At 68.1% G+C, this 56,294-nt stretch carries 53 protein-coding genes and 1 pseudogene (1 of these 54 only partly in view); 18 read left to right on the top strand and 36 right to left on the bottom strand.

Annotation, left to right across the window (positions count from 1 at the left end; all coding sequences use genetic code 11):
• Window positions 1-80, top strand: partial view of an orotate phosphoribosyltransferase gene (locus tag EV647_RS40415; protein ID WP_134012784.1) — the final stretch only. 445 nt of this gene lie to the left of the window's left edge; the window shows 80 of its 525 coding nt (coding positions 446-525); the start codon falls outside the window, past its left edge; the stop codon is at window positions 78-80.
• 118 nt (window positions 81-198) lie between these two features.
• Here the strand turns inward: EV647_RS40415 and EV647_RS40410 are convergent, their stop codons facing one another.
• Both EV647_RS40410 and EV647_RS40405 read right to left on the bottom strand, forming a co-directional pair.
• On the bottom strand, window positions 199-1,428 hold the full coding sequence (locus tag EV647_RS40410) for an exonuclease domain-containing protein (protein ID WP_134012781.1): 1,230 nt from the start codon (window positions 1,426-1,428) through the stop codon (window positions 199-201).
• Window positions 1,429-1,497: 69 nt separating this feature from the next.
• On the bottom strand, window positions 1,498-2,133 hold the full coding sequence (locus EV647_RS40405) for a hypothetical protein (protein ID WP_134012779.1): 636 nt from the start codon (window positions 2,131-2,133) through the stop codon (window positions 1,498-1,500).
• Window positions 2,134-2,151: 18 nt separating this feature from the next.
• Between EV647_RS40405 and EV647_RS42390 the strand changes: the two genes are divergently transcribed.
• Window positions 2,152-2,307: a hypothetical protein gene (locus tag EV647_RS42390; protein WP_165546543.1), complete on the top strand. Its 156-nt coding sequence runs from the start codon at window positions 2,152-2,154 to the stop codon at window positions 2,305-2,307.
• A gap of 162 nt (window positions 2,308-2,469) precedes the next feature.
• Here EV647_RS42390 and EV647_RS40400 read toward each other — a convergent pair whose 3' ends face one another.
• The gene (locus EV647_RS40400) at window positions 2,470-3,135 is read right to left on the bottom strand and encodes a response regulator transcription factor (protein ID WP_238177637.1); all 666 of its coding nucleotides are present in this window, start codon (window positions 3,133-3,135) and stop codon (window positions 2,470-2,472) included.
• Window positions 3,136-3,140: 5 nt separating this feature from the next.
• Complete coding sequence (locus EV647_RS40395; RefSeq protein ID WP_134012775.1) at window positions 3,141-4,358, bottom strand: sensor histidine kinase; 1,218 nt, start codon at window positions 4,356-4,358, stop codon at window positions 3,141-3,143.
• A 130-nt stretch (window positions 4,359-4,488) separates the two neighbouring features.
• On the opposite strand from EV647_RS40395, the gene EV647_RS40390 reads away from it, so the two are divergent.
• Entirely contained in the window at window positions 4,489-5,355 is an 867-nt protein-coding gene (locus EV647_RS40390) for a CPBP family intramembrane glutamic endopeptidase (RefSeq protein ID WP_166680552.1), read from the top strand.
• On the opposite strand, the gene EV647_RS40385 is transcribed toward EV647_RS40390, so the two are convergent.
• Both EV647_RS40385 and EV647_RS40380 read right to left on the bottom strand, forming a co-directional pair.
• Complete coding sequence (locus tag EV647_RS40385; protein ID WP_134012771.1) at window positions 5,352-5,843, bottom strand: metallophosphoesterase; 492 nt, start codon at window positions 5,841-5,843, stop codon at window positions 5,352-5,354. The two genes, EV647_RS40390 and EV647_RS40385, sit on opposite strands and share 4 nt — an antisense overlap.
• Window positions 5,844-5,854: 11 nt before the next feature.
• On the bottom strand, window positions 5,855-6,844 hold the full coding sequence (locus EV647_RS40380) for an NAD-dependent epimerase/dehydratase family protein (RefSeq protein ID WP_134012769.1): 990 nt from the start codon (window positions 6,842-6,844) through the stop codon (window positions 5,855-5,857).
• A gap of 183 nt (window positions 6,845-7,027) precedes the next feature.
• Between EV647_RS40380 and EV647_RS40375 the strand changes: the two genes are divergently transcribed.
• Window positions 7,028-7,333 (top strand): hypothetical protein, encoded by a 306-nt coding sequence (locus EV647_RS40375; protein WP_134012767.1) that lies wholly within the window; start codon window positions 7,028-7,030, stop codon window positions 7,331-7,333.
• A gap of 98 nt (window positions 7,334-7,431) precedes the next feature.
• Here the strand turns inward: EV647_RS40375 and EV647_RS40370 are convergent, their stop codons facing one another.
• From EV647_RS40370 to EV647_RS40330, 9 genes are all read right to left on the bottom strand, one after another.
• Complete coding sequence (locus tag EV647_RS40370; protein WP_238175784.1) at window positions 7,432-7,827, bottom strand: hypothetical protein; 396 nt, start codon at window positions 7,825-7,827, stop codon at window positions 7,432-7,434.
• On the bottom strand, window positions 7,824-8,069 hold the full coding sequence (locus EV647_RS40365; protein ID WP_134012765.1) for a hypothetical protein: 246 nt from the start codon (window positions 8,067-8,069) through the stop codon (window positions 7,824-7,826). The genes EV647_RS40370 and EV647_RS40365 overlap by 4 nt, the downstream gene beginning before the upstream one ends.
• Before the next feature lie 188 nt (window positions 8,070-8,257).
• A complete protein-coding gene (locus EV647_RS40360; RefSeq protein WP_134012763.1) occupies window positions 8,258-8,719 on the bottom strand; it encodes a hypothetical protein in 462 nt (153 codons plus the stop codon).
• Window positions 8,719-10,050: a hypothetical protein gene (locus EV647_RS43465; protein ID WP_134012761.1), complete on the bottom strand. Its 1,332-nt coding sequence runs from the start codon at window positions 10,048-10,050 to the stop codon at window positions 8,719-8,721. The genes EV647_RS40360 and EV647_RS43465 overlap by 1 nt, the downstream gene beginning before the upstream one ends.
• A gap of 16 nt (window positions 10,051-10,066) precedes the next feature.
• The gene (locus EV647_RS40350; RefSeq protein ID WP_130388988.1) at window positions 10,067-10,327 is read right to left on the bottom strand and encodes a hypothetical protein; all 261 of its coding nucleotides are present in this window, start codon (window positions 10,325-10,327) and stop codon (window positions 10,067-10,069) included.
• An 18-nt stretch (window positions 10,328-10,345) separates the two neighbouring features.
• On the bottom strand, window positions 10,346-11,023 hold the full coding sequence (locus EV647_RS40345; protein WP_134012759.1) for a hypothetical protein: 678 nt from the start codon (window positions 11,021-11,023) through the stop codon (window positions 10,346-10,348).
• On the bottom strand, window positions 11,020-13,752 hold the full coding sequence (locus EV647_RS40340) for an FtsK/SpoIIIE domain-containing protein (RefSeq protein ID WP_238177636.1): 2,733 nt from the start codon (window positions 13,750-13,752) through the stop codon (window positions 11,020-11,022). Before EV647_RS40340 ends, EV647_RS40345 begins: the two co-directional genes overlap by 4 nt.
• Before the next feature lie 106 nt (window positions 13,753-13,858).
• Entirely contained in the window at window positions 13,859-14,254 is a 396-nt protein-coding gene (locus EV647_RS40335; protein ID WP_134012755.1) for a VOC family protein, read from the bottom strand.
• Window positions 14,255-14,261: 7 nt separating this feature from the next.
• A complete protein-coding gene (locus EV647_RS40330; RefSeq protein ID WP_134012753.1) occupies window positions 14,262-14,471 on the bottom strand; it encodes a hypothetical protein in 210 nt (69 codons plus the stop codon).
• A gap of 122 nt (window positions 14,472-14,593) precedes the next feature.
• Between EV647_RS40330 and EV647_RS40325 the strand changes: the two genes are divergently transcribed.
• A complete protein-coding gene (locus EV647_RS40325) occupies window positions 14,594-17,665 on the top strand; it encodes a PD-(D/E)XK nuclease family protein (RefSeq protein WP_134012751.1) in 3,072 nt (1,023 codons plus the stop codon).
• Entirely contained in the window at window positions 17,658-21,107 is a 3,450-nt protein-coding gene (locus tag EV647_RS40320; RefSeq protein WP_134012749.1) for an exodeoxyribonuclease V subunit beta, read from the top strand. The genes EV647_RS40325 and EV647_RS40320 overlap by 8 nt, the downstream gene beginning before the upstream one ends.
• Here the strand turns inward: EV647_RS40320 and EV647_RS40315 are convergent.
• Window positions 21,104-21,673, bottom strand: coding sequence for a LysE family transporter (locus EV647_RS40315; RefSeq protein WP_134012747.1), 570 nt, complete (start codon window positions 21,671-21,673; stop codon window positions 21,104-21,106). The two genes, EV647_RS40320 and EV647_RS40315, sit on opposite strands and share 4 nt — an antisense overlap.
• Window positions 21,674-21,967: 294 nt before the next feature.
• Window positions 21,968-22,549, bottom strand: coding sequence for a TetR/AcrR family transcriptional regulator (locus EV647_RS40310; RefSeq protein WP_134012745.1), 582 nt, complete (start codon window positions 22,547-22,549; stop codon window positions 21,968-21,970).
• A gap of 42 nt (window positions 22,550-22,591) precedes the next feature.
• On the opposite strand from EV647_RS40310, the gene EV647_RS40305 reads away from it, so the two are divergent.
• Both EV647_RS40305 and EV647_RS40300 read left to right on the top strand, forming a co-directional pair.
• A complete protein-coding gene (locus tag EV647_RS40305; protein WP_238177635.1) occupies window positions 22,592-23,419 on the top strand; it encodes an SDR family NAD(P)-dependent oxidoreductase in 828 nt (275 codons plus the stop codon).
• A 36-nt stretch (window positions 23,420-23,455) separates the two neighbouring features.
• The gene (locus EV647_RS40300) at window positions 23,456-24,079 is read left to right on the top strand and encodes an NADPH-dependent F420 reductase (RefSeq protein ID WP_134012743.1); all 624 of its coding nucleotides are present in this window, start codon (window positions 23,456-23,458) and stop codon (window positions 24,077-24,079) included.
• Between the two features lie 176 nt (window positions 24,080-24,255).
• Here EV647_RS40300 and EV647_RS40295 read toward each other — a convergent pair whose 3' ends face one another.
• From EV647_RS40295 to EV647_RS40280, 4 genes are all read right to left on the bottom strand, one after another.
• A complete protein-coding gene (locus EV647_RS40295) occupies window positions 24,256-24,747 on the bottom strand; it encodes a hypothetical protein (protein ID WP_134012741.1) in 492 nt (163 codons plus the stop codon).
• A gap of 192 nt (window positions 24,748-24,939) precedes the next feature.
• Entirely contained in the window at window positions 24,940-25,257 is a 318-nt protein-coding gene (locus EV647_RS40290) for a hypothetical protein (RefSeq protein WP_134012739.1), read from the bottom strand.
• Window positions 25,258-25,772: 515 nt separating this feature from the next.
• A complete protein-coding gene (locus tag EV647_RS40285; RefSeq protein WP_134012737.1) occupies window positions 25,773-26,168 on the bottom strand; it encodes a hypothetical protein in 396 nt (131 codons plus the stop codon).
• Window positions 26,165-29,248, bottom strand: a complete 3,084-nt coding sequence (locus tag EV647_RS40280; RefSeq protein ID WP_134012735.1) for an RHS repeat-associated core domain-containing protein — start codon at window positions 29,246-29,248, stop codon at window positions 26,165-26,167. Before EV647_RS40280 ends, EV647_RS40285 begins: the two co-directional genes overlap by 4 nt.
• 386 nt (window positions 29,249-29,634) lie before the next feature.
• Here EV647_RS40280 and EV647_RS40275 point away from each other — a divergent pair, with 386 nt between their 5' ends.
• Window positions 29,635-30,261 (top strand): DUF6308 family protein, encoded by a 627-nt coding sequence (locus EV647_RS40275; RefSeq protein WP_134012733.1) that lies wholly within the window; start codon window positions 29,635-29,637, stop codon window positions 30,259-30,261.
• A gap of 3 nt (window positions 30,262-30,264) precedes the next feature.
• Here the strand turns inward: EV647_RS40275 and EV647_RS40270 are convergent, their stop codons facing one another.
• Entirely contained in the window at window positions 30,265-31,767 is a 1,503-nt protein-coding gene (locus EV647_RS40270) for an LLM class flavin-dependent oxidoreductase (protein ID WP_134012731.1), read from the bottom strand.
• Window positions 31,768-31,838: 71 nt separating this feature from the next.
• Entirely contained in the window at window positions 31,839-34,865 is a 3,027-nt protein-coding gene (locus tag EV647_RS40265) for a BTAD domain-containing putative transcriptional regulator (RefSeq protein WP_134012729.1), read from the bottom strand.
• Window positions 34,866-34,957: 92 nt separating this feature from the next.
• Here EV647_RS40265 and EV647_RS40260 point away from each other — a divergent pair, with 92 nt between their 5' ends.
• From EV647_RS40260 to EV647_RS40245, 4 genes are all read left to right on the top strand, one after another.
• Complete coding sequence (locus tag EV647_RS40260; RefSeq protein WP_134012727.1) at window positions 34,958-35,521, top strand: NADPH-dependent FMN reductase; 564 nt, start codon at window positions 34,958-34,960, stop codon at window positions 35,519-35,521.
• Between the two features lie 13 nt (window positions 35,522-35,534).
• The gene (locus EV647_RS40255; protein WP_134012725.1) at window positions 35,535-36,074 is read left to right on the top strand and encodes a dihydrofolate reductase family protein; all 540 of its coding nucleotides are present in this window, start codon (window positions 35,535-35,537) and stop codon (window positions 36,072-36,074) included.
• 149 nt (window positions 36,075-36,223) lie between these two features.
• On the top strand, window positions 36,224-36,775 hold the full coding sequence (locus tag EV647_RS40250; protein WP_134012723.1) for a hypothetical protein: 552 nt from the start codon (window positions 36,224-36,226) through the stop codon (window positions 36,773-36,775).
• Window positions 36,772-37,242 carry a hypothetical protein gene (locus EV647_RS40245; protein ID WP_202876485.1) on the top strand — a complete coding sequence of 157 codons (471 nt, stop codon included), beginning with the start codon at window positions 36,772-36,774 and terminating at the stop codon, window positions 37,240-37,242. Before EV647_RS40250 ends, EV647_RS40245 begins: the two co-directional genes overlap by 4 nt.
• Window positions 37,243-37,251: 9 nt before the next feature.
• Here the strand turns inward: EV647_RS40245 and EV647_RS40240 are convergent, their stop codons facing one another.
• The 9 genes from EV647_RS40240 to EV647_RS40200 form a co-directional block, all read right to left on the bottom strand.
• Entirely contained in the window at window positions 37,252-38,610 is a 1,359-nt protein-coding gene (locus EV647_RS40240) for an FAD-binding oxidoreductase (RefSeq protein ID WP_134012721.1), read from the bottom strand.
• 190 nt (window positions 38,611-38,800) lie between these two features.
• On the bottom strand, window positions 38,801-39,466 hold the full coding sequence (locus tag EV647_RS40235) for a GntR family transcriptional regulator (RefSeq protein WP_134012719.1): 666 nt from the start codon (window positions 39,464-39,466) through the stop codon (window positions 38,801-38,803).
• A gap of 41 nt (window positions 39,467-39,507) precedes the next feature.
• Window positions 39,508-40,422 carry a D-2-hydroxyacid dehydrogenase gene (locus EV647_RS40230; RefSeq protein ID WP_134012717.1) on the bottom strand — a complete coding sequence of 305 codons (915 nt, stop codon included), beginning with the start codon at window positions 40,420-40,422 and terminating at the stop codon, window positions 39,508-39,510.
• A complete protein-coding gene (locus tag EV647_RS40225; protein WP_134012715.1) occupies window positions 40,422-41,243 on the bottom strand; it encodes a carbohydrate ABC transporter permease in 822 nt (273 codons plus the stop codon). The genes EV647_RS40230 and EV647_RS40225 overlap by 1 nt, the downstream gene beginning before the upstream one ends.
• Window positions 41,243-42,142, bottom strand: coding sequence for a carbohydrate ABC transporter permease (locus tag EV647_RS40220; RefSeq protein WP_134012713.1), 900 nt, complete (start codon window positions 42,140-42,142; stop codon window positions 41,243-41,245). The genes EV647_RS40225 and EV647_RS40220 overlap by 1 nt, the downstream gene beginning before the upstream one ends.
• Window positions 42,139-43,437 carry an ABC transporter substrate-binding protein gene (locus EV647_RS40215; protein WP_134012711.1) on the bottom strand — a complete coding sequence of 433 codons (1,299 nt, stop codon included), beginning with the start codon at window positions 43,435-43,437 and terminating at the stop codon, window positions 42,139-42,141. Before EV647_RS40215 ends, EV647_RS40220 begins: the two co-directional genes overlap by 4 nt.
• Before the next feature lie 10 nt (window positions 43,438-43,447).
• Window positions 43,448-45,262: an alpha-amylase family protein gene (locus EV647_RS40210; protein ID WP_134012709.1), complete on the bottom strand. Its 1,815-nt coding sequence runs from the start codon at window positions 45,260-45,262 to the stop codon at window positions 43,448-43,450.
• Window positions 45,259-46,107, bottom strand: a complete 849-nt coding sequence (locus EV647_RS40205) for a 2-hydroxy-3-oxopropionate reductase (RefSeq protein ID WP_134012707.1) — start codon at window positions 46,105-46,107, stop codon at window positions 45,259-45,261. Before EV647_RS40205 ends, EV647_RS40210 begins: the two co-directional genes overlap by 4 nt.
• Window positions 46,104-48,182, bottom strand: a complete 2,079-nt coding sequence (locus EV647_RS40200; protein WP_134012705.1) for an alpha-amylase family protein — start codon at window positions 48,180-48,182, stop codon at window positions 46,104-46,106. The genes EV647_RS40205 and EV647_RS40200 overlap by 4 nt, the downstream gene beginning before the upstream one ends.
• Window positions 48,183-48,263: 81 nt before the next feature.
• Between EV647_RS40200 and EV647_RS40195 the strand changes: the two genes are divergently transcribed.
• Complete coding sequence (locus EV647_RS40195; protein ID WP_134012703.1) at window positions 48,264-49,061, top strand: hydroxypyruvate isomerase family protein; 798 nt, start codon at window positions 48,264-48,266, stop codon at window positions 49,059-49,061.
• A 67-nt stretch (window positions 49,062-49,128) separates the two neighbouring features.
• Window positions 49,129-49,680: a dihydrofolate reductase family protein gene (locus EV647_RS40190; protein WP_134012701.1), complete on the top strand. Its 552-nt coding sequence runs from the start codon at window positions 49,129-49,131 to the stop codon at window positions 49,678-49,680.
• Here EV647_RS40190 and EV647_RS40185 read toward each other — a convergent pair.
• Complete coding sequence (locus tag EV647_RS40185) at window positions 49,665-50,576, bottom strand: LysR family transcriptional regulator (RefSeq protein WP_134012699.1); 912 nt, start codon at window positions 50,574-50,576, stop codon at window positions 49,665-49,667. The two genes, EV647_RS40190 and EV647_RS40185, sit on opposite strands and share 16 nt — an antisense overlap.
• A gap of 78 nt (window positions 50,577-50,654) precedes the next feature.
• Here EV647_RS40185 and EV647_RS40180 point away from each other — a divergent pair, with 78 nt between their 5' ends.
• Together EV647_RS40180 and EV647_RS40175 are read left to right on the top strand one after the other, a co-directional pair.
• A complete protein-coding gene (locus EV647_RS40180) occupies window positions 50,655-51,563 on the top strand; it encodes a DMT family transporter (RefSeq protein ID WP_134012697.1) in 909 nt (302 codons plus the stop codon).
• A complete protein-coding gene (locus EV647_RS40175; protein ID WP_238177633.1) occupies window positions 51,560-52,594 on the top strand; it encodes a S9 family peptidase in 1,035 nt (344 codons plus the stop codon). The genes EV647_RS40180 and EV647_RS40175 overlap by 4 nt, the downstream gene beginning before the upstream one ends.
• 8 nt (window positions 52,595-52,602) lie before the next feature.
• Here EV647_RS40175 and EV647_RS42385 read toward each other — a convergent pair whose 3' ends face one another.
• The 3 genes from EV647_RS42385 to EV647_RS40160 all read right to left on the bottom strand — a co-directional run bounded on the left by EV647_RS42385 (window position 52,603) and on the right by EV647_RS40160 (window position 54,502).
• Window positions 52,603-53,319 (bottom strand): hypothetical protein, encoded by a 717-nt coding sequence (locus EV647_RS42385; RefSeq protein WP_166680551.1) that lies wholly within the window; start codon window positions 53,317-53,319, stop codon window positions 52,603-52,605.
• A gap of 155 nt (window positions 53,320-53,474) precedes the next feature.
• Window positions 53,475-54,161: an MFS transporter gene (locus EV647_RS40165; protein ID WP_134012695.1), complete on the bottom strand. Its 687-nt coding sequence runs from the start codon at window positions 54,159-54,161 to the stop codon at window positions 53,475-53,477.
• Window positions 54,158-54,502: a hypothetical protein gene (locus EV647_RS40160; RefSeq protein ID WP_134012693.1), complete on the bottom strand. Its 345-nt coding sequence runs from the start codon at window positions 54,500-54,502 to the stop codon at window positions 54,158-54,160. Before EV647_RS40160 ends, EV647_RS40165 begins: the two co-directional genes overlap by 4 nt.
• A gap of 154 nt (window positions 54,503-54,656) precedes the next feature.
• Between EV647_RS40160 and EV647_RS40155 the strand changes: the two are divergent.
• A pseudogene (locus EV647_RS40155) lies at window positions 54,657-56,294 on the top strand (hypothetical protein); the annotation flags it as partial.

Genomic DNA, 56,294 nt, shown 5'->3' with positions numbered 1-56,294 from the left:
CCACACCAAACCAACTCACCGAAGCCGGCCTGACCCTCCACGCCCTACTGACCCCGGAACACCTCACACCAACCCCCTGACCCCGCCGCCAGGGGCACGATCGCCCGCACACCTGACCCCGCCGACAACAGGGCAGACCGCCCGCGCACCTGACCCCGGCGACGCCAGGGGCACGCCGCCCGCACGCCTTTGCCGGACTCAGCCGGCCTTGCGTTGGTCTTCCGGCAGGAACCGGCGGAAGTCGTCGGCGGAGATGATCGGGATGTTGAACTCGCGGGCCGCGCGGGCCTTGACCGACAGGCTGTCCACGTCGGCGGCAACCAGGAACGTGGTGTCGGGGCGGACCGCCTCCTGAGGCACGAACCCGGCCGCCACCGCCCGGTCCCACCACACCTCGCGAGGCTCGACCATGTCCCCGGTGAACACCAGCGTGCTCCCCGGCGGATACCCGCGCGCACCAGGACGATCAGGTACGACGTACCGCCCGGCGCTCACGCGGAGCAGCGCCTCGTCGACGTCGGACACCCGCTGCCCGAGCATCACCGCGACCCGGTCGAGATCGCTGCGCTGGTCGGGTGAGATCTCGCCGGTCCCCCACGACGCGGTCGCCAGCGCGGAGACGTACCACCGATGGAGGTGATCGACCTGCGGGCGAGTCATCCCCAGCTCGGTCGCCACCTGCACCAGTTGATCCGCGTCCGCCGGCGTGATCTCACGCTTGCCGAGGATCGTGTCGAGCAGGACGAGATACGAGTCGGCCTGCGGCGGCTCCGGGACACGCGGCAACTGGTCGACAAGTCGGCTCATCCAGCCGTGCCTTCCCCCGGCATGCACCGGTCGGACGGTCGGCGCGACGTCCGTGCCCGGCAGGTCCGGCCAGGGCAACCGACGTACCTCTTCGTAGGCCCACTGCCAGGGTGGCGGTGCCGCGAAAGCCCCGAGATACTGCGCGAACAGCTCCGCCGTCGCACGGGTGTCCGCGAGTGCCGAATGCCAGCCCTCGATCGAGATCCCGGCCGCCGCGCAACAGGCGCCGAGCGTCCGTTTGGCGCCTGGATGCAGATACCCGGCCAGCGCCATCGTGCACATCGACCGCTCGGTGATCAGCGGAACGGTGACCCCGAGGCGCGCGAACTCGGCGCGCAGAAATCCGAGATCGAACTCGACGTTGTGCCCGACAACCATCCGTCCGGCCAGCAACTCCCCCAACTGCCGCGCGATGTCGCGGAACTCCGGCGCCGCCAGCACGTCGGCGGTGAGGATCCCGTGGATGTGCTGCGGGCCCAAGTCGCGTTGGGGATTCAGCAACGTCACCCACTCGCGCTCGACCCGCCCGCGCGCGTCCAGCAGCACGACGGCGATCTCGATGATCCGATGCCGATGGGTCGGCAGCAGACCGGTCGTCTCGGTGTCGATGACCGCGTACATCCAGGCCTCCTCCGGCTCGCTGACCGACTGTGACAACCCAATCAGACGCCGCCGACAATTTCGGTCCCGTCAGGTATCGGACGGAATCTCGACCTCGATCTCCGCGCCCAGCCGCGCTCCCTGCGCCAGCTGGAGTTCGTCGCCGCTCCAGAACCGCCCCGGGTCGTACCAGTTGAGCTTCCGCCCGCTCAGCAACCCCATCTCCTCGTACGTCACCGCGACCACCTCGGCGCAGTACGCCGACTCCAGCTCGAGCTCGCGCGATCCGCGACGTATCGCCGGCACCCGCCCGCGCACCCATCGCGACGCGAGCCGGGCAGTCGACGGGAACGGCGTACCGTCCAGGCGCGCGACCGTCCGCAGTACCGCGTCCTCCATCTGCCGCGTGACGGGATGATCGAGCTGCCGTAGCCAGGCTTGCTGACCGTACTTGCGTGCCCACACCAGCACCGCGTCACGCAGATTGTGCAACTGCGCACCGCGCTGGTGCTGGCCGGTCCACATGTCCGGGAGCGAGCGACCCAGCTCCGCATGCCACATCAGCGGCGGGAGGTCCTCGACGACGATCGCCATACCGACGTGGTTGACGGGGCTGTTGGTGGTCAGCTGAATGGCGCGATCCGCCGCGCTGCCACCGCGGAACAGCCAAATGTCACCTGTTCGTGTCAGTTCCGTAGCGTCATCCAGTGAAATCCGGCTGTTCACGTCGCTAGGTTAGTCGGCATGAAGGTATGGAAGGTGGTAGGGCTTGCGGGACTCGTCGGCGTCGCCGCGACGGGCGTCGTGATCGCCCGGGGCGAGCGGAAGCGCCGTGCGTACACGCCGGAAGAGGTCCGCGATCGCCTCAAGACCCGGGTCAAGGAAGCAGCGAACGCCTGACCCCGGCCGACAATCGGCCGGGCAGTCGCGGCGCGCCGTAACTCGGTGGTACGGCGTCGCCCACGTCTGCCCGGCCACACTCGTTGCAATACGCAACTTAAAGGTTGTGCAGGGCAACCTGTTCGGTCTGCTCGGCGGGACCGCAGGATGTGACCGCGACACCTACCGCCTCATCAGGCCTGCCTCGTACGCCGCGATCGTCAACTGCACGCGGTCCCGGGCATCCAGCTTCGCCAGCAGGTTTCCGACGTGGGTCTTGGTCGTCGACAGGCTGATGTGATGGCCGGCGGAGATCTCGGCGTTGGTCAGGCCTCGCGCCACGGCGAGGAGAAGCTCGGTTTCCCGCGGAGTGAGCGCGGCGATCAGCTGATCGCTCCGGGCGTCGGCGGGGGCGTGTTGCGCGAAATGGTCGATGAGACGCCGGGTGATCTTGGGCGAGAGCAGGGCGTCACCTCCGGCGATGACCTTGATGGCAGCCAGCAGGTCCCGGGCGAGGACGTCCTTGAGCAGAAAGCCGCTGGCTCCCGCACGCAGCGCGTCATGGACATATTGGTCGGTGTCGAAGGTGGTCAGGATCAGCACCCGAACCCCTGCGGTGGCGCGGTCCTGGGTCAGGACGCGCGTCGCGGCCACGCCGTCGAGCCTCGGCATCCGGATGTCCATCAGCACCACGTCTGGGTGAGTTGCCCGGACGAGGTCGACTGCGGCGACACCGTTGTCAGCCTCACCGACCACCTCGATCTCGGCGTCGGACGCCAGCAATGCGACGAATCCGCTCCTGACCAGAGCCTGGTCCTCCGCGACCGCCACTCGGATCGGACGGGACACAGTCATCACTGGACCGGCGCTGCGAAGGCGGCCTCGTAAGGAAGGGTCGCGGTGACTTCGAACCCGCCGTGCGGCCCGGGTCCCGCGTCGAGCCGGCCACCGAGGAGCGCGGCCCGCTCCCGCATCCCGATCAGCCCGTGGCCGGCCTGCGGTGTCTCCGCGCCGCGGCCGTCGTCGGAGATGACGACTCGTACGACCTCGTCGTCGTACCACAGGCCTACAGAGGCGGCGCTCGGGCCGGCGTGCTTCAAAGTGTTGGTCAGAGCCTCTTGGATGATCCGGTAGGCACACAGGTCTGCGGCGGCTGACAGGGGCCGCGCAGTTCCGCTCGTCGAAGTACTGACCGGAAGGCCCGCCGAGCGGTAGGTGTCCACCAACGGCTCAAGGTCGGTGAGCCCGCGCGTGGGCTCGTAGGCGGTCTCGGCCGCAGAGCCCTGTCCCGTGTCGTCGCGCAGCAGAGTCAGCATCTGGCGCAGCTCCTGCATCGATTCCCGGCTCACGTCGCCGATCGTGAGCAGAGCCCGACGCGCTGCGGGAGGATCATTGGTCGCGAGGTGTTCCCCCACGGTCGCCTGGACCGAGATCACGCTGATCGAGTGGGCGAGCACGTCATGCAGCTCACGGGCGATCCGCACACGCTCCTTCATCGTCGTGAGCATGTCGCGGTCCCTCTCGGCCGCGGCCAGTCGTCGCTCGGCGGCGGTCCTGTCCTCAGCCGCCGAGACCAGTGCCAGCAGTGCCGACCGCCGCCCTCGGGCCGCCCGGCCCAGCGCCCATGCCGCCGTAAAGACGACCACGGACTGCACCAGGACCCACAGGCCGAGGTCGGTCGGCCGTGTCATGGCCGAGAGCGCCAGGAACACCGCTGTCATCACCAGGCCGAGTACGGCGGCTCGTCGCGCTCGATAGCTGCCCAGCATGTACAGCAGGCCGGTCACCACGAATGGCAGCACCTCGCCGGTTTGGTAGTCACGCCATGCCAGAGCGGTGACGCATCCGCCGGCGATCGCCAGGGCCACCAGGGGTTGGCGACGAGCCCACACGATGGTCGCCGCGCCCGCTGCGGTCAGCGCGTACGCGACCAGGTCCGCGGTGCGAAATCCGGGCGCTTCCTCAGCCATCGAGAGGAGTCGAAGGCTCAGCGCGACCACGGCCGCGGCCACCGCGACCTCCCACAATCCCGGGCGCCACAGTCGCAGTACTGCCGGAACGTCGGGGGCCATGGTCTCAACCTAGCCCTGTCTGCGTCGTCGCGTATCGGTCTGCAGGAGGACGTCGGCCTCGGTCCCGAGGTGGCGGACTGTGCACCTGAGCACGATGTGGGGACGGCCGAGCGAAGACGACAGTGAAGCCATGACTCCAACCAGCGCAAACACACCGACGCCGAGCCGATCCCGAGCATCCGGCCGAGCTCCGACCGGGTCGACCGCCCTTCGGGAAGCTGCCACCTTCCTGGGACTGGTCACGTTCATGGTGCTGACGATCGCCCTCGCCCTGCCGCACGCCCACATTGCTCCAGTGATCACGATGCCGACCCCACTGGTCGCGGTAGCCCTGATCACGTTCCTGCGGACTCCTCGCGGCCGCCGCAAGGAGCTGTGGGCCGGCCTGGGGGTACGGCGCCTTGGGCTGCGCAGCTGGCCCGTCGCCATCGTCGTGCCAGTGATCCTGATCCTCGTCATTCCCTTCGGCGTGGCCGACCTGCTGGGCAGCGCCGCCTGGAGCTCCTCCCTGGACGTCTGGCTCAGTCGTTCGCTCCCCCTGCTCATCACGCTCGTCAGCCTGACGATCATGGGCTTCACCGAAGAGATCGGATGGCGTGGCTACTTGCTGCCCCGGGTCCAGACCATGGTCTCGAAGCGCCGAGCCGCGCTCGTGGTCGGATTCATCCACGGCCTGTTCCACATGCCGTTGATACTGCTGACGACCACCTACGACAGCGTGGGCAGCCGCTGGATCGTCGCGCCTTCCGTGATGGTCCTGGTGACCGCGGCGGGTGTCTTCTACGCCTGGCTCAAGGACCGCTCCGGCAGCGTCTGGCCGGTCGCGGTCGCGCATGGCGCCGTGAACACGCTCCTCGAAGGCGGCGGTCTCGTCGTCATCGTCTCGCCGGTCGCGCTGGCCTACACCGCCGGAGAGAGTGGCATCGCCACCGCGGTGAGTGTGATCGCCCTCGCCGCGGTCCTGCTGATCCGAGGTCGCACCTGGGGGCGCAACTAAAGGTTGTGCAGGGCAACCTGTTTGAGGCGGCCGGCGGTGATCGTCGCGGTCTGGTAGGTGCAGTACGGCTGCCGCCGCCGGTCAGTCGGCGACCCAGGGTTCAGCAGCCGGAGCCCACCCGGACCGGTCGTGTCCCACGGGATGTGACTGTGCCCGAACACCAGCAGATCCACCCCCGGGTACGCCGTCGCGCAGCGTTCTTCACGCCCCTTGGCCGGACCGGTCTCGTGCACCACGGCGACCGACAACCCGTCGAGCGTCACCCGCGCGACCTCGGGCAGTCGCGCCCGCAGCTCGGGTCCGTCGTTGTTGCCCCAGCACCCGACCAGCCGGGCCGCGCGTGACTCCAACTCGTCCAACAGGTCGACGCTCACCCAGTCGCCCGCATGGATCACCACGTCGGCGTCGTCGACTGCGTCCCAAACCGGTGCGGGCAACTTCTTCGCCCGCACCGGCAGATGAGTGTCCGAAATCAGCACCAGGCGCATGAGCCCACTCTCTACGGGTTCAGTGCCGCCAGCAACTCTCTCTCCTTGGCTGGGCTGAGGCCTGCCTTGCGCTCGCGGTCCAGGCCGAGCTCGCGCTCCCACGCGAGGGTGTCCTCGACGAACTCCCGGCGGGACCGGTGGGTGAGGCCGGCCGCGACAGCCGCCGCGCCGCTGCGGGACGACCAGCCCTCGTAGCCCGGCTCGGTCAGCCACATCGCCAACGAGTCCGGCCCCATGTACTGCTCGACCTTCTGCTCCTCCAGCCACTCCCGCGGCGCGAGCACCACCGGCCCGGTGTGACCGCCGACCTCGCGCGTCAACTCGATCCACTCGCCGAACGGCACCACCGGCCCGAACGTGTCGAACGTCCCCGTCCGCCCCTCGGTCGCGTTGTCCAGCAGCCATCCGGCAAGGTCTCGTACGTCGATCACCGCCGTCGCCAGCTCAGGCGTGTCAGGCACCAGCATCGGCTCCTCGGGTGCCCGCGCCGCCCGCGCGACCCACGCACCCGCGCGATCACTGCGGTCCCCCGGCCCGCCGATCAGCCCGGCGCGCGCGATCACCAGCCGATCACCGACCACCTCGCGGGAGGCGAGCTCACACGCGACCTTGGCCTCGCCGTACAGCTCCCGATCGGCCACGTCGTCCGCGGTCGGCTCCCGCAGCGCCGCAGTCTCGTCCGCACCGGGCGTGTCGTACTTCTCGTACGCATTGCACGAGGACACGTACGTCCAGTGCTTGGCGCGGGCGCCGAACGCGGCCAGCGCGCCCTTCACGAAGCCTGGCTGCCACGAGACCTCGAACACAGCGTCCCAGTCCTGCACAGGCACCGCGTCGTACGCGTCCGGGCTGCTGCGATCGGCCGCGACCAGCGTGGCGCCGTCGGCGACCGTGCCGCTCTCGCCACGGGCCACACAGGTCACCGAGTGCCCGCGCGAGATCGCCTGCGTCGCGATCTCGCGACCGAGCCACGCCGTACCACCGAGGATCAGAATCTCCATGCGGGCAAGCCAATCAGGCCCGGCCGGCAATTCCCAGGCGCCTCTGCCGAGGGCAGAAACTCCCGTGCGTTGCCCTCGTCACGTCACTGTAATCGTCGTCCCCTTGCCAGGCAGGCGATCCGGGCGCACTGTCGTACCACAAGGACACCCAGGGGTGAGTGTCTGTGGAAACAGGGGGAAGTGATGGCTGGTTTCGTTCAGATCATCGAGTACCGGACGTCCAAGCCGGACGAGATCGCGGCGCTGATGGAGGACTTCCGCGCGAAACGCGAAGCCGAGGGCGACGGGCCGGCGCCGACCCGCAGCATCGCCTGCGCCGACCGCGACGAGCCGGGGCGGTACTTCGCGATCGTCGAGTTCGAGTCGTACGAGGCTGCGATGGAGAACTCGCAGCGTGCCGACACCACCGAGATGTCGGAGAAGATGATGGAGCTGTGCGACGGTCCCGGAAAGTTCTACAACCTCGACGTGGTCGCCTCGACGCAGTGATTCCTCAGGTACGGCGTACGCCGGCTCGCCCGGGCGTACGCCGTACCGAGGTGACCGGTGCCGGGAGGGGGATGAGCCGGCACCGGTGGATCGGGACCTCAGCCGAAGACGCGGTACGACGACCAGGTGGACGGCGGCGCCGCGCCGTCCGACCCGAAATCGCGCTCTGAGTGCAGCGGGTCGGGGTCCTGCGGCTCTGGCGCCGAGTGCAGGTCCGGCCAGGGCCGGGGCGGGAGGGAGTCGCGGGGCGGCAGCTGGAGGTCGGGATCGGGACCCCGTTCGGGGTCGAGCCACTCGACCGTCGTCGCCCCGCCGTGCCCGTGGATCGCGACGACGGACTCGATACCGTCCCAGACGGTCGTGGTCGGGTAGTCGCCGTACCAGCGGAGCGCGACCGAGCCGTCGGTGAACTGCACACCCTCGGCGACGGGGCCGGTGCCGCTGACACCGGAGACATCTTGATGACGGATCAGCCGGAAGCGACGGGAGCTCATTTCGGTGCTACCTCCCACAGCCGCTCCCCCGGCAGCTTCCGTTCCGGTCCTGGATCGTGGTCCGGAACCGGGTCGCTGGTCACCCGCAACCCGGCGAACCTGCGCGACATGGCCGCGGCGTACCGCTCGGCCAGCTCCGCTTCGGCCCGGTAGTCGGCGACCACATGGTCCCCGAACCAGACCCTCACCCGACGACGCTCCACCCGGACCGCGGCCGGGTGCGGATCACCACCATCAGGCATCTCAATACACCCGGCGCCCACTCGAGCCGGATCCCATCAGCGACCTCGCAAGACAAACCTTCACGGCAATCACTTCCACTTCCCTGTGGGGATGGGTTCACAGGTAGTGACGGCCGTCTCAGCCGTTCATGACGCGATTCCCCAGAAATTTCTCACCCACTGTGAGAAACCCTCCAGGCAATCCGCGCTCAGCCGCGGACCCAGGCCCGCCAGGTGTCGATGTCCTCGATGTCGGGGGTGATCAGCGGATCGAAGGTATGCGTGCCGGCGCCGGGAAGGTGCGCGGACACCAACGTGTCGAGATTGTGAACGAGCAACGCAGGTACTTCGGGGCGCGTGGTGATGAGCGTCTCGAACAGCCGCCCGGCCTCCCGGTGAAGGATGTCGTCGGAACCACCGCCACGTACCTGGACCTCGATCGCGTAGCCGTCCATCGCCTGCACCTCGTCCGGCTCCGGATCCGGTACGACGTACCCGTTCGGCTGCACCACCACCCCGAGCCAGTCCGCTGCGCTCTCGCCGCGCATTCGCAGCCGGACAGCACTCGTCTCGGTCACCAAGACCTCGGCCCCGACACCCTCGACCAACCAGTCAACTACCTCCTGCTGTCCACCGGACACCGCCAGGAAGACACTGTCGACGACAGACATCACTTCTCCTTTCGATAGGTGACCAGGCGGTTGTCACCGAGGATGACGTGCACGACGTCGGCGATAGCCTTGCCGGGCTGACCGAGTGCCCGGCGATAGGCACGCCAGGCGTCTGCCTCCGAAAGATCAATGTCCCGTCCGTCGATGACGATCTCGGGCGCTTGATCACTGGCATCGCAGATGTTGCGTTTGACGGTACTGGTCCCGTTCTTGTTCGGTGTCTTGAACTCCACGACCACTCCGCGCCCGTCCGGCTGTTTGCGAACCATCGCATCCGGGTTCTTGTCGCCCGACCCGTGGTCTTCCCTCCGCGCATCGATGCGCCATCCTTCCTCTGTCAGTCGTTCGGCAATGAGCCGTTCGTGAGGTTTGAAGCTCTTCAGAGGGTCGTGAACGCCCGGGGCGAAGTCGAGTTCGAGGGGGCGGAGGTCGAAAGCGGGGTCGAAGTCCACGGCGTTCGGCGTTGGGAGGTCCGGGAGGTCGATGTTGACGATGGGTGGGGCGGGAGGCTGCTCGGGGTCGTCGAAGGTGGCTTCGATCTGGGTGGGGGTAATGGTGAGGGTGGCGTGTTCCCACTTCTCGGTGGCGGCGTCGGCCATGGAGTCGAGGAGGAGCTTCACGGCCTCGGTGAGGTCGGGGTCGATCTCGAAGTCGCGCGCGAGACGCTCGGCGCGCTTCTCCTCCTCCCTCTCGTCCGGCTCCTCGACCTCGGGCGCCTCGTCGGACTCCGGTACGAATTCGAAGTCGCGGGTCAGGCGTTCGGCGCGCTTCTGCTCTTCCTTCTTGTCCGGTTCTTCGAAGATCACTTCGCCGGTTTCGGTGACGGTGATTTCGAGTTCCAGGAGGTTTTCGTCGTCGCGTTCCTGGTCGTCGTCCTTCTCGTGGGCCTTGCGGTATTTCTCGAGGGCCTTGCGGGCGACCGTGACCAGTGGCGGCTCGTTGTCCTCGGCAACTTCCAGGTCGTCGTACGTCGCGGTGAGGCGTCTCGTGCGGACCTGGACGTCGCCGGTGCCGCTGGTCGCCTTGTTACGGTCCGCGGAATCGGACGAAGGGCGATTCGTCGACGGTCCCGGCGTACCGATCAGGCCTTCGGCCCAGCCGCGTGCCTTCGGCGGCGCCATCGACAAGTAGTGCGCGGCGGCTTCGCACGCGCGTGCCGCGGCATCGAGCTGCTGCGCGGCGACCGTTGCCTGCCCGCGGGAGGCGATCAGCGCGACCTGTGCGTTCTCCCGGCAGCGCGCCGCCGTACGCACGAGCTGGTCGACGACCCGGGGGATCTCGTCGAAGCAGTCGACCAGACCGCGGGCGACCCGCTGCAGCTCGGACGGCACCTTGATGACTCGAGCGTCAGATCTGGTCGGCGTAGTTCTTGCAGCCGGCCGACGCGATCTCCAGCGCCTCGGCGGCCTGTTCGACGGCCTTGCTCGCGGCCTCCAGGATCTCGGTGATGTCGCGGTCGATACCGGTGGCGGTGCCCGCGATCAGGCTTTCCACCAACTGACTGTGCTGCGTGAACCGGAGCTTGAATCCGGCCAGGCCACCGGCTGCCTGCTTGGCCTCCATCGAGACCTGGTGCAGCTGTTCCTTGAGCCGCAGTACGTCGGACACCTCAACCCACTCCCAAATCTAGTTGCGCTTCTTCGGTAGCACGATCGCCGTACCCGCCACGACGACCGGGACCAGGATCCCGAGCCACCACGGCAGTCCGGCCGCCATCGCGACGACGACGATGACCGCACCGCCCCAGCCCCACCAGCGCGCGCCGGGCAGTCGTGGCAGCCCGAGCACCCGAGACGCGGCCAGCATCGTGACGGCGGCGATCGCCGCAGCCTCGACCCCAGCCAGGAACGACCCACTGAGCACCCACACCAGCACGAACCCGACCAGCGCCAGGACCGCGCTGATGGTACGCCGCTTGCGCTGCTCCTGGAGCGCCCGTGCCTTCGTCCGCAGCTCCTCCAGCTGGTCGACCGACTCGGCGAGCTGCTTGGTGATCCGCTCGGCGACCGTCTCGATGTCGTTCAGCGCGCGGATCTCGGGCAGCGTGTGGTTTGCCCGCTTACCTTCCGCGGGCAGCCCCGCCCGCTGCAAACTCTCCGCTGCCTTGTCGGCGAGCGCGTTCAGCCGGGTCTGCAGCTTCCGTCCCCGCTCGGCCATCGCATCGGCCTCGGCCGCCGCGGTCGCCTCGGCCTTCGACTTGTGCGCCGTCAGCCGGTCCTGCGCCTGCTGCGCGTCGGCGCGCGCCATCGCCACCGTCCGCAGCGCGCGGACGTACTCGGACCACTCCTGCTCCACAGTCTTCATCGCCGCACCAGCTCCACCGCGCGGTCCACCTCGTCCGACCGCAGCGCGGCGAACGGTACGACGACCTGTGCCTCAGGATGCAACCCGTCCCACAGCAACGCCCGGTGCGGTTCGGAGGCCCACCGCACCAGCGGACCCGCTACCGCACGTACGCCGTCCTGCGGGTGCCGGAGGAACAGGTGGGTCGCCACGTTCGCCCGCCCGTACCCGAGCTGCTCGGTGCACACATGCAGCCGGTTCCACCACCCGAACGTGACGAGGCCCTGCGCCGGCCCGTCCCGCACGATGTCCTGCAACGCGTTCGCCGGGCTCTCGAAGTACCCCTCGGCGTGCAACTGCATCCGCGGTACGCCGTGGAACCCGAAGCCGATCAGGTACGTCCCGCCGGCTTCCCCGCTCCGCATCGCGTCCCGCAGCGCGAACAGCCGCGGCGCGATGTCGTCGTGCTTGTCGACGGTCTCGACCTCGCACCCGAGCTGCCTCAGCACCTGCACCAACGCATCCTTGCCCTCGGCAACAGACGGCGCCGAGTTCGTACCGTCCATGAAGAGGAACCGCGGCGGCTCCACCGCTGATGCGGCCGTCGACACCGCCAGCCCAGTCAGCACGCCGAGGGCATCCGGCGGCCCGTCCCCCAGCACGAGCACACCGGCGCCAGGCTCCGGCCGTACCTCGACGGAAACCGGCTCCTCAGTCACCGCGATCGGCAGCCCGGTCCACGGCCGCCCCAACTCAGGCTTCACCGCCGTCGCCGTGTCTGTCAGCCGCGCCGGCTCGGCCAGATGGAACACCCGCGGCGGATGCACCGCCGTACCCGCACGCGTCCACAGCTCCTGCCGCAGCGAGTCCAGCACGAGCTTGTCCGCATAGCTCACGAGCACGTGCTGGTTGTCGTCCGGCGACCCGAAGTTCGCGTTCAGCACCGCCTCGCCGCGGAACTGCAACTCGGCCGCGGCCGTGTTCCCGCTGCGCAGAATCGCCTGCGAATCGGCCGGCGTCGTCTTCAGCGCGATCCGGTACGGCACCTGCCCGAAGATCGAGTCCCGCCGCGTCGACAGCCGCTTCACGCCCTCGATCGTCTGCGTCGCCAGTACGACGTGAACGCCGTACGCACGCCCCAGCCGGACCAACCGCTCCAGCAGCTTCGCCGCCTCGTCCGCCAACTCGTCGTCGTCCTCGAGCAGCACCTGGAACTCGTCCAGTACGACGAGGATCCGTGGCGGCCGATCCGGGCCGGGCGGTAGCTCCGCGATGTCGGCGACGTTGCCGTGCGACTTGAAGATCTCGCTGCGCCGTGCGAGCTCGTCCGAGAGATGACGCAGTACGGCGAGACCGAACGCGCGATCGCTGTGCACCCCGAGCACGCGGATCTGCGGCAGCCAGTGCGGCCGGTCCGGGCCGGGCCCGAGCGCCGAGAACTCGACACCGTGCTTGAAGTCGAGCAGGTACATCTCCAGGTCGGCCGGCGAGTAGCGCGCGGCGAGACCGTGGATCAGTACGAGCAGCAGGTTCGACTTGCCCTGGCCGACCGCGCCGCCGACGAGAACGTGCGGCAGGGCAGGGTTGCCGCTGCGCAGCCGCACCAGCGCCGGTGTGCGGTCGTCGTACCCGATCACCGTCCCGACCTCGTCCTTGACCGGCTGCCACCAGGTCGAACGGTCCGGCAGCGTCCGGTCGAAGTCGATGGTCGGGAGTACGGCGATCTCCGCCTGCTCGGCGATCACGTCACAGATGCCCGCGGCAACGGTCGCGTCGAACGGCGGATCGAGCCGGGCCGGCGGCAGCTGCGCGACCTCGACGCGGTCGTTGACGATGGCAACCGGGTTGAGGAGATCGAGCAACTGTCGCGAGTCCACGTCGAGCTCGGCCGCCGCCGACGCGTCGTAGTGGACCAGGAAGCAGATACCGCGCCTGCCCGCGGTCGCGGCCAGCCGGAGCAGGTCGCGCTGGGCGAGCGTGTCGATCCCGGACGGGTAGTCGAACAGGACGACGATCCGGTAGGGATCGGTGACCTGTCCGGTCTCCTTCAGCAGGTCCTCGAAGCGCTCGTGCCCGAGTTGCGCCTGCCGGCTCGCGCGCAGCGACGACACGTCGACCAGCCCGGACAGCACGGTGTGCAGCTGCTCCGCGGTGTGTGTTGCCCTGGGCACCAATTGCGGGTACTTCGTGGTCAGGTGACCGAGCAGCCCCATCATCCCGGTCAGCCGCGGATCGAACGCGTCGATGCGGAGCCGGAACGGTTCCGCGGCCGCGACGAGCCGCAGCGCGACGCTCTGCAGCAGGCGGCGCGCGGACTCGTTGCGGTCGCCGGTCACCTTCCAGCCGTTGGTGCGGAGCAGCGGCGCGACCACCGGCGTACCGGTGTCCAGTTCGCCGACCCGCACGTACGCCGGGACTCCCGCGCCGACCAGTTGACGCGAACGCCAGCGGGCGTCGTTCGGCGGAATCGATGCCAGACCGGGTGCGAGGCGGTCCGCGAGCAGCCGTGCCTTGGGCTCGGCTTCGGACAACGCCTCCGCGGTCTTCGCGTCGACCAGCGACCGCGACTCACGCCGGGCGGCGGCGGTCTGCTCCTGCAGTTGACGATGCAGCTTCACGGCGCGCTGATGCTCGCCGTACGTCAGCCGCCGTGCGTTGTCCAGCAACTGCGCCAGCGCGTGCTGCAAACCGCGGATCCGCGCTTCCAGGAGCTCCGGTGCGGCCGGTCCCCCGTCAGGCTTCTCCGTCACGAGCATCGTCCTTCCACACTTGCCCCGCGACCCTACTCATTGCCTGGTGTAACCATGTCACACCAGTGGCCCCAGTGGTCACTCCAGGTATCAGTAGTCTCACCTGCTAATCAGGAGCGACGATTTCGAGCTCGTAGCCGTCGGTGTTGTGGAGGAAGGCGGCGTAATGCTGCGGGCCGCCGGCGTACGGATGGCGGTCGGCGAACATCAGCGTCCAGCCGTGCTCGGCGGCCTCCGCGACGATGCTGTCGACCTCGGCCCGGTCGGCCGCGTTCAGCGCCAGGTGGTTCATCCCGGGCCGCATCCGGTCGTGCTCGGCGGCCGACATCGCCGGGCTCTGCTCGACGACGACGTAGCAGCCGTCAGGGGCGGTCCAGGTCATGCCCCCCGGCCAGCTGTCACCGTCCTTCCAGCCCAGCCGGCTGAGGACCCAGCCCCAACTCGCGACGGCCCGGGACAGGTCCGGGACCCAGATCTCGACGTGATGCACCGCGGCAGCCATCGGAGCATTATCTGTGCTCGGCGTGATGGTGCGACACGGCCGTCGAGATCCCTGCCGCGATCGCGCCGGAGAGCAGCAGCCAGACCAGCGCGGCGAGCAGCCACGGCCACCACGGCCGGGCCTGCGCGGCCTCGGCGACGGCCTTGCCGAACAGTCCGCCGGCAGGCGCGAGGACGAGCACGAGCACGAACCGCGCGAACCTCGTCTCCCTGGTCATTTCTTCATTGTCCGAGGCAGCCGCCGAACCTGCAGAAACCTTGGCGTTTCGCGCCCGGTCGTCTTTCTGTCCGTGGGAGGGTTTACGGTCTCCGTGACAGTCGAAAGAATCGGGGGTTCGTGGTGAGTACCACCCGGATCGAGAGCACGGCGTACGGCGCCGCGGCTCTGGAGCGCCTGCAAGCCGTCGTCGCACGGCTGAAGGCCGACGATCCGATGACCCCTGTCACCCTGCTCCTGCCGAACAACCTGGCCGGCGTCATCGCCCGCCGACACCTCGCCCGCTCCTCGGTCGCCGGTCTGTACCTGGCGACCCTCGAGCGGCTCGCCGAGCAGATCGCCGCCGGGCTGCTTTCGCCGCGACGTCCCGCGACCCGTCCGATCGTGGCGGCCACCTGGCGTACGGCGCTCGCGAAATCGCCCGGCGTCTTCGACGAGGTCGCCGAGCACCCGTCGACCATCCAAGCGCTTGCATCGGCCCATCGCGAGCTCCGTGACCTCACCGAGCCCGCGCTCGACAAGGTCGCGAAGGCATCCGCGCTCGGCCCCGATCTGGTCCGTCTGCACCGGCACGTCACCGCCGAGCTGGCCGCGGACTGGTACGACGCGACCGATCTGCTCCGCGCCGCCGCGTCCCGGATCGCGGACTCGCCGTCAACTGTGGACGAACTGGGCGCGCTGGTGCTGTATCTCCCGCAAGAGCTGACCCAGTCCGAGGCCGCGTTCGTCGCCGCGCTCGGTGAAGCGGCCGCCGATCTCACGGTGATCGTCGGACTGACCGACGTACGCCGTGCCGACCGCGCCGTGCGGCGATCGCTCGAACGGATCGGAATCGATCTGCCGACGTCGATCTCGAAGAACTATCCGGTCGCGACCGAGATCCTGAACGCGTCCGATGCCGACGACGAGGTGCGTTGCGTGGTGCGGGACGTCGTCTCGGCGCTGGAGCACACGCCGGCGCATCGGATCGCGGTGCTGTACGCCGCGGCCTCGCCGTACGCACGTCTGCTGCACGAGCACCTGTCGGCCGCGCGTATTCAGGTGAACGGTCCAGGTACGCGTCCGGTGCACGAGCGGGCGATCGCGCGGACGCTCCTCGAGGTGCTCGCGCTGGTCGATCAGGATCTGCCGCGCGCGGACGTGTTCCGGGCGTTGGCGAATGCGCCGACGCGCGACTTCACGGGCGAACGTATCCCGGTGCCGCAGTGGGAGCGGATGTCGCGGGCGGCCGGGGTGGTGCGTGGAGACGACTGGGACACGCGGCTGGCGCGGTACGCGCAGTCGGAGCGGCGGACCGCTGACCAGGAGGAGGCGGCCGAGGATCCACGGCCGGCCGCGGTACGGCGCGCGCAGTACAACGCGTCGACGGCCGAGCGGTTGCACACGTTCGCGTCGACGTTGCGGGCGCGGCTGAATGCTCTTGCGTCGTTGGAAACCTGGTCATCGTTGTCTGAAGGTGTGCTGCAACTGTTCCACGATCTGCTCGGGGACTACTCGTCCTTGCCCATCGAGGAGCAGTACGCCGCGGCCGCCGTCGAGGGATCGTTGAAGGGCCTGTCGACGCTCGACGAGCTCGGTACGCCGGCGAGCCTCGCGGTGCTGCGCGACGTACTCGATCTCGAACTGCAGCAGTCGCTGCCCCGGGTCGGGACGTTCGGGACGGGCGTACTGGTCGCGCCGCTGTCCGCGAGCGTCGGGTTGTCGGCGGACCTCGTGTACGTCGTCGGCCTCTCCGAGGACCTGTATCCGGGACGAGTCCACGAGGACGCGCTACTCCCCCATCGGGTCCGTGAGGCGGCAGCTCCGGAGTTGGCGTCGTTCCGGGATCGCCTGGACGAGAAGCAGCGGCATCTGCTCGTCGCGTTCTCGGCCGGTGCGCGAGTGGTCGCGTCGTTCCCACGCGGCGATCTGCGACGGTCGTCGCGGCGGTTGCCGACGCGGTGGCTGCTCGGGTCGTTGCGCGAGCTCACCGGTGATCACGCGTTGCCCGCGACGCAGTGGGACCGGTACGGCGAGGTGCTGCGGACGTCGGCGTCGTACGCCGGTTCGTTGACGACGGCAACCATGCCGGCGACAGAGCAGGAGTGGCAGACGCGTGCGGCCGCGGCGCGACTGTGGGTCCAGGACGGGGTTCTCGTGCGGGCCCGGGAGTTGCTACGAGGGCGTGCATCCGCTGCCTTCACGCGCTTCGACGGCGACTTGTCGGGGGTCTCGGGGCTGCCCGAGTTCGCGGTGGAGGATCGGATCGCGTCGCCCACGTCGCTGGAGTCCTATGCGACGTGTCCGCACGCGTACTTCGTCGAGCGGCTGCTGCAGGTGGAGCCGTTGGAGGCGCCGGAGGATCTGCTCGTCATCTCACCGATCCAGATCGGGAACCTGATCCACAACAGCCTGGACGCGTTCGTGACGCGACTGGCCGGTTCGTTGCCGGGGTACGGCGAGCCGTGGACGGAGGATCAGCGGAAACTGCTGCTGGCGATCGGGGCGGACCTCGCGGACCAGTTCGAGGCGGAGGGTCTGACCGGGCATCCCCGGCTGTGGCAGCGCGAGCGATTGCGGATCCTCGGCGACCTGATGGTGCTGCTCACCGACGACGATCGCTGGCGCGCTTCGCGGAACGCGTCGGTGGTCGCCAGTGAGTTGACGTTCGGGTTCGACGGCGAGCCGCCGGTCGAGATCCCGGTGCCGTCCGGCAGGGTGCTGCTACGCGGATCCGCCGACAAGGTGGACCTCGGCGCGGACGGCACGATCTACGTGACGGATGTGAAGACCGGCGGCTTCTCGCGGTACGAGGGCATCGAGGCGGATCCGGTCGCGGGCGGGACGAAACTGCAGCTGCCCGTGTACGCGTACGCGGCCCGCGCGCGGCTGGGTGAACCGTCCACTCCGGTCGAGGCGTCGTACTGGTTCGTCCGGCGCGGCGGCAAACGGATCCCGGTCCCGCTGACCCCCGAGGTCGAGGCCCGGTACGTCGAGACGCTCGACGTGATCGTGTCGTCGATCGCGGCCGGGCTGTTCCCGCCGAAGGCACCCGAAGTACCGGACTTCCTGTGGGTCCAGTGCCCGTACTGCAACCCCGACAGCCTCGGCCACAGCGAGGTCCGGGCGCGCTGGGACCGCAAACGCCACGATCCGGTGCTGGAACGGCTGGTGCGGCTCATCGACCCGACTGCCCTGGAGGCCGGCGATGAGTGAACAGTTGCTCGACGGGTCCGCCCGGGACCGGATCCGCTCGGACACCGACACCACCCTCTTCGTCGAGGCAGGCGCCGGGTCCGGGAAGACGCACGCGCTGGTCGAGCGGGTCAGGACGCTGGTGCTGCGAGACGGCGTACCGCTGCGATCGATCGCGGCCGTGACCTTTACCGAGAAGGCCGGCGCGGAGCTGCGGGACCGGCTGCGGGTCGAGTTCGAGAAGGCGCGGAAGACCGAGGACCGGCAGCTCGCCGACGCCGCGCTGGACGATCTGGATTCCGCGTCGATCGGCACGCTGCACGCGTTCGCGCAGCAGATCCTGCTCGCGCATCCGATCGAGGCCGGGCTGCCGCCGCTCATCGACGTACTCGACGAGGTCGGCTCGTCGGTCGCCTTCGAGGAACGCTGGGCCGAGCTGCAGCAGCAACTCCTCGACGACGACTCGATCGCCGAGCCGTTGCTGCTGGCGATGGCGGTCGGGGTCGAGCTGAAGCATCTGCGGTCGCTGGCCCGCCTGTTCGGCAACGACTGGGACCTGATCGCGGATCGGGTTCTGGTCGAGCCGCCGGAGCTCGTCGCGATGCCGGATCTCAGCGGCCTGGTCGCCGCGGCGGCACAGATCGGCGCCGCGGCCGAGACCTGCCTGGACCCGGAGGACCGGCTGTTGCCGAAGGTCCAGCAGATCCGCGAGCTCGGCCTGACGCTGGACACCGCGTCCGATCAGGAGACGCAGCTCGCGCTGCTGCAGACGTTCCGCGGTCTCAAGGTGGGCAGGATCGGGCGGAAGGAGAACTGGCCGGACATCGCGAAGGTCCGCGCGGACTGCACCGAGGTCGTCGAGGTCGCCGGCTCGCTCGTCGAGCTGCTCCTCGACGCTTGCCTCCGGCATCTTTCGCACTGGATCGCGGAGCGGGTGCTGGAGTCGGCCGAGCTCCGGCGCGCCGAGGGACGCCTGGAGTTCCACGATCTGCTGGTGCTCGCGCGCGACCTGCTGCGGCGCGATCCCGAGGTGCGTGCGGATCTTCAGGACCGCTTCGAGCGGTTGCTGCTCGACGAGTTCCAGGACACCGACCCGATCCAGATCGAGCTCGCGGTGCGGATCGCCGGCGGCGCCGAGGCGGACGCCACCGACTGGCACGACGTCGAGGTCCCGGAGGGGCGGCTGTTCGTGGTCGGGGACCCGAAGCAGTCGATCTACCGGTTCCGGCGCGCCAACATCGCGACGTACCTCACCGCTCAGCAACTCTTGGGCGAAACGGTTGCTCTCACCACGAACTTCCGCACGGTGCCGCCGATCCTCAGCTGGATCAACACCGTCTTCGCGACGCTCATCCAGCCCCACGAGTCCGCCCAGCCGTCGTACCAGTCCCTCTCCCCGCACCGCACCAGTCCAACCCGCGGTGCCTCCGCGCGCACCGAGCCCAGTGCGCCGTCTCCCGACGCACCTGTGAAGGGCGACCAGCTCTCGATCTTCGACGAACCCACGCTCTTCGACACCCCGGCAGAGTCCGAGGAGGAGGTGAGTGATCTCGCGGCGGTTCTCCCGTTCCGCCGGCGCGGCGCCGACGTACCGCCTGAACCGTTGCCGGACGAATCCGAGGACCCATCGGCCGGCCCCGCCGTCACGATCCTCGGCGCCACCCCGCACGAGGACCTGCCACGCGCGCAGGCCTCCGTCCTCCGCGAACGCGAAGCCACCGACGTCGCCGCGGTCATCGAGGAAGCGCTCCGCGAGGGCTGGCTGGTGTACGACGACCGCGCGGAAACCTGGCGCCCCGCGGCGGCCGGCGACATCGCCGTACTCGTGCCGGCCCGCACCTCGCTTCCGTTCCTGGAAGACGCCCTCGACCGCGCCGACATCCCGTACCGCGCGGAAGCCAGCTCGCTCGTCTACCAGACCGCCGAGGTCCGTGACCTGCTCGCCTGCGCCCGTGCGCTCGGCGACCCGAGCGACCAGCTCGCCCTCGTCACCACTCTCCGCTCACCTCTGTTCGGCTGCGGCGACGACGACCTCTACACCTGGAAGCGCAACGGCGGCACCTTCACCCTGACCGCACCGGTTCCCGACCAGCTGCTCACGCACCCGATCGGCGAGGCGATGGAGTGGCTCCGCCGGACGTATTACGCCGCCCGGTGGCTCACCCCCAGCGAGGTCCTCGCGAAGATCGTCGCCGACCGCCGCATGCTGGAAGTCGCCGCGATCGGCCCCCGCGCCCGCGACGCCTGGCGCCGGATCCGGTTCGTCGTCGACCAGGCCCGCGCCTGGTCGGAGGTCGAGCACGGCGGCCTCCGCTCCTACCTCGCCTGGGCCGCGCACCAGGGCGAGGAAACGTCCCGCGTCGCCGAGGCCGTCCTCCCCGAGACCGACGCCGACGCGGTCCGGGTGATGACGATCCACGCCGCGAAGGGCCTCGAGTTCCCGATCGTGATCCTCTCCGGTATGACCGCCTCCTCGAACCGCCAGCGCGGTGTCCAGGTCCTGTGGCCGCTGCCCGGCGGCTACGCGGTGAAGCTCAAGTCGTCCGTCCAGACAGAGGATTTCGACCTCGTCCAACCCGTCGACGAGCAGATGGACGACTACGAACGCCGCCGCCTGCTGTACGTCGCCGCGACGCGCGCCCGCGACCACCTGGTCGTGTCACTGCACCGTTCCGGCAACCGCCGCCATACGAGCAACGCCGAACTCCTCGCGAACGCCGGCGGCGTCGACGCGCCGCACGCCACGCTCTTCACCGGCCCACCGGTCCCCGACCGCGAGCCGACCGGCAGCCCGGACGTCACCCCGCCGATTTCCCGCACCGAGTGGGAGACCCGAGCCGCCGCCGCCCAGGCCGCGAGTCGAGCCCGCTCCGCCCAGAGCGCCTCCGGTCTCGAAGGCACCGGCCCCGAACTGTCCGTCGCCGCCGGCACCGACGAGGTCCTCATCGACCCCGGGACCGCGAAGGGCGCCCGCGACCTAGAGTTACCGCCGTGGTCGAAGGGCCGCTACGGCACCGCGATCGGCCGCGCGGTGCACGCCGTACTCCAGGTGGTCGACCTCTCCACCGGCGCCGGCCTCGAAGCTGCCGTGTCCACGCAATGCCTCGCCGAGGGAGTCCTCGAGTACGCCGACGTCGTCACCGCACTCGTCCGTTCGGCGCTCGCATCCGACGTGGTGAAACGCGCCGCCGCCCGCGAGCACTGGCGCGAGTCGTACGTCGGCACCGTCCAGCCGGACGGCACCGTGCTCGAGGGTTTCGTCGACCTCATCTACCGCGAGGACGACGGCCGCCTCACCATCGTCGACTACAAGACCGACGCGATCCCGGCTGCCGCCCTGGACAGCCGGGTCGCGTACTACGCACCCCAGCTCCAGGCGTACGCCGAGATCCTCCCGAACACGACGCCGCCCATCCTGCTTTTCCTCAACCCCAGCGGCGCGATCGAACGACAAGTGCCCTAGGCAACGATCCTCACCGCCAGCACGACGATCACCGTGGCCGACGCCAACGCGGTCACCAGTCGCCCCAACGGACCGGTGAGCAACCGCCCGAGCAAGGCGCCACCGCCCGCGAGCAGCAGTTGCCAACTAGCGGACGCCATGAACGCCGCGACCACGAACACGATCCGCTCGCCAAGCCCCGCGACGCCCGATCCTCCAAGCACCAGCGCCGCGAAGTAGATCACCGTCCACGGGTTCAGCATCGTCATCCCGAGCATCCCGAAGTACGCCGCCCACGCCCCGATCGGCGTCTCCTGCTGCAGCGCAACGATCCGCCGCTCGCGATAACGCCGTACCGCCTTGGCCGCACCCATCACCGCGAGCCCGATCAGCACCACGACCGATGCCCACCGCAACGGCCCGACAACCGGCACCAACAGCGGAGCCAACACCGAGCCGGCGCCCGCAGCCACCGCCGCGTACACGCCATCAGCCGAAGCAACCCCCAGCGCGGCAAACGCCCCGATCCGCAACGAACTCCGCGCCGTCAACGCCACCAAATAGGTCCCGACAGGCCCGACCGGCATAGCAACCCCATACCCGGCCAAGAGCCCCGCGACCACCACCCCGATCACAACTGACCGGAGATCGACCCCCACCCACGACCAACCTGCTGCTGCAGAACCCCAGCCACCAAGGCCAAAGCTCCCACCAGCAACACACCAAAGGTCGTAGTAATCATCCCCCCATGATGAGCACCCACCCCAACCCCCTCAACCCAATTACCAACCGCACCGCTGGCGGCTTGTTGCACCGCTAGCGCCCTACAACGCGCCACGGCTGAAACAACCCGCTATCCCCGCGCCAGCTCGGTCAGGTCTTCACTCGCTCGCCGTAGGGATGGCGTTGTCGATGAGGACGGCGGCGATGGCGGCGGCGGTGGGGAAGGATGCGCAGTTGAGGACTCGGGTACGGGCCGCGGCGCCGTCGAGGAGCAGCGCCAGTTGCTCGCCGAGTTGTTCGGGGTTGATGGCGCCGGCTTCGCGGGCGGTTTCAGTGAGCCGCGCGGCGATGGCGATCTTGTAGTCGCGTGCGTACTGGGATGCGGGGTGTTGGGGGTCGTGGAGCTCGACGGCCGCCGCGATGTAGGGGCACAGGGGTGCGGACGCGGGGATCTCGAAGGCGGCGAGGAGTCGTTCGCGGGGTGTGAGGTCGGTGCGGTCGAACACTCCGGGCATGACGTCAGGATCGAATCGGCGCAGATACTCGGCGACGAGTTCGTCCTTGCTGGTGAAGTGCTGGTACGCCGTGCGCTTGGACACCTGTGCCACAGCGCAGAGTTGGTCCATGCCGGTGCGGTTGATGCCCTGATCGCGGAACAGCTGCTGTGACGCGCTGAGGATGCGCTCACGTGCACCCCTGCCGCGGCGCCGGCCCTGGGGGCCCTTCTCCAGCTCCGTCATGGCTCCAGCATAGCCCGTTCGGTACCGATCGGTGTACGTAGCTTGCACTTCGATCAGCCGTCCGATACGTTACGTACACAGGTTGGTGTATTTAAGCCGCCCTGGTCCAGGCACCACCAATTCAACGGAGTGATCGTGGGAAAGCTCGATGGCAAGGTCGCGGTAATCACGGGCGGATCCACCGGCATGGCACTGGCCGGCGCCAAACTGTTCGTCGACGAAGGAGCGCACGTCTTCATCCAGGCCCGGCGCCAGGCTGCACTGGACGATGCCGTCAAGCAGATCGGCCGCAACGTCACCGCCGTACAGGGTGACGCGGCCGAACTGGACGACCTGGACCGCTTGTACGACACGGTCAAGCGGGAAAAGGGCTCGATCGATGTGTTGTGGGCCAGCGCCGGGATGGGCGAGCCCGGTGTCCTCGGTGAGATCACCGAGGAGCAGTTCGACCGCGCCCTCTCGCTCAATGTGCGCGGCACCCTGTTCACCGTGCAGAAGGCGTTACCGCTGATGAACGACAACGGCTCGATCTTCATGACCGGATCCAGCGCCTCGCTCGCCGGCTACCCCGGCTGGAGCCTCTACGCGGGAAGCAAAGCCGTCCAGCAGGCGTGGGCCCGCGTCTGGCTCAACGAACTGCGCGACCGCAAGATCCGGGTCAACGTCCTGACCCCCGGCCAGGTCGCCACCGCCAAACAGGAAGAACTGTTCGACGAGGCAACCAAGGCCGCATTCGAATCCCTTATCCCCCGCGGAAAGATGGCCCGCCCCGAGGAAATCGCCACCATCGCCCTGTTCCTCGCCTCCGACGACTCCAGCTACGTCAACGGCCTGGAACTGGTCGCAGACGGCGGCACCACCGCCATCTGAACCACACACCTCGAGAACTGGAAGAGAGCACACCTCATGGGCATCATCACCCTCATCGGTACGGGAAACATGGCCCGTACCATCGGCACACTCGCGGTGGCGGGCGGCAACACGGTCGAGGTCATGGGCCGCGATCAGTCCAAGGCCGATGACCTGGCCAAGGCTCTCGGCGGCGGCTCGACGACAGGCAAGTGGGGCGCTGTCCCGGCCGGGGACATCGTCATCACGGCCCTGTTGTACGAGGGTGTCGTGCCGGTCGTCGCGGAGTACGGAGACGCCCTCGCGGGCAAGGTCATCGTCGACATCAGCAACCCGTTCAACGCCACCTTCGACGGACTGGCCCACAGCGAGGAGACCTCGATCGCGCAGGAAGTCGCCAAGGTAGCCCCGGCCGGCGCCAGCGTGGTGAAGGCGTTCAACACTATCTTCCGTAACGTCCTGGAGCAGGGCCGTCCCGACGTCTTCATCGCCGGCGACAACGTGCAGGCCAAGGCTGCCGTGGCGGCCTTCATCCAGAGCCTCGGGCTGCGCCCCCTGGACGCCGGCAGCCTGAAAATGGCGCACTGGCTGGAAGGAATGGGCGTAGTCACGGTAGGCCTCGCCGGCAACAGTGTCGGCCACGCGAACTTCGCCCTCGGCATCAACGAATTCACCGCCTGAACAGTAGCCACGGCGACGACAGCCGAACGCGCCTGAACGCCAGCACGTTCTACAACGAGCGGCCACACCCGGCTCGCCCGTCGACCACGCTCGCCCCGCCCAGCGACGGCATGCCTCGGCGTTGGTGGACGAACAATCCCGCGACCTGGGACGGCGAGCTCTTCGCCCCAACTCGCCTAAGCGGCGTCTGCGAGTCCTCGGGCGTACTGCCTCAGCATCAACAACTCATGGTCCGAGATGGGCGAGATCGGGCCGTCCGGATCCAATGCACACCCGAACTGTCCTTGCGCCGTCATCCAGGCCAAAACACCTCTAGACATGCAGCCGGGGTCGAACAACTGGGGCGGGTCGCAGAACGGAAGCCCTTCAGCGCCGACCCACGCAACAGAACATCCCGACTCGATGACCACGGCGAGCGAAACCCGCAGCGCGGCCGCCATACCGTCGGCGGTCGGCCAGACGAGAATCGGCACGTCCCAGGTCGGGATCTCCCATGCCTCACCCCGGAGAACGAACTCGTCGAGGGCGGGTCCCCCGAACCAACCATCGTCTGGAAACACGACCGAACTCCGCTCTCCGCGCCTCGCAAGACCATAGATCGTGATACCCGGCACCGCGTCCCCGTCAACAATCACAACGAGCGAATCACGCGCGAGACGTGAACTCATGCCATCCCTCCAACCGTTCTAAGAGCTAGGTGGGCCCCCGGGCCAAGCGCGACCACAGCCTCGTCTGTTGCCGGACTGCACACGGCCACCGGACACACACGCCCGGAAGCGATCCACGATCCTGGCTGGCCGGATTTGTCGCGGATCAATTCGTGAATGTCGGCACCGTCGCCGGTCGCCCCCTCTCCCACCTCATTCCGGCTCGTCCTCACGCCGCCGGTACACCCACTCCTCACCAGCCAACAGTTCCCGCGACTGGAAGCCCGGCACAACCACAGCCTCGAACCGCACATCAACGGGAGGCGCGAAGTCAGCAACAACATAGGCCTCGGCCTCGGCGGCCAACAAACGCTCGTCGTCGCCTACTGCCTCGTAGATGAATCTTGCTTCGATGAGGGGGTAGGTGGGGCTGACTGCCACAGCTCTGAGGCCGGGCGTGACCAGGTCCCAGAGAGCCCGCTGGAACGACAGCAGAACTTCGATCCGGAACGCAGCGGAGTCTGTTGTCATCCCGGCATCCTTTTGTGCTGTGGCGCTCGGTCAGTCATCTGGTTCGCCTTCGATCAGGTCCTCGATCGCGCGCCGCAGCCACGTGTAGAACGACGGAGCGTCTCGCGGAGTTCGCGCCCGGAGTAGTCGAAGTCGTGAATGACCAGCACCTCAGCGAACCGACCTGCCAACATGTCACTTCGTCGTTGTCCTGGCACCGCGCAAAGGGCACCAACACCCGCCCGGGATACCGTGCCGCCAACCCCGCGTAACGGGCAAGCAGCGAATCGCCCTCGAGAATCCGCCAAGGCTCCAGGTCAACCAACCCGAGCTCGACCACCCGAATGAACGACGCAGGATACGAGAAGCCACTCGGGATGTCGGACAGACCAAGCAGATATCCCATCGTCAGCGCCCCCTTCCATCGGGTGAGCACCGTCCTAGCCAGGTACTTCGAGTTGCCACCTGCGGCCAGTTGGACGCCGTCGGACCAGCCCAATAACTGATCAGCCTCAGCGTCATCCTTGCCCTTGTGTTCATGACGACCGGTCGCCCGACCCGCTGTCATCGAGTACGAGGCGGGCTGCGCGCGCCCGAACGCGCATTTCACCCCAGTCGCCCTGTAACTCGTAAAGCCCCGAGTCCCAAGTCATCGTGTCGATGTGTCCGTAGTCGATCTCGCCAGTCGCATCGATTGCCGGAGGCGCACCCTGGGCGACCCACTCGAGATCCGTGACCTCTTCGAAAACGAGTTGCCCGTCGAGGTAGAACAGGTTGTTGCCGGGGTGCGGAAGCTTGTACCGGGGATGCTCAGGCGTGAGGACGAGGTCCAGCCGGAATACCACTGACCCTGGCCTCGCCGTCACATCGAGGACCCAGGACTCCTCCAGCACGTACGTGTCGAACCCGGGCAGATTCTCATAAGGAGTCATGGCAAATCCCAGTCGATGGGCACGTGGTTTCCAGCACTCTTGCGCGTGACGGGATTTCCGAACGGATCGACACGTTGACCGCTCGCGTTGCGTACTTCAACATGTGGAAGCTCGCTTCCCGGCGTCCTCGGACTGCCCTGTTTCAGCGTCAAGCGTTTCACTCCCGCGGCATCGATGAAGACCATCGGGCCAGCCTTCGACTGGGTCAGAACCCAGCCTTGTGTCTGCGCGAACGCGACGAGTTCCGATGCCTTCGCCGAGCCTCCCATCGTCAGATAACCAAGCGCGACATTGGCATCGTATTTCACGACTGCTCCACCGAGGGTCATCGTGATCCGACGACCCGCCGCGGCCGCCTCGGATGCTCTCCCGAGAGCCGGGAATCTGCCTGCAAGGCCGACAATCGCTATGTCAGCGGCTAGTTGGGAGCAGTTGCCTTTGAGGACGCAGGCTTGGGAGTCGAGGATGCCGGCGGTGCCGGCGGAGATTACGCCGGTGGCTGAGGAGATATGGAGGAGGATGGGGATGGCGGGGGCGCAGGCTCGGGCGAGGGTGCAGATGACGGCGCCGCCCAGGGCGGCTGTGGAGATGTAGCCGGAGATGTGGGAGACGTCGGTGAGGGTGCCCTCGATGTCGTCGAGGCCTTGTAGGTCGGTGGTTTTGAGGGGGTTGCCGGTGGTGTAGGCGTAGGGGTTCGCTGAGCCGGCTTGGTCTGTGGTGAGGAAGGTGCCGGTGGTGGGGTTGTACTCGCGTTGGCCCAGGAGGTAGTTGCCGGTGGGGAGTTTGAGGCCCCCGATGTAGCCGGGGGTCGGTGGGGTCGAGGCCGTCTGGTTGGTTGGGCCGGCTCGGGTTTGGCCGTAGGGCTCGTAGTCGTGCTGGTCGGGCTTGGTGGTCGTTGCTGTGAGCACCGAACCGTTGGCAGTCGTAGTGAGCGGGGTTCGTGCGATCGGAGTCTGTTGGGCGACGAGGCCGGAGCCGTACAGGTAGCGGCTGGGTTGTGAGGCTCCTGTGGTGCCCAGGATCTGGGGTGAGAGGGGGTCCCAGAGGTAGTGGGTGGTTTGGGGGCCGGTGGTGGAGATGGCTCGGCGGCCGTCGCCGGTGTGGGTGTAGGTCGTCTTGACGCCGGCGGTGGTTGAGGTGGTGGGTTTGCCGGCGGCGGACCAGGTGTAGGTGGTGGTGCCGTCGGAGGTTCGGTTGCCGTCGGGGTCGTAGGTGTAGTGGTGGGTGGTTGGTACGTCGAGCGGGTAGTTGGCCGGCGTGGTGATCGAGGCCCGGAGTTCATTGGCGGGGCCGTACAGGGACCAGGTGCTGCCCGAGGGGCGCTTCTCCCAGGTGCGGTTGCCGTTGGCGTCGTAGTCGTAGCGAAGGTAATCGCTCGCGTCGTCGGTGCACTGGTCGACGCCGTAGCAAGCCGCAGTCAGGCGGTTCAGGGAGTCATAGCTGTACGACGATTTGCCGGCGACGGAGTCGTCGGAGCGGGTGAGGTTGTCGGCGGCGTCGTACGCGGAGGTAATTGTCCGGAGTGCGCGGCCGTTCTGGGTGATGGACAAGGATGTGGTGCGACCGCGGACGTCCAGCTGTTCGGTCTTGACCAGCCCGCCGGGTTGGGTTGTGGTGATCGTGCCGCGGGCGAGGTCGTAGCGATACGAGGCCAGTGGCTTGCTGTCGGCTGCCGCGGAGGTCAGGCGGTTGGCGGCATCCCACGTGTACGACTCGGTGTGACCAACTGCCGTCCGTCCGGTGAGGTTGCCGACGGCGTCCCAGCGGTAGGACACCGGGCCGGCCGACGTGAGCTGGTCGAAGGCGTCGTACTGGAAGCGGGTGAGGCCCAGACCGTCGGTCATCGACGTACGGCGGCCCGCGGCGTCCCACGTGTAGCTGACGGCGGGAGTCTTGTCGGAGTACGCGATGCGCAGCGGCGCACCGCGCGGATCCAAGACATAGGACGCCGTCTTCCCCGAGGGCAGCGTGGTGCGGATCAGGCGACCGGCCTTGTCGTACGCGAACTTCCAGGTGCGACCGCCGTACGTCGCCTCAGTTGTCCGACCCGCACCGTCGTACGTGAAGGTCTGCGAGCGGCCACTGGCGTCGACGGTCTCGGTGACCCTGCCGGATGCGTCGAAGGTCGTGGTGGCCTCGGGCAACGATGGTCTGGTGACGCCGACCACTGCCCCGGCATTGTCGTAGCGCAGCTTGGTAGTGCCGCCGCGGGCGTCGACCAGCGTCGATACACGGCCTTGCCCGTCGTAGGTCTGGCTCGTGGAGACATCAAGCGGTCCGTGCTGCGAGAGCCGCTGGTCGTCGTCGTTGTAAGTGATCGTGCTGACGGCACCGCGCGGTGAGATCGTCTTGATCGGCCGCCCCCAGCCGTCATACGCAATGCGGGTCAGCTGACGCAATGGATCCGTGATGGTCGTCAGGTCGCCGTCGGCGGAGTACGCGTACTGCACAACACGACCCAGAGCATCGCGAGACGCCGTGACCAGGCCCCGCGTGTCGTAGCTGACCGACGAGGTGCGACCGGCGTACGCCGTGCCGGTTAGGTTCCCGCGGACGTCATAGGTGTACGTCGTCCGCCGCCCGAGCGGATCCACCGTCGCCACGACGTCGTTTCGGGCGTTGTAAGTACGCCGGGTCACCGCACCGACCGCGTCCGTCGAGGCGACTACGCGACCAAGAGCGTCGTACTCGTGCCGCGCGCCATGCCCGAGGCTGTCGAAGACCCGGATGAGGTCGCCGTTGGCATCGTAATGGAACGTGGCCGTGGCGCCGGTCGGATCGGTTTGGCGGATGAGCCAGTTCCGCTCGTACTCGTTGATCCACTTCCCACCGGTCGGATCGATCATCGTCGACGTACCGCGAATGCCCTCGGTGTCCCAGGACCACGTCGACCGACCGCCCTTGGCATCGGTCTGAGCGACGACCCGCCCGTCGGCGTCGTACTCGGTCACGTACGCCGGCTTGCCCGCATCCCCCACCGTCTCCGACGTCAGCCGCCCCGCGGAGTACTCGTACCGCGTCCGAACCCCGCCCGGCGACGTCACCCCCACGAGCCGACCGTCGGCGTACTCGTACCGCACCGTGGACGTCTGCTACCTCCGGATCACCGACACCCGCACGTGGCAGGTCGACCACTGGCCCTGCGAGAACGCCCCCAAACCGAAACCGGCGCGGATCCAGTCGCTGAGCTTGGGGTGAAGGGGACGAGCAGGAGGACGGCGAGGACGAGCGCAAACAGCCGGTAACGCACAGTTCGCCTCCGCTCAGTCGTGGGGTTGTGACAGAGAGTTTACGGAGATCGGCATGCGAAATGAGCGGATGGTTACAGGTTGTGGACAACGGGGAGTGACTTTGGCGTGCGGGGGGCCGTGGAGTCGCTACGATCTGCGGAAACAGGTGTCAGGAACGTTCGAATGATGGTCCGCCCGCTGGCGGGTCTGCCACCACAAGTGTGAGGGTGTGGCTCATGAACATCGGTACCCGGAAGATCGTCGTCGACGAGGCGATCGCGCAACTGCGGCTGTACGCCGAGACGAACGGCGCCGTGCTGCAGTACTACGACGGGCTGCCGGGTATGACCACCGTCGGTGGCTCCGACCCGAACCGGATCACGTTCGAGGACCTGGGCAGGATCATGGTGATCGGCGCCGACCTGCGGGTGCTGGACATTCCATGGCTGCTCGAGGTCGAGGCGGAGAAGGAGCTCGCAGCGATCCCGGTGGACGCGCGCCTCGAGGACGCCGCGCCGGGGAGTGACCTTTTCGACGCGGCGATGGCGCTGGACGACAAGTTCACCGGCCACCGCGGGTTCGGGCACGCGAAGAAGTCGAAGCTGCTGCACCTCAAGCGGCCGTACCTGTTCCCGGTGACCGACAGCTTCATCCGGATGACCTACGGCTCGTCCTCGGCCGGAGCCGAGTTCCTCAAGGCAGTCCGCGAGGACCTGGTGAACCCGGCCAACGTCCGTGACTTCAAGCTGCTGCAGGTCCGGCTGGCCGCGGAGCCGCCGACCAGCGCCGCCCGTCTGCTCGGCGAGGTGCCGACACTCCGCCTCCTCGACATCCTCGCTTCCCTGCTGGGCGAAGCCAAGTAGTACCTACAGGACCCCGAGTCGCGCCAGCGGTTCGACCAGTTCGCGTTCCTCGTAGGACAGGTGCGACAGCAACGTGTCGTCCAGCAGGTCGACGGCCGCCCGCAGACCGTCGATGTCGCCTGATCCGTCAACCGGCGCGACGAGTGCTTTGTCGACACCTTCCAGTACGTCGTGAATGATCTTGTGCTCCTCCTGCAGCCGGTCCACGACCGGCACCAGGTCAGGGTCGGCGCGACGTAGATGCGGGAACAGCGATGCGTCCTCGAGCGAGTGGTGCGTCGTCACGAGCCGGCAGTACGACTCGCAGTACGTCCCCAGCGTCCAATTGTTCTGCCGCATGGTCATCGTGTTGATGTGCGACCGCGCCGCACCGACGCCCAGCGTCCCGGCCGCGACCTGCTCCACCAGGTCGCGCACCTGGTCGAGCTCTGCACGCAGGTGATCGTGTACGTCGATCAGGTGCTGACCGGACTGCAGTTGGTACGGCGTGTACCTCCGAGACGGGTCCTGCGCCGGACCGGTCGGCCGAGCGGACTCGTCCAGCAGCTGTACGGCGCTGCGTCGTACGGCAGGAGGTGGTGTCGGCACGACGCCAAAGCCCGTAGCAACCACACGCTCAGCAACAGCGCCTGACCGAGCCACCGCGATTGCCTCGCGCACACCGGCCGCCACCTCAGCGAACCGCCGGATGTCGTCAGGATTGTCCGAGGCAAGGATGTAGGTGCTGATCCCCTCCCCCAGCGTCAGCTCGGTCAGCTGGTCGATCCACAGCTCCTCAGGCCCCTGCAGGAACCCACCGCCACCGACAAACTGACCGGAGATGTTGTACAGCCGCCGTACCGCAGCAGGGTCCCGCCCGGCCTCCACAGCTGCCTCGTCGATGACCTTGTTCATCGCGGCCAGCTGTTCCGGCCCGGCGTACCCGCTGCTCGGCAGCCACCCGTCTGCCAGCCGTCCGGTGAGCGCGAGCATCCGCGGCTTGTACGCACCCAGCCAGATCGAGACGTCATGCGCCGGCGCCGGACCGCGCTTCGCACCGGACAGCGTGTAGTGCTTGCCGGCCAGCCGGATGCCGCCACCACCAGGTGTCCAGACCTCGCGCATGATCGCGATGGCCTCTTCCAGCGCGGCAATGCTCTGTCCGGTGGTCAGCCGCGGCCCGCCGTTCGCCGCGACCGCGTCGAGGAACCCGCCGGCGCCCAGGCCAAGCTCAACTCGCCCACCGGTGATCAGGTCCAGCGTCGCCACACTGCGCGCCAGGACGACCGGGTGCCGGAGCGGGAGGTTGGCCACGTTGGTAGTGACCTTCACGCGCTCGGTGCGGCCTGCGACGACGGACAGCAGCGTCCAGGCATCCATCAGCCGCGGCTGATACGGATGGTCCTGGAAGCTGACCAGGTCGAGGCCGACCTGCTCGGTCAGCTGGGCCAGCGCGATCACGCGGTCCGGGGTGTCGACCGCCGGGGTCAGGAACGTGCCGAAGACCAGCTCGTGGCCGTAATCCATGGTTCACCTTCTCGAAGTGGGTTCGGGAGCAAAACTACTTCGATAGGCGAATAATCTCAACAACAGAACATCTACTGCCGGACGAGCAGTCCGAACGCGTCAGCCGGGCTCAGCCCCTCGCCACGGGAGAACGCCGCCCGATACGCCTCCGGCCCCAGCGCGGACTCGGCCGCAGCGACCGCCCGGGCAAGGTCGTCTTCTTCTGTCGCGGCCATCAGATAGTTCTCGGTGGACCTGGTCGCCGACGAACTCCCCAGCAAGGTCGCGGCGAGGGTCTTGTCCGGGTGACAGGCCGCGATCCCCTCCAGCGCCCAACACATGCTCCGCAGCGAGTCGAACTCCTCCGAGACCCGGAAGGCCTCCATGTGCAGCTCCAACGCGTCGTCCGGCCGGCCCTGGAGCTCCCTGACGAACCCGAGCTCTTCCAGCACGATCGACAGATACAGCACCGACTCCGGCTGCAAGCGGGCGGCGTCGATCAACGCCTGCAACCGCTCCGACGCCTCGTCCAGAGCGCCGGTACGACGAGCCGCGAAGCCAAGCACCAACTCCGCCAGTGCCTGCGTCGCGCGCTGCCCTTGCTCGGTCGCCAGCCGCAGCGCACGCTCGCCGTACGTCCGGGCCTGCTCGTAGTGTTCTCGCCGGATCGCCGTCCACCCGAGCATTCCCAATGCGTTGGCGACCTCGGGCCACAGCCCGATCTCCTCCGCGGCCTCGGCACCTTCGAGGTGCAGCCGCTCCGCCTCGTCGAAGTCGCCGACGAGCTCGGCGTGCGCCCCGAACCAGCCCGTCGCCTGCAGCACACCCCACCGATCCCCCAGCGCCCGGAAAATCTCGATGCTCTGACACGCATCGTCGTACAGCGCCGGCAGATCCGCCCGTACGTGCGCATGCTTCGCGCGCGCAGCCAGCACAGCTGCCACGCCCCACTGGTTTCCATCGGCCTCGAACGTCTTCAGGGCCTGGTTGAGCATCGACAGACAGGCAGAGAGGTCGCCGACGTCGCTGGCGGCATGGGCAATCCACCACTGGCCCATGGCATCGGCACTGTCCAGCCAACGGTCCCGCTCCTCTGCGGCGTCCGGGTGCCCGAGCAGGTACATGAACCCGGCCCGCCACACCCCAGCCCGCGCAGAACCCGGCACTGTGTCCAGAGACCGCATGGCCTCCACATACCGACCACGGAGGAACCAGTACCAGGACAGTGCGTCCACAAGCCGTTCGGCGAGGTCCAACTGCCCTGTGGTCACCGCACGATCCAGTGCGGTCCGGAAGTTGGCGGAGTCCTCGTCCAACAGCTGCAGCCACCTGCTCTGCTCGTCACCGAACAGTCCGGGCCGCGCCGCCTCAGCCAGCGACACGTAGTAGGACAGGTGCCGTTGACGAGACGACTCCAGCTCACCGCTCACACGCAGTTTCTCGACGCAGTACGCCGCCACTGACTCGAGCAACCGGAAGCGACCACCATCGACCGGTACAACGAGCGACCGGTCGACCAGACGCACCAGGACATCCAGTACGTCGTCCTCCCCGCACACAGCCGCCGCAGCCTCCGCCGTACAGCCATCTGCGTGTACGGCGAGCTGCCGCAACACTGACTGCTCCTCAGGGGCGAGCAGCTCCCAGCTCCAGTCGATCATCGCGTGCAGCGTCTGCTGTCGTGGCGCTGCACCGCGGTGTCCTGTCGCCAGCAACCGGAAGCGGTCGTCCAGTCGCGCTACGAGCCCACGTACCCCGAGCGCTCGCACTCGCGTCGCAGCAAGCTCCAACGCGAGCGGGATCCCGTCCAGCCGCCTGCACAGTACGGCGACATCAGCAACGGTCTCGTCCGTCAGGGCGAAGCCACGTGACGCGGCCGCCGCACGTGTCACGAACAGCTGCGCTGCACTGCACTCACCGACGGCCTCGACGCCGGCCGACACGGGAGGCACAGCCAAGGGCGGAACACCCCACACCACCTCACCAGCCAGGCCCAACGGCTCGCGACTCGTCGCGAGCACACGTAGGCCAGGAGCCGTGGCTAGTAAGCGGTCCGTCAGCGCGGCAACCTCCTCGACAATCTGCTCGCAGTTGTCCAGCACCAGCAGCCGGGAACCCATCACTGACGCCAGCAGATCGACCACCGGTGTGCCCCCGGTATCGCGGAGATCCAGAGCTGCCTGCACCGCGTCAGTGAGCGAGTTGGCGACCGACAACGCGTCAGGAGTCACTGCAGCGAGCTCGACCAGCACGACGCCGTCCGCGAACCGGCCCGCAACATCGGCCGCGGCAGCCAGCGCCAAGCGCGTCTTGCCGACGCCTCCCGGACCAGTCAGCGTGACTAACCGTGACGTGCCCAAACAGGCACCTACATCCGCCAATGCATCGGTACGACCGATCAATTCAGTCAGCTGAGCGGGAAGGTTGTTGCGTGCGTGCGGCAGCTCCTGCGTGAGGATCGACTGCTGCAGCGCCACGAGCTCCGGGCTAGGGTCCAGCCCGAGATCCTCCAACAGGAGCTGCCGTAGCTCATCGAAACTCTCCAGAGCCTCCGTCTGCCGCCCAGCTCGGTAGAGGGCCTTCATGTGTGCGGCACGGAGCCCCTCACGCAGTGGGTGCTCTTTCACGAGCGCTGCGAGGTCCACAACGGGTAGATCGGCCTGCTCGAGAGCAGTGAGCCGCAAATCGGTCAGCCGGGCTACAGCTGTCTCAACGAACGCGTCGTCCGCAAAGTCGGCGTACGCCGGACCGCGCCACAACGCCAGCGCCTCGTCGACAGAGCCGGCGGCCAGCAGTTCACCGAACTTCAGGGCGTCATACGTCTCAGCAGAAACCACTAGCGAGTAGCCGGCCGGACCGGACTGCACCAGCGAGCGACTGCCGGGCTCAGCGTCTTCAAATGCTCGTCGCAGCTGGGACACCTTCGCAGACAACGTCCCGGACGGGTTACCGGGCAGTTCCGACCCCCAGAGGTCGTCGATGAGGCGGTCCGCGGGAACAGGTCGGCCCTCGTGCACCAGCAGGTTCGCCAGCAGCGCACGGACCTTCAGCCCCTGGATGACCACGGGCGTCCCCGCGTCCGTCCACGCCGTCACTGGTCCGAGTACCCCGAAGCGCATGACGGCACCTTATTCCGGTCGGCCAGAAAGGACCGGAAAGAAACCGTAAACCCCTTCCGGCAGAGTCTGGGTCAGACGGAAGGAGGACGCAGATGCGACTGGCAGTGATCATCGGCAGCACCCGGCGCGGCCGGTTCGGACCGACCGTGGCGCACTGGCTCGCAGAGCAGGCCACCAAGCAGTTCGACGTCGACCTGGTCGACCTGGCAGCTGCGAACCTGCCGACCACGCTGCCCGACGCGGACGACGAGACGCCGCTGGAGGTCGCCGTACTGAGCAGCAGACTGGCCGCCGCGGACGCGTTCGCTGTGGTCACACCGGAGATCAACTGCAGCTTTCCGGCCACGCTGAAGACCGCACTGGACTGGTACTACGAGGAGTGGCACGCCAAGCCGGTAGCGATCGTCAGCTACGGCCGGGAGAGCGGCGGCTGCCACGCCACCGCGCAACTGCGCCAGGTCTTCACAGAACTCCAGGCGGTCACCATCCGCAACACTGTCGCACTGCCCTGCTACTGGGAGCAGTTCACCGCCGACGGCGGCTGGCCACGGTCTTCTGCCGGCTACGAGGCAAACGCCAAACTCATGCTCGACCAGCTCGTCTGGTGGGCCGAAGCACTACAGGACGCCCGCAACAGGCGCCCGTACCAACCCTGAGAGGAAAAGACCCATGAGGAAGCTGATCGAATCCACGTTCGTCACCCTGAACGGCGTCATCGACGAGCCGCAGAACTGGAGCCCGCCGTACTGGGACGAGGAGCACATGGCCTACAACCAGTCCCTGATGGAAGGTGTCGAGGGACAGGTGCTCGGCCGGGTCACCTACGAGGGCTTCGCGGACGCCTGGCTGTCACGGGCCGGCGACCCGCTCGCCGACAGCTTCAACGCGATGCCGAAGTGGGTCGCCTCGCGCACGGTCACCGAGTGGAAGTGGAACGCACAGCCGCTCGAGGGCGACGCTGCCGAGGCCGTCCGCAAGCTCAAGGAGTCCGAGGGCGGTGACCTGATCAAGTACGGCACCGGGTCGTTCTCGAAGACGCTGTTGGAGAACAAGCTCGTCGACGAGTACCACTTCTGGATCTTCCCGGTGGTCGCCGAGGGCGCCACCATGTTCCAGGGCACCGGCATCGACATCACCCACCTCGACCTGCTCGGTACGACGACCTTCAAGTCCGGCATCGTCGTCCACAAGCTCGCACCGAAGTCCTGATCGCAGTTCCCGCGTCCGGCCGGTCACCCGCAGCAGGGTGGCCGGCTGGAGGCTTGTTCGCATCTTCCGTGGGTACCGGTTCGGGCTACGGGGGGCTGAGGCGGCGCTGGGGACCGCGGATCCACACGTGCGACCGGACTGGAGTTCTGATGGGTACCGTCCTGACCATCGTGATCATCGTCGTGGTGCTGATCGCGGCCGCGGCGCTTCTGTACCTGTACCAGCGCAGACGCTCGGGCGAACTGCAGCAGCGGTTCGGCCCGGAGTACGAACGCACACTGGAGGAGTCGGGCGATCGTCGCAGCGCCGAGCGCGACCTGCGCGAGCGGGAACGCCGGGTGTCGCGGCTGCACATCACGCCGCTGAGCCGTGAGTCCGCCCAGACCTACAGCGCCGAGTGGGCCGAAGTGCAACAGAGCTTCGTCGACCGTCCCGCCGGAGCGGTCGCGGACGCGGACCGGCTGGTCCTGCGGATGATGCGCGAAGCCGGGTACCCGGTCGACGAGTTCGAGCAGCGGGCCGACGACGTGTCCGTCGGGCACCCTGACGTCGCGATGCACTACCGCGAGGCCCACCGGCTCGCCGTCGCCCAGGCGCGCGGCGAGGCCGATACCGAGGACCTGCGGCGCGCGGTCACGGCGTACCGCCACCTTGTCGACGCCTTACTGGAAGACAGCGAGCACATCCAGGAGCAAGCATGACCACCAACGATCGCCGTGGCGTCCCGCTCGACGACGACCGCACGCTCGACGACGACGATCTCGAGCCCGACCCCGACCTGGCCGGGCACCGCGACGTCGACGACGGCCGTACGTCGACCGCTGAACCCGACCGCGCAACAGAACGCGCAACCGACCGGACGAACGACCGGGCGAACGACCGGGCGAACGACCGGACGGCTGGCGGACCGCTGGTGGCAGAGGACTCGGCCGTCGACTTCCGGGCCCGCTGGGACGTCGTCCAGCAAGGCTTCGTGGACGACCCGCGCAACGCCGTCAGTGAGGCCGACAAGCTCGTCGACGACGTGCTCAAGCACCTGGCGGACGGCTTCGACCGCCAGCACCAGGACCTCGAACACCAGTGGTCGACCGGCGAGCCGTCGACCGAGGACCTCCGCTCCGCGCTCCAGCGGTACCGCGCGTTCTTCCAGCGCCTCCTGACGTTGTGATGTTGTGCGCTAGGGCGCGATGTTCTGGTTCAGGTGGAACACGTTGTCCGGGTCGTACTTGCGCTTGACCTCGGCCAGCCGGTCGTAGTTCTGCCGGTAGTTCTCCCGGATCCGGCCCTGGTCGTCGTCGGCCATGAAGTTGATGTACCCGCCGGCCTCGGAGTGCGGCGCGACATCGTCGTAGTAGGACCGCACCCACTCGGTCCCGGCCTCGTTGTCGGCCGGGTCCGGCCACATACCGGCGATCACGGTCGCGAAGTTCGCGTCCCGGTAGGCGAACGCGGTCGCGTCCGAGGTCACCCGGTGGCAGGCGCCGTTGATCGGGTAGATGTGCACGGTCGAGTTCACCGCCGGGAGGCCGGGCGCGTGCCGCACGTGCGCCTGGATCGCCTCGTCGGTCAGCTCGGTGACGAAGTTCGCCTTCCAGTAGTGCTGCAGACCGGGCGGCACCAACGCGTCGAAGGCGCTGTTCAAGGCCGGGTACGGCATCGGACCGACGTGCTCGGCCATCACCGGCGCGAACTCGCGGAACTTCGAGATCTGCGTCTCGCCCTCGTCGAGATCGCCGGCCCAGCAGCCGACGATCGCCACGAACGGCTCGCCGTGCCGGTTCTCCGGGATGAACGGCAGCGGCGGCGCGATCTGGAACGCCGGGAACCCGCCGAGCTGCTCGGGCGCGTCCTTGATCAGTTCCCGGAAGCCCGACAGTACGGCGACCGCGTCGGACATCTCGAAGAACATCGGGCCGCCGTAGATCGTCGACACCGGCGCCAGCCGGAACTCGAGCGCGGTCACCACGCCGAAGTTGCCGCCACCGCCGCGCAACGCCCAGAACAGGTCGTCGTTCTCCTTCTCGCTCGCGATCAGGAACTTCCCGTCCGCGGTCACCACGTCCGCGGAGACCAGGTTGTCGCAGGACAATCCGAGTCCACGGGCCAGGTACCCGATCCCGCCGCCGAGCGTCAGCCCGCCGACGCCCGTGGTCGAGATGATCCCGCCGGTGGTGGCCAGCCCGAACGCGTGCGTGGCCGCGTTGAAATCGCCCCACGTCGCGCCGCCGCCGGCCCGCGCGGTCCGGTTCACCGGATCGACCCGGACGTTGCGCATCCCGCTCAGATCGACGACGACGCCGTCCTCCACGGTGCCGAACCCCGGCACGCTGTGCCCGCCGCCCCGGACCGCGAGCTCGAGCTCGTTGCGGCGTGCGTAGTCGATCGCCGCCATCACGTCACCGGCGTTCTCGCAGCGCACGATCACCCGCGGATGCTTGTCGTGCATCCAGTTGTTGACCCGGCGCGCTGCGTCGTACCCCTCGTCGCCCGCTGCGAAGACCTGTCCGCGCGTGCGTTCTCTCAAATCGTCGATCATTGTTCGCTCCCCGCCACTGCCGTCTGCCGCAGATCGGCGCGCGCGTACGGCGCACACCACGCAGACCGGTCGTCTCCGTCGAGCGCAGCGCGAGAACTTCACCCCAGAAGCGTCTGATCCCCCGACGAGATCCGGCCCTCCCCCAGACCCGCCCCGTTCTCCCCGAGGCTCCCAAGCCGGACGGCTTTCGTCAATCCCCAGACAGGGTGCTGAGCAAGCGGCCCTGCGCCTGCTCGAGGTGATAGGCCAGGTGATCGCCCGCGTCCTCCGGGGCACCCTGCTGGATCGCCTCGAGGATCGCCGCGTGCTCTTCGGCGACCGTGGTCGGCGCGGCCTTGCGGTGCGCCTGGTACTGGCCCATGGTCAGGTGCACCTCGCCGATGATCAGCTCGTGCATCCGGGTCAGCCGGCGGCTGCCGACCGCGGCCACCAACGCCGTGTGGAACGCGATGTCCGCCTCGACCTGGTTCTCGAACAGCCGGTCGCGCGCGGCGTACTCGATCGCGACCTGTGCCCGGGCGGCGTCAGCCGGCACCTGGCCGGTCGCGGCCAGCGCGGACACCGCCGCCTTCTCGATCGTGATCCGGCTGAAGAACAGGTCCCGGATCTCGGCCTCGTCGAGCACCGGAACGACCGCTGTCTTGTGGGCGGTACGCCGCAACAGGCCGAGCGCGGTCAGCCGCTCGAGGGCCGCCTTCGCCGTCGGCCGGGCCACGTTGTACTCCGTGGCGAGCCGGACCTCGGTGAGTTTCTCCCCCTGCGGGATCTCGCCGTTCACGATCCGCTTGCGGATCGACTCGTAGAGCGCGTCGGTCAGCGAGGACGGCCCGAGCTCGAGACGCGCTTCGGTACTCACAACACCCCCTCCAACGAAACTGGTCTGGCAAGTGTACTGGCCTAGTAACCCGCGGCCTTGTCCACCACGTTCCGCAACGGCTCACCGGCGACGAAACGGCGGATGTTGTCCGCGACGATCTCCTGGTGCCGCCGGAGGGTGCCGTCGCTGGTGGCGCCGTTGTGTGGCGTGACGACGACGTTCGGCAACGACCAGAACGGGCTGTCGGGCGGCAGCGGTTCCACTCCGTGCGCGTCCAGGCCGGCGCCCGCGATCTGCCCGGTCCGGAGCGCCTCGAGCAGGGCCTCGTCGTCGGCGATCCCGCCGCGCGAGATGCAGATGAAGTACGCCGTCGGCTTCATCCGCGCGAACGCGTCCCGCCCGAAGACACCGACCGTCGAGGGCGTCCGCGGCGTCGTCACCACGACGAAGTCCGACTCCGCGAGCAACCGGTCGAGATCGCACAGCTCGTCGACGTTCGGCGCAGGCTGCTCAGCACGCCGCCGTACGCCGAGAACTCGCATGTGGAATGCCTTCGCCTTCAGCGCGAGATCGAGACCGGAGTTGCCGAGACCGTAGATACCCACGGTCCGGCCGGCCAGCTCGCCGTGACGGTAGTGGTCCCAGCGGTGCTCCGCCTGCGCGCGCATCCACCGCGGTACGTCGCGATTGAGCATCAGCATCAGCAGGATCGAGTGCTCGGCGAGCGAGATCCCGCCGTTGCCGGCGCTCGAGGTGAGGACGACCTCCGACGCGAGCATCTCCGGCGTGAGGTCGGCGTCGACCCCGGCCGACGGACTGTGCACCCAGCGCAGCCGCGGGGCCTTGACCAGCACGTCCGGCGGCACGTGACCGACGACCGCCTCCATCTCGCCGTAGACGTCCGAGGCGTCGTCGAGTGAGTCGACGAAGCGCACCGCCTGCTCCCCCGCCGCCGCGACGTACGCCGGTGTTTCCTTGCCCACTACAACGATCATCACTTCAGTCCCGTCGTCGCGATGCCGCGGATCAGGTACTTCTGGGCCACGGCGAAGAAGATCAGGATCGGGACCAGCGACAGCAACGACATCGCGAACAGCATGCCCACTCCACTCTGGGTCTCGGAGTCGACCATCGAGTTCAGCGCCACCGGCACGGTGAACGCCTGCGTCCTGGTCAGGTAGATCAACGGTACGAAGAAATCGTTCCAGGTCCAGATGAAGGTGAAGATCGTGGTCGTCACCAGCGCCGGTCGCATCAGCGGCAGCACGACGTACCAGAAGGTCAGGAACGGGCCGGCGCCGTCGATCCAGGCCGCCCGGTCGAGCTCGCGCGGCAAGGTCCGGATGAACTGGACCATCAGGAAGACGAAGAACGCGTCGGTGGCCAGGAACTTCGGGATCAGCAGCGGCCAGTAGGTGTTCACCAGGCCGAGCTGAGAGAAGAAGATGTACTGCGGAATCACGAGCACGTGGAACGGCAGCATCACCGAGGCGAGCGTGATCGCGAAGTACACCTTCCGCATCCGGAACTGCAGCCGGGCCAGCGCGTACGCCGTCAGTGAGCAGGAGAACAGGTTGCCGGCGATCGAGGCGATCGTGACGATCAGCGAGTTCACGAAGAACACCGAGAAGGGCCGGTTCAGCGCGTGCCAGCCGTCCTTGAAGTTCTCGAACGTCAGGTCGGACGGGATGATGCCCGGTTCGGTCAGGATCTGTTCGGGCGGTTTGAACGCGCTCACCACCATCCACACCAGCGGATAGATCATGAACGCCACGAACACCAGCAGCCCGGTGTGTTTCAGGACAGAGCGCTCCATCAGCTGTCTCCGTAGAAGACCCAGTACTTCGAGACCAGGAAATGCAGTGCTGTCACCACGGCGATCGCCACCATCAGCACCCAGGCCAGCGCCGATGCGTAGCCCATGTCGAAGGCGACGAACCCCTGCTGGTACACGTACAGCGTGTAGAACAGCGTCGAGTTCGCCGGACCGCCGGTGCCGCCGCTGACGATGTGCGCCTGGGTGAAGGTCTGGAACGCGCCGATCGTCTGCAGGATCAGGTTGAAGAAAATGATCGGCGTGAGCAGCGGAACTGTCACGTGCGTGAACTGCCGCCAGACACCAGCGCCGTCGACACGCGCCGCCTCGTACAGCTCGTCAGGGATCTGCCGCAGGCCCGCCAGGAAGATCACCATCGGCGAGCCGAACGTCCACACGTTCAGCACGATCAGTGTCGCCAGCGCGGTCCGCGGGTTCTGCAGCCAGCTCTCGCCGTGGATCCCGATCAGCGCCAGCCCTTTGTTGATCAGACCGTCGTCACCGAAGATCTCCCGCCACAGGATCGCGATCGCCACCGAAGACCCCAGCAGTGACGGCAGGTAGAACGCGCTGCGGTAGAACGCCAATCCGCTCAGGCCGCGGTCGAGGATCAGCGCGAGCAGCAACGCGAAGGCGAGCTGCAGCGGCACCGACACCAGCACGTAGATCAGGGTCACGCGGACCGAGGCCCAGAACTGGTCGTCGTGGATCATCCGCTGGAAGTTCTCCAGCCCGGTCCACTCCGGCGGATTGAGGATGTCGTAGTTCGTGAACGCCAGGTACAGCGACGCGAGCAACGGCACCGCGGTGATCAGCAGGAACCCCAACTGCCAGGGGATCAGGAACACGTGTGCCGCCCGCCCCTGGCGATTGAGGTAGAACTTCGAGCGGGACGTCATGCGGCCCGCTTGATCCCGGCGCCGATCTCGTCGACCAACTTCTTCGCACCGGCCGGCACGGCCGTCTTGCCCAGCGCGATCTCCTCGCAGATCCGGGCCATCGCGGTCCGCCAGGTGCTCGACCCGGGAGGCGCCTCGTACCGGGGCTTCCGCTCGGCCGCGCGTTCCTTCGCGACGACAGCGAGCATCTCCTTCTCGTCCGGGCTCGCGAACGCGGCGGCCTGCTCGGCGACCTTCGGGTTCGTCGGCGCGCCCATGGTCAGCCGGACGGTCTTCAGCATCTCGGCGTTGTTCACGTTGTAGTCGAGGACCTTGCCGGCCGCCTCCAGGTTGCCGTCGTCGATCCGCTGGTAGATCGCCATCCGCGGGAAGTACAGGTACTTGTGGCCGGCCGGCGCTCCCGCGGCGATCGGCGCCGCCCGCAGCCGGAACTTCTCCTTCGGGAACATCTTCGCGTCGTCGATGATGTGGTTGGAGTTGCCGAAGTTCACCAGGACCTTCTTCCCCACCTGAGCCCAGTCCGGGCCCATTCCCTCCTGCTCGCTGAGCGACAACGCACCGCCGGCCTTGCGCAGCTTCTCCCACCAGTCGAGCCAGCTGCCCAGACCGTCCACCGTGAACCCGACCTGACCGTCCTGGGTCCACAACTGCTCACCCCGCTGCCGCAGCCAGGCCTCGAACGTGAGGTCGTGGTCGGGTGCGTACGGCGTACCCTTGCGCTTCCCAGGATTGTTCTTGCTGTAGGCAACGAGGAGCTCGGCGAGACTGTCCCAGGTCCAGCCCGGCCCCTCGGCGGGAATGGTCACGCCGTCGGCCTTGGCGACGGTCTCGTTGTAGCGGATCACCGGAGTGAAGATGCCGAACGGCAGCGTGTTGAGCTGCCCGTCGAGCTTGAAGGTCTCCAGGTCTTCCTTGCTGTAGTCGTCCCACTTCAGCGTGGGAATGTCGTCGAGCTTCCGGTACAGCTTGCTCTTGTGGTACGTCATCACCTGCGGCGACGCGATCCAGAAGATGTCCGGAACGTCGCGGGCCGCGATCTGCGTCGTCATCCGTTCCTGGAAGGCGGTGTAGTCGGCGAACTCCGGCTCGATCGTGATCGACGGGTTCGCCGTACTGAACTGCTTCAGGGCCTTGGTGTAGTTCTGCTGGCGGATGTTGTTGCCCCACCACGCGTACCGCAGCGTGACGTCGCCACCACCGCCCGACGGTCCGCCGCCACTCCCGCTGCACCCCGCGACAGCGGTCGCCGCGAGCCCGGTTCCCAGTGAAAGCTTGAGAAATCCTCGCCGATCCATCTCGTTCTCCTCACACACAGACGAGTACGTCGAACAACCCGATCTCCGGCACCTGCACCCACCCGTCGCTTACCGGCAGGTCCTCCTGCGCCACCAGCGCCCGCACCTCGCGTACGCCGGCCGGCACCCGCGACCAGGCCGGTCCGATCCGTACGGGCGGAGCGAATCGCTGGTCGGTGTCCCCCGATCTGTTCAGCAGATGTACGACGAACCCCGCCGCCGACCGCCCCACCACGATCTCCACCTGCTCCGGCAGGTCCGTCTCCACCGCTCCGCCCACCTGATCCACGAACAGATCGCGATGAACGCTCAACCCCACTTCCCGATAGGCCTGTCCGATGGTCCACGGGAACAGCACCACGTTGCCCTGCTTGACCATCCCGGGATGGTCGAGCGGCACGTGTCCGTAACACTTCTCCGGCGGGCCGTACGGCGCCCTCGACAGGGCTCGTAGCGCGATCTCGGCGTCGGACGGCGCCTCGATGACGTTGAAGGTCCCGAACACCGGGACACCGCCCTCGAGGTGCAGAGAGCGGGTCTCCGCCTCTGTTTCGTACCGTGCGATCGTCCGGACGGAAAGCGCCGTTGTGGTGCCGGTGGCGACTACTCGACCGGCATAGGCGCCTAGGTCCACTGGTCCGACATTCGGCAGCACGACTGTTCGATAGCGGCTCAGGTCCGCCTCGCCGAGACGCTCTTGCGGCAGCACGTCGAACGGCACATGGCGCTGCAGGAGCGAGAGGTAGAGACCTTCGAACTCGGCCCGAGAGTGCACTGGTCTGACCAGTAGCGTCTGCGCGGCCGGTACCAGGTCGCGATAGACCTCCGCGTGGTCACGGTGGAACCGCGTGAGCCGGGACGCGACGTCCAGGCAGGCGTACGGCGTGGTGGCCGGTGTCCCCATGATGTACGTCGAGGGGTTGGCGCCGCGGGCGATCGCCTGCACCAGGTACTGCGCGAAGTGATGCGGATCCTCACTCGCCATCCGGTACGGCATGTCCACGAAGCCCACCGAGTTGGTCAGCACCGGGACCGTGGGACGGAACGTCTTCGCCGCGCTCACGCTCTCGCTGGTTCGGTGATGCCACAGCCGTCGCCCGACCGCGTTGATCGCCTCGTGAAACACGATGTCCGCCTGATCGCCGAGGACCAACGGTGCCTCCGGACGTCGAGCCGCCAGGTGCTCCCGGATCCTGCCGGTGAGATCGGCCAGCACTTCCTTCGAGAACCGTAGCCAGTCCGCATACCCGGGTGAGTCACGGTCGTCCGGCAGCACCCCGTCGTACCGCTCCTGACAAGCCACGCAGTGGCAGACCCCGTGGTAGACGCGGCTGTAGTCGACCTCGTTGAACGACATCCAGTTGCAGAAGAAGCCGTCCAGCGGATATCGATCGAGCACCTCGTCGAGGACCTCGAACAGCTTCACCTGGTAGTAGTCACCGCTCGGGCACACGCTCGTCAGCCCGTTGTAGACCTGCCGCGCCCCGCTCGGTCCGACGAAGCACCAGTCCGGATGTGCCTCCGCCCGCCGGTGGTCGATCTTGGAGAAGTCCATCCGGCCCATCACGCGGATGCCGCGCCGCGCCGCCGCCTTCACCGCGTCGCCGACCAGGTCACCGGACGGGCGCTCCGCCAGGTACGGGTTGCGGGTCTGGAACTCCAGATCGGTCGGGTAGTTCGACAGGATCCCGCCGACGCTCAGCAACCAGGTGTCAGCGCCGAAATCCTCCAGATAGTCCAGCACCGATTCGACGTCCAGCCCGGCGTCGATCTCGCGCAGGTTGGTCTGGAACATCCGGAACGGGTCCTGCCACCACAACCTCATGACTGCTCCCGGCGCAACGTCCGGTAGAGCGCGGAGTGGTCCAACTCCCCGTCTCCGTCCGCGATGGCAGCGTTCATCAACTGCTGCGTCGCGGCGGTGTTCGGCAGCGGCAGATCCAGTTCGGCCGCGGCCTGGACGGCCAGCCCGAGATCCTTGCGGTGCAGCCGCAGCCGGAACCCCGGCTCGAAGGCTTCGTTGACCATCCGCTCGCCGTGCACCTCGAGAACGCGTGAGCTTGCGAACCCGCCCATCAGCGCCTGCCGGACGACGGCCGGATCCGCGCCGGCCCGTTCCGCGAACAGCAGTCCCTCGGCGACCGCTTCGATGGTCAGCCCAACGATGATCTGGTTCGCGACCTTCGCGGTCTGCCCGGCGCCGGGACCGCCGATCAGCGTGACGTTCTTCCCGAGGACGTCGAAGATCGGCCGCGCCCGCTCGAACACGTCCGCCCGGCCGCCGACCATGATCGTCAGCGTCCCGTCCCGCGCACCGACCTCGCCGCCGGACACCGGGGCGTCGAGGTAGTCGCACCCCAGTTTCTCGATCAGCTGCGCGAAGCCGATGGTCGCGGTCGGCGAGATCGAACTCATGTCGATCACCAACGACCCCGGCCGCAGCCCCTCAGCGGCGCCGCCCGGCGCGAACAACGCCGCCTCGACGTCAGGGGTGTCCGGCACCATCAGGATCACCACCTCGGACCGCTCGGCCACCTCCTTGGCCGAGGCGCACACCTGTGCCTCGAGGTCGGTCCGGCCGCGATAGACGGAGAGTTCGTGGCCGGCAGCAACCAAGTTGTCCGCCATCGGCCGGCCCATCACCCCGAGCCCGACGAACCCGATCCTCATAACTGGCTCCAATCGACGTGCACGACCTCGAGCAGCCCGGCGGTCGGGATCACGATCTCTGCCCGCCCGTCCACGACCGCCGGCTCCAGGTCGACCCCGGCCACCAGCAGGCGGACCTTCGGCCGATCCGTCGGTACGGCGATCGACACGGTCTGCGGCGGCAGCGGGAGGGTCTCGCGGATCGCCCCTCGCATCGCCATCGGATTCGTGAGGTTGACCAAGGCAACGGCGACTTCGTTCTCGCCTCGATGGACTGCGACGTCCACCAATCCAGCACCCTCGACGGTCACCGACGGCGTCTTCCCCAAAGCCCAACCGACGGCGTTGGCGATCAAGCGGCCATGGTCGGACTGCAATGCCTCCCAGAAGATCGCTCCGAGGTCGAACGGGAAGTACACCGTCCGGCCGCCCCGGGCGTTCTCCGTGCAGATCACCGCGGGCTTGTCCGGAGCCTCCCGCTGGTACACCTCCTCCATCGGCAGGTCCGGGAAGTCCGGGATGAACCGGAACGGCGTCACAGCGTCCGACTCCACCCCGATGATGTGGGTGCCGCCAATGATCCGCGTCGTACCCTCGAAGCCGGCGTTCAACGGATGCGCGTCCGTCAGCGCGATGTAGTTGTTCTGCACCGGCCGGCTCGCCTCGGTCAGGCGGACGCCGAGCACGTCCCCCAGCCCGAAATCGGCCCGCTGGTTCCCGTTCTCGTCGTACAGCGAGCTCTGGTACGCCGCCACCAGCGACCCGCCACCCTCGACGTACGACCGCAGGATCGCGCACTGGTCGTCGCTGAGCTGCTCGGCGTTGGCGAGGACGACGACCTTGAACCCGCTCAACCGCTCCACGGTCATCGCCTGGTCGGAGACGAACTCGAACGGCACGCGCGCCTCGACGAGCGCGTGGTAGAAGCCGTCCTCGTGGTCGTTGTCGCCGGCCCGCAACTGGCCGGTCCGGGTCGGGTCGAGCAGCGCCACCTCGGCAGTGATCCGCAGATCCTTGAGCACCGGTTCGACAGCTGCGTGCAGGTTGAACGCCTCGACCACCGGCCGCACCCAGCGCTGGTCCGGCACGCTCGCGTTGAACTTCGTGAACCACGGCAGCGCGCCCTGCGCGAACCCGTCGACGATCCAGGTCTTCGTCTCCTCGGGCGGCGCGACGGAGTCCTTCCAGCGGTACTTGTGCTCGGGCCCGACGGAGGTGATGAGTCGTACCGGACGGTCCGGGAACACTCCTCGATTGCGCTTCCCGTTCCGGCCGGCCGCCCACGGCGCCTCGATACCGTGCCGGCCCTGCTTGTCGATGATGAACAGCGGCGCGACCGGCTCGGCCAGATCACGGGCCAGGTCGCGCGCCGCGAGCGCACCCATGTTCGGCACGAAGCGGGCATGCGGGCGGAGGTCGCGGACCGCCTGGTCCCAGATGCCGACCAGGTCCCCGAGTCGCCGGCGCCGCCAAGCGACGTACTCCGGCCAGCCCTCGCCGTGCTCCTCGGACGGCAACTCCAGACCGGTCTCGTCCCGGAACGACCTGCGGGCGTCCTCGCTGTACGAGATCCCGTAGTACCCCTCCCACCGATTGGCGAAGACCGCGTCCACGCCGTACTCGCGGACGATCTCGCGAATCACCTCGGTGACGAATTCCCGGTGGTACGGCGTGAACGCGCACGTCAGCCAGATACCGGGGTACGCCCAGTGCTCGATCGGGTTGCCGTCCCGGTCGCGGGCCAGCCACTCGGGGTGCGCCGCTGCGGCGTCGGCGTGGACCGCGTGCGGGTCGACCCGCGCCATCACACTCATGCCGAGGCTGCGGGCGCCGTCGACGAGCGTGCCGAACGGGTCGGTGCCGCCGAGGAACTTGCTCCGGTAGTGGTACTCGATCTCCGTCGGGTAGTAGGCGACGTACCCGCCCGCGCTGATGCAGGTCGCGTTCGCCTTGCTGTCGCGCATCAGCCGCAGCCAGAAGTCCGCGTCGAAATGCGCGGGATCGTCCTCGGCCAACGTGATCTGGGCCCAGCGGGTCGCCGCCAACGGCCAGTCCGGATCGGAGTCGACTACTTGGTTCTCGTGCTCGGTGTGCATCGCACCTCCGGCGTCGTTGGTAGTCGTAAGATTGTTAGACAAGAATGCACGACTGGCAAGAGCTGATGTTAGTCTTCGGCGATGAAGTATCGCGGCCACGAGCTGAGTGCGAACGTCTCGATGCTGTTCACCGAGCTGCCGTATCCGGAGCGGTTCGCCGCGGCGGCGCAGGCCGGTTTCCGGGTCGTGGAGTCCTGGTGGCCGTTCGCCGTACCCGATCCGTCGACGGCCGAGGTCGACGACTTCGTGCGCACCGTGTCGGCCGCCGGGGTGTCGCTGGGCGCCTTGAACTTCTACGGCGGAGACATACCGGGCGGGGAGCGCGGCGTCGCATCGCATCCGGATCGGCAGGAACAGCTGACTGCCAACGTGCGAGCGATGGTCGGGATCGCCGAGCGCACCGGCTGCCGGCTGTTCAACCTGCTCTACGGGCAACTCGACGACCGCTGGTCGCCGGAGGAGCAGGAGAAGACTGCAACAGCCGCGATCGGTGCCGCCGCCTCGGCCGTGGCCGCCGTGGGTGGCACGGTCCTGATCGAGCCACTGACCAAGGGGTTGAACGGCCGCTATCCCCTGCTCACCGCGGACGACGTCCTGCGGCTCCTCAGCGGCCCATTGCGGGACGTCGACAATCTCTCGCTGTTGTTCGACACGTTCCACCTCGGCAGCAACCGGGTCGACCTGCTCGCCACGGCGTCGACGGTTCCGGTCGCGCACGTCCAGCTCGCCGACAGCCCGGGACGCGGCGAGCCGGGATCCGGAGGGCTGCCGATCGACGCGACTCTCGACGCGTTGCGAGCTGCCGGATATCAGGGCGTCGCAGCCTGCGAGTACAAACCGACGACGGACACCCTCGAAAGTCTCGGCTGGATTTCCTGAACCGATGTCAAAGCCGGGCGACCTGCTCCGACCGGGAGGCACAGGCAGCCATCACCGGGAGGACATCATGCGGAAGATCATGTACTACGTGCACCAGTCGCTCGACGGCTTCATCGAGGGGCCGAACGGCGAGTTCGACTGGCCGGTGCTCGGGCCGGAGCTCGGTGCGTACTCGATGTCGCTGACCGAGCGCGCCGACCTGTTCCTGTACGGGCGGACGGTCTGGGAAATGATGTCGTCGTACTGGCCGAACGCCGAGGCGATGAACCCCGACCAGCACGCGATCGAGTTCGCGCCGGTCTGGCGCCGTACGCCGAAACTCGTCCTCTCGACGACCCTCGAAAGCGCCGATTGGAACACGCGCATCGTCCGCAACGCCAAGGACCTCGAGGCGATCAAGGCGGAGCCGGGCAAGGACATCCTGCTGACGGGGAGCTCGACCGTCGCGGCGGCGCTGACCGGGCTCGGGCTGCTCGACGAATACCACGTGATCGTGCACCCGGTGGTGCTCGGCGGCGGCAAGCCGGTCCACCAGCCGACCGGTCGACGTACGCTCCGGCTGGCGGAGACCCGGTCCTTCGACGACCGGACCGTGCTGCTGCGTCACGACCTCGTTTGATCGGTGGCAGCAGTGGCCAGAGCATCGGCGACTGCCGCGACCGCGGGAGTTCGGGTACGGCGGGTCAGCAGGAACACCGCCCGCCCGACATCCCCTTCGGCCGGCAGCCGTACGGCGACGCCTGGAGCGCCCGCACCGATGACGAGATCCGGGAGCAGTGCGCCCGCACCCGTCGTACGGACGAGCTCGAGCAGGATGAGGAAGTCGTCGGAGCTGTAGCGGATGTCGGGCTCGAACCCGCCGAGCTCACGGCACACGCGGACGTGCATCTCGCGGTGACCGGTGTTGGGCTGGCACGCAGCCCACGGCAGGTCTGTGAGCTGCCTCAGCGGGACGCGGTCGGCAGCGGCCTCCGGATGATCCTCGGGGAGAATGACGCGGATCTGTTCGCGGAGCAGGTGCTCACGATGCAGGTCGGTGTGTACGGCGCGCGGCTGGCCGTCGTACTCGTCGCCGACCATGACGTCCAACTGCTGCAACCGAAGCGCGGGCGCGGCCTGCTCGACCTCGAGCTCGGCGGCCTCGACGCGGATATCGGGATGCGTCGTCGCGAGGCTGCGAATCGCCGGAGCGACTACGCGAATGAAGGCGGACTGGAACGACGCGATCCGGACCACTCCCGCAACCCGGCCGGCCGCGACGGCAGCCAACTCCGCCTCGGCTGCTTCGACTCCGTCCAGCAGCGCCGTCGCGTGCCGCACCAGCACCTCGCCCGCCGCAGTCAGCCGCACATTGCGACCGACCCGCTCGAGCAATCGGGTCCCGGTCTCACGCTCCAGAACGGCCAGTTGCTGCGAGATCGCGCTGGGCGAGTAGCCGAGCGCGCGGGCCGCGCCGTGAACTGTTCCGCGGCCGTGGACCTCCCGCAGCAACCGCAGTCGGTGCAGATCCATCATTCGTTCAGCTTAGCTTCACAATGCTGTCCGTGAAGCCGTGATAGACGTGAACGGTCTGCTCCCCTGACCATCGATGATGTGGGACGCCTCTTCTGCCTTCTTTCCGCCGCCACCTTCGGGGTCATGGCCGTCTTCGGCAAGCTCGCGTACGACGCGGGCGTGTCAGTGGACGCCCTCCTCCTGGTCCGCTTCGGTCTCGCCGGCGCGCTACTGCTCGCCCTCGCGTTCGCCCGCGGTTCGCTCCGCAACCTGCCCCGCCGGGCCGTCCTCACCGGACTCGGTATGGGCGTGTTCGGGTACGCCGCCCAATCCGGCCTGTACTTCTCCGCGCTGGCTCGCATCGACGCGTCACTGGTCGCGCTGCTGCTGTACCTGTATCCGGTGCTGGTGATGGTCGGGGCGATCGCGCTGCGCCGCGAACGCGCGTCACGCCGGCGCCTTGGGGCGCTGGCGGTCGCGCTGGTCGGGATCGGGCTGGTGCTCAGCGGGGCGATGACCGGGCGGTTCGACCTGCTCGGCGTCCTGCTGGCGTTGGGTGCACCAATCGTCTACACCGGCTACATCCTGGTCGGCGATTCGCTGACCACCGACGTCCAGCCGCTCGCGCTGACGGCGCTGGTGTGCACTGGCGCCTTCGGCACCTTCCTGGTTCTCGGCCTCTTCCGCGGAACTGATCTGACGTTTGCCCCGATCGGCTGGCTGTGGCTGGCCGCTGTCGCGCTCATCAGCACCGTCGCGGCGATCCTGTTCTTCTTTGCCGGGATGGCCCGGGTCGGCCCGTCGGTGGCCTCGATCCTGTCGATCTTCGAGCCGGTCGTGACGGTCGTCGCGGCGGCGCTCGTCTTCGGCGAGCACCTGAGCGCCGTGCAGTGGCTGGGTGGAGCGCTCGTACTGTCCGCCGTACTGATCGTGCAGTGGCCCGGCGGCCAATCGTTGCCGGAACTTTCGCGGACTTCTCCGGAGGCCACGGCAGACTTGGCTGTATGAGCCGGCGGATGGCGTGGGCGGGAGTCGTCGCGTTGATGACGACGGCCGCGATCACCTGCACCAACGACGACGCGGCACCCCCTGCGCCGCCACCGAGCGCGACCTCCCCCACGCCGTCCGCCGCTCCCCCGACCACCTCACCACGACCGACCGTCCCGACTTCGACCGCTCCCAACCCGGTATCGCTGCAGGCGTTGACGACGAAGAAGTACAACGGCGACGGCCTTCGACTCGGCCGCGTGCTCGCCCGCAACTCGGCGTACACGCGCTATCACGTCACCTACCGCAGCGCGACGCTGACGATCTCGGGGATCATGAACGTCCCCTCAACCCCAGGACCGCACCCGGCACTCGTCCTGAACCACGGCTACATCGACCCGGCCGTCTACACGAACGGTCGCGGACTGATGCGTGAGCAGGACTACCTCGCCCGCCGTGGGTACGTCGTCCTTCATACCGACTACCGCAACCACGCCGAGTCCTCGAAGGATCCGAGCTCCGAAATCAACCTGCGACTCGGCTACACCGAGGACGTCGTCAACGCCGTCCTCGCGCTCCGCACCTCGCAGTACGTCGACCCATCGCGGATCGCACTGCTCGGCCGCTCGATGGGCGGCGGAATCACCTACAACGTGCTCGCGACGCAGCCCGGTCTCGTGAAGGCCGCCGTCGTTTTCGCGCCGGTCAGCTCGGATGCCGTCGACAACTTCAACCGCTGGACGCGACCGGATCGGCCGGTCGCCGCCCAGATCCTGCGCAGGTACGGCGAACCGGCAACGAACCCGTCGTTCTGGCGAAACCTGTCCGCGGTGAACTTCTTCGGCCGCGTGACCGAGCCGGTGCTGATCCACCACGGCGAGTCCGACTCGACCTGCCCGATCGCCTGGTCCCGCGAAACCCTCGCCGCTCTCAAGGCTGCGGGGAAGGACGCGACGCTGTTCACGTACCCCGGCGAGGAACACGCGTTCGGCCCCGCGTGGCCGACGTCCATGACAAAGACAGTAAGTTTCCTCAAGCAGCACGGGGTTTGACCACGGCGTCAGGCGGGCTTGCAGGCCGGCGCGTCCGCGAGGGCCGCAGTGGCGCGGGCCGCCGCGTTGAGATTCCGTGGCGCGGCGGTCCAGGCGGCGACCCAAAGATCCTGCGCATGCTCGGCGCCGAAATCCCCCGCCGCGTGAGCGGCCATCGCCTGCAAATGGGCCGCCCAGTCCCCCGCGGCGGCGCGGTCCGCCGAGCCCGCGGCGTCGAGGGCGGCGAGCCGCAGCTTGCACACCGCGGCCGCCTTGCCCGGTACGCCGGCACAGCTGCCCTTCACCTTCGCACGCTCGGCGACCGCTGAATTCACCGCGACTTCATCCGCGGGACCGAGCAGCCGGGTGCGCTTCCAGATTGCCTTTGTCTGTTCCTCGGAATTCTTACCGGCCAGCAAATCGGTCCGTGCCTGTACGTGTTCACGCCAATGCTCAGTGGCATTACCCGCCGCCGCGACAACGGCTTCCGCCGCCTGGATTTCCTTGACGCACGCGGCCGCGCCCGGATTCACCACGTTGCGCTCGGTCGCAGGCGGCGTACTGAGCGTCGGGGTTGCCAGATGTGCCGAATGCGTGGTGATCTGTGCCGACGGATCCGCGGACCCGCCCCCGGAGCCGGCCTGTGCGATCGCCACCCACGCCGCGGCGCCCAGCGCGGCGACGATCCCGACAGCCAGCCACACCGCGCGATGCGCCTGAGGTATTGCCCGTTTCGCTCGCGACATAATCCTCATCCCCAATTCGAGAATGCTGCCACGGGCACGCGAGAAACGCGACCAATTCACGGTACGCGACGGTAGTCCTGCATTCCGTGCGATTATTCTTCAGGGTTTGAACCCGCGCGCCCAGGCCCGTCCGGTCCGACAGGCCCGGGAACGCTTCACGACAGTGGCTGCCATTCGTCGTTCGGCATCCGGAGGATCGCCCACCCCACCGCGGCGAACCCCACTGCCTGCAGTCCCCAGCCGACCAGGTCGAGCGGGTGGCTGCTGATGATGACCGAGATCAGGTGCAGCGGCTGCGAGACCGCGACCGCCAGCGCCGCCCACCGGCCGCCCACTCCGGAACGCCACATCGCGATCCCGAGCAGGATGGTGCCGAGTACGTGCCCGACCACGAACACGGTTCCGGCGACATCCACCGAGCCGTGCGTGACCTCGGCGATCCTCGTGATCGTCGCCTGATCGACACCGGCGGTGCCCGCCGACCAGGTGAACACGTCGCTCCCCGCCAGCCAGGGCAACGACAGGTAGCCCGGGACGATGAGGAACACCGCGATCCCGGTCAGCCAGGGCGCGCCACGGCGGGCCAGTCGTCCGACGAAGTACACACCCGGCACCAGCGTGACCAACGCGAGGTAGGACAGCCACAGGATCGTCGAACTGCGATCGAGGTGACCGACGATCTTGCTGGTCATTGTCGAGACGTCGTCCGCGGTGTCGTACGGAAGCAGGAACCGGAGCAGCGCCACCGCGGCCGGCCCGATCGGCAGGACGAGCGCTGCCACCAACCGCCACGCGGGCCGGATGTCCGGGCGGGACGTCGTACGGCTGATCGTCTGTGTCATCGCGCACCTGCCAACTCGCGCTTCGGCAGCAGTACGGCGATCACGCCGACGACCGTCGCAGCGACCCCGAATCCGGCCGCGGCGACCGCGGCAGCGGGTACATCGGACACGAAGAACGCCGGTACGGCGAGCAGCGCAGAAGCCAACCGCAGCGTGATCAACGGCGCCAGCGTCCAGCGCTTCCCGCGCCAGGCGTACCCGACCAGCACCAGGCTGATCAGCCCGATCACCGAGGCCCCGATCGCGACGCTCATCGGCGGGTGATCCCCGTCCGTGAGGAGCGGTGTCGCCACGTCCATCAGGGCGAGCAGCCCGAGGAGAACCAGCCCGAATCTGTACATTTCCCTACCCCCTTGTTCCGGTGTTGGCACCACCGTCGTCCCTGCGGGCAGCTGTCCGCCTGAGGGTGGATTCCCTCGCCGGCGGGCAGTTCCCCGCCCGATCCGGGATCGCTTTCCCGAGACGCCGGGAACCTTTCGGGAGCACACTGCGGATATGACAACGTCCCGGAACCGCCGAGGCCTCGCCGCCGCGCTGGCCGCGCTGGTGGTCGCCGAGGTGGTTTTCGCCGTGGCCTACGGCGTCTCGATCGGGTGGGGCTGGCGCGAGCTGGTCGACAGTTTCTCCGTGACGAACGGCCTGATGGGCCTCACCTTCGGCCTGTGCGGCGCGGTGATCGCCTGGCACCGGCCGGCCAACCCGATCGGCTGGCTGTTCCTCGCGGACGGCATCGGGCACGCCACCACGCCGTTCGCCAACACCCTCGCCTATGTCGTGCACGGCGAGCTCGCCCAGCGGGTGCTCGTTACCGTCTCGATGGCTGCCTGGCCGTGGTCGATCGGACTGTTCCTGCCGCTCGCGCTGTTGCTTTTCCCGGACGGCCGGTTGTTGTCCCCGCGCTGGCGCTGGGCCGCGATCGGGATCATTGTGACCGCACCGCTCTTCGTGCTGGAGATGATCGGGAGCGGCGAAGCGATCTCGCCCGATCTTCCTCTCGGCTTAGTGACCGTGCCGAACTTCGACGCTCTGCAACCACTGTGGACAGCGACCGAGGTGCGCAACCTCGCCGCACTCCTGCTGGCCCTGATCTGCCTCGGGATCCGCTACCGCCGGGCTGACGAAGCGGGCCGCCGGCAACTGCTGTGGTTGCTGCTGGCCTCGGTGATCGCGCTGCTCTTCGTCGTCCCGTGGGCCTTCGTCGCCGGTACGCCGATCCTCGTCCTGCTGGCGATTCCGCTGATCCCGATCGCGGTCGCTGTCGCGATCGTCCGCTACCAGCTGCTCGACATCCGGTTGGTCGTGTCGCGTGCGCTGACGTGGGCGCTCTTGTCGCTGGTTGCCATTGGCATCTATGCGGCGTTGGTCGCGTTACTCGACTCGCTGATCGCGTCACAGGTCGGGCGGTCAGCCGCGGTGACCGTGTTCGTGGCGCTGGTCATCGCGCCGGTGCTGCCCCGGCTTCAGCAACTGGTCGACCGAGCCCTGTACGGCGATCGGCACGATCCGGCGCGCGTGGCGTCCCGGGTCGGCGAGCAGCTGTCCGCCGGCCTTCCGGGCGTGGTCGCGGCAATCCGCTCCGCACTACGCCTCCCATACGCCGCCCTCATCGTCAACGGCCAAGTCATCGCCGCCAGCCCCACCACCACCGACCGCACCGCCACAGACAGCAGCACCCAGACGAACAGTTCCGCCGCTGACGTCCGCGCGATCCCGAGCGGTCCCGCCGCCGACGGTCGCGGCATCGCCGACGAAACGGCTGTTGACCACAGCGGCGCCCCGGACGGAGCAGCTGTTCACCGCAGCGGCGTCCCGGGCGGTTCTGCTGTCGACCACAGCGGGCACGCGGGCGGTTCTGCTGCTGACGGCAGCGCGCACGCGGGCGGAGCAGCTGTTGACCACAGCGGTTACGCGGGCGGTTCCGCTGTTGACCACAGCGGGCACGCGGGCGGTTCTGCTGCTGACGGCAGCGCGCACGCGCGCGGAGCTGCTGTTGACCGCAGCGCGTACCCGGACGGAGCAGCTGTTGACCACAGCGGGTACGCGGGCGGTTCCGCTGTTGACCACAGCGGGCACGCGGGCGGTTCTGCTGCTGACGGCAGCGCGCACGCGCGCGGAGCTGCTGTTGACCGCAGC

The sequence above is a fragment of the Kribbella sp. VKM Ac-2566 genome (assembly GCF_004366005.1).
Lineage (GTDB): Bacteria > Actinomycetota > Actinomycetes > Propionibacteriales > Kribbellaceae > Kribbella > Kribbella pratensis.
The sequence above is the reverse complement of the archived record's forward strand: the minus strand, read 5'-3'. Positions and strand labels throughout refer to the sequence as shown.

What these genes read in the sequence shown, in the direction of transcription:
- EV647_RS40390 (WP_166680552.1), top strand. Translation starts at nt 4,489, where the DNA reads ATGACTCCAACCAGCGCAAACACACCGACGCCGAGCCGATCCCGAGCA.
- EV647_RS40380 (WP_134012769.1), bottom strand. Translation starts at nt 6,844, where the DNA reads ATGGAGATTCTGATCCTCGGTGGTACGGCGTGGCTCGGTCGCGAGATC.
- EV647_RS40245 (WP_202876485.1), top strand. Translation starts at nt 36,772, where the DNA reads ATGACCACCAACGATCGCCGTGGCGTCCCGCTCGACGACGACCGCACG.
- EV647_RS40360 (WP_134012763.1), bottom strand. Translation starts at nt 8,719, where the DNA reads ATGTCTGTCGTCGACAGTGTCTTCCTGGCGGTGTCCGGTGGACAGCAG.
- EV647_RS40230 (WP_134012717.1), bottom strand. Translation starts at nt 40,422, where the DNA reads ATGATCGTTGTAGTGGGCAAGGAAACACCGGCGTACGTCGCGGCGGCG.
- EV647_RS40285 (WP_134012737.1), bottom strand. Translation starts at nt 26,168, where the DNA reads ATGACTCCTTATGAGAATCTGCCCGGGTTCGACACGTACGTGCTGGAG.
- EV647_RS40395 (WP_134012775.1), bottom strand. Translation starts at nt 4,358, where the DNA reads ATGGCCCCCGACGTTCCGGCAGTACTGCGACTGTGGCGCCCGGGATTG.
- EV647_RS40185 (WP_134012699.1), bottom strand. Translation starts at nt 50,576, where the DNA reads ATGATGGATCTGCACCGACTGCGGTTGCTGCGGGAGGTCCACGGCCGC.
- EV647_RS40265 (WP_134012729.1), bottom strand. Translation starts at nt 34,865, where the DNA reads ATGCGCTTCGGGGTACTCGGACCAGTGACGGCGTGGACGGACGCGGGG.
- EV647_RS40205 (WP_134012707.1), bottom strand. Translation starts at nt 46,107, where the DNA reads ATGAGGATCGGGTTCGTCGGGCTCGGGGTGATGGGCCGGCCGATGGCG.
- EV647_RS40345 (WP_134012759.1), bottom strand. Translation starts at nt 11,023, where the DNA reads ATGAAGACTGTGGAGCAGGAGTGGTCCGAGTACGTCCGCGCGCTGCGG.
- EV647_RS40270 (WP_134012731.1), bottom strand. Translation starts at nt 31,767, where the DNA reads ATGGATTACGGCCACGAGCTGGTCTTCGGCACGTTCCTGACCCCGGCG.
- EV647_RS40190 (WP_134012701.1), top strand. Translation starts at nt 49,129, where the DNA reads ATGCGGAAGATCATGTACTACGTGCACCAGTCGCTCGACGGCTTCATC.
- EV647_RS40215 (WP_134012711.1), bottom strand. Translation starts at nt 43,437, where the DNA reads ATGGATCGGCGAGGATTTCTCAAGCTTTCACTGGGAACCGGGCTCGCG.
- EV647_RS40275 (WP_134012733.1), top strand. Translation starts at nt 29,635, where the DNA reads ATGAACATCGGTACCCGGAAGATCGTCGTCGACGAGGCGATCGCGCAA.
- EV647_RS40210 (WP_134012709.1), bottom strand. Translation starts at nt 45,262, where the DNA reads ATGAGGTTGTGGTGGCAGGACCCGTTCCGGATGTTCCAGACCAACCTG.
- EV647_RS40175 (WP_238177633.1), top strand. Translation starts at nt 51,560, where the DNA reads ATGAGCCGGCGGATGGCGTGGGCGGGAGTCGTCGCGTTGATGACGACG.
- EV647_RS42385 (WP_166680551.1), bottom strand. Translation starts at nt 53,319, where the DNA reads ATGTCGCGAGCGAAACGGGCAATACCTCAGGCGCATCGCGCGGTGTGG.
- EV647_RS40260 (WP_134012727.1), top strand. Translation starts at nt 34,958, where the DNA reads ATGCGACTGGCAGTGATCATCGGCAGCACCCGGCGCGGCCGGTTCGGA.
- EV647_RS40250 (WP_134012723.1), top strand. Translation starts at nt 36,224, where the DNA reads ATGGGTACCGTCCTGACCATCGTGATCATCGTCGTGGTGCTGATCGCG.
- EV647_RS40295 (WP_134012741.1), bottom strand. Translation starts at nt 24,747, where the DNA reads ATGAGTTCACGTCTCGCGCGTGATTCGCTCGTTGTGATTGTTGACGGG.
- EV647_RS40310 (WP_134012745.1), bottom strand. Translation starts at nt 22,549, where the DNA reads ATGACGGAGCTGGAGAAGGGCCCCCAGGGCCGGCGCCGCGGCAGGGGT.
- EV647_RS40200 (WP_134012705.1), bottom strand. Translation starts at nt 48,182, where the DNA reads ATGCACACCGAGCACGAGAACCAAGTAGTCGACTCCGATCCGGACTGG.
- EV647_RS40225 (WP_134012715.1), bottom strand. Translation starts at nt 41,243, where the DNA reads ATGGAGCGCTCTGTCCTGAAACACACCGGGCTGCTGGTGTTCGTGGCG.
- EV647_RS40240 (WP_134012721.1), bottom strand. Translation starts at nt 38,610, where the DNA reads ATGATCGACGATTTGAGAGAACGCACGCGCGGACAGGTCTTCGCAGCG.
- EV647_RS40315 (WP_134012747.1), bottom strand. Translation starts at nt 21,673, where the DNA reads ATGCCGGTCGGGCCTGTCGGGACCTATTTGGTGGCGTTGACGGCGCGG.
- EV647_RS40335 (WP_134012755.1), bottom strand. Translation starts at nt 14,254, where the DNA reads ATGGCTGCCGCGGTGCATCACGTCGAGATCTGGGTCCCGGACCTGTCC.
- EV647_RS40300 (WP_134012743.1), top strand. Translation starts at nt 23,456, where the DNA reads ATGGGCATCATCACCCTCATCGGTACGGGAAACATGGCCCGTACCATC.
- EV647_RS40365 (WP_134012765.1), bottom strand. Translation starts at nt 8,069, where the DNA reads ATGCCTGATGGTGGTGATCCGCACCCGGCCGCGGTCCGGGTGGAGCGT.
- EV647_RS40220 (WP_134012713.1), bottom strand. Translation starts at nt 42,142, where the DNA reads ATGACGTCCCGCTCGAAGTTCTACCTCAATCGCCAGGGGCGGGCGGCA.
- EV647_RS40375 (WP_134012767.1), top strand. Translation starts at nt 7,028, where the DNA reads ATGGCTGGTTTCGTTCAGATCATCGAGTACCGGACGTCCAAGCCGGAC.
- EV647_RS40255 (WP_134012725.1), top strand. Translation starts at nt 35,535, where the DNA reads ATGAGGAAGCTGATCGAATCCACGTTCGTCACCCTGAACGGCGTCATC.
- EV647_RS40290 (WP_134012739.1), bottom strand. Translation starts at nt 25,257, where the DNA reads ATGACAACAGACTCCGCTGCGTTCCGGATCGAAGTTCTGCTGTCGTTC.
- EV647_RS40330 (WP_134012753.1), bottom strand. Translation starts at nt 14,471, where the DNA reads ATGACCAGGGAGACGAGGTTCGCGCGGTTCGTGCTCGTGCTCGTCCTC.
- EV647_RS40370 (WP_238175784.1), bottom strand. Translation starts at nt 7,827, where the DNA reads ATGAGCTCCCGTCGCTTCCGGCTGATCCGTCATCAAGATGTCTCCGGT.
- EV647_RS40385 (WP_134012771.1), bottom strand. Translation starts at nt 5,843, where the DNA reads ATGCGCCTGGTGCTGATTTCGGACACTCATCTGCCGGTGCGGGCGAAG.
- EV647_RS40160 (WP_134012693.1), bottom strand. Translation starts at nt 54,502, where the DNA reads ATGTACAGATTCGGGCTGGTTCTCCTCGGGCTGCTCGCCCTGATGGAC.
- EV647_RS40320 (WP_134012749.1), top strand. Translation starts at nt 17,658, where the DNA reads ATGAGTGAACAGTTGCTCGACGGGTCCGCCCGGGACCGGATCCGCTCG.
- EV647_RS42390 (WP_165546543.1), top strand. Translation starts at nt 2,152, where the DNA reads ATGAAGGTATGGAAGGTGGTAGGGCTTGCGGGACTCGTCGGCGTCGCC.
- EV647_RS40410 (WP_134012781.1), bottom strand. Translation starts at nt 1,428, where the DNA reads ATGTACGCGGTCATCGACACCGAGACGACCGGTCTGCTGCCGACCCAT.
- EV647_RS40165 (WP_134012695.1), bottom strand. Translation starts at nt 54,161, where the DNA reads ATGACACAGACGATCAGCCGTACGACGTCCCGCCCGGACATCCGGCCC.
- EV647_RS40195 (WP_134012703.1), top strand. Translation starts at nt 48,264, where the DNA reads ATGAAGTATCGCGGCCACGAGCTGAGTGCGAACGTCTCGATGCTGTTC.